Below are 56,457 nucleotides of genomic sequence, written 5' to 3' on the forward strand. Positions count from 1 at the left end.
AACTCGGCGACGGTGGTCAGGAACGGGCCGAGGAACACGGTGATGACGGTGGTCTGAAACGCGGAGTTGGCCCAGTCGTAGATGTACCAGCCCCTGCGTTCCCGGCGGGTGCTCGCCGGAGGCGGGGTGTCGTCCACCGTGGGGGTCACGGTCTCGGCCATCGGGGGTCCTTCGATGGTCAGGCGGCCCAGTGGCCGCGGCTGCGGTAGACGTCGCGCAGCACGCCGACGTGATCGGTCATGATGCCATCCACGCCACGATCCAGTAAGTCGTGCATCTGGGCTGGTTCGTCGATCGTCCAGACGTGCACCTGCAGGCCGATCCGGTGGCAGTAGTCGAGGAACCGGCGGTCCACCACCGGCACCCGCCCGTAGCTCGGCGGCACCTGCGCGGCGACCACCGACGGGGGCAGTCGCAGCGGGCGTCCGTGCAGGGAGGCGAGCCGCAGCCGGGCGACCCCGCGCATGCCGAGGCTGGTGGCGACGCGCCCTTCGGTGAGCGCGCGCAGCCGGGTCAGGCGGGCGTCGCTGAACGAGGCCAGCAGCACGCGGTCGGCGGCGCCGGCCCGGGTCACGGTGGCGACCGTCGGCGCGACGCCGCTGTCAGCCTTCACGTCGATGTTGAAGCGGACCTGCGGCCAGGCGCCGAGCACCTCGTCGAGCCGGGGTACGACGGCAGCGCCGCCGACGCGTACCGAGGCGAGGTCGGCCCAGCTCATCTCGGCGATGCGCCCCGCCTCACCGGTGACCCGTCGCAGCGTCGGGTCGTGGAAGATCACCGCGACGCCGTCCGTGGTGGCGTGCACGTCGGTCTCCACGTACCGGTAGCCGAGCCCGATGGCCCGGGCGAACGCCTCGGTGGTGTTCTCGTCGCCCTCGGCGGCGCCGCCACGGTGGGCGAACGCCAGCGGCGCGGGCGCGTCGAGGTAGCCGGGTCGGGTCAACACGCGACGCAGTATGCCCTCGGCGGGTGGCCGGTGGGTGGCCGGCCGCCGTCTGTCGCCCGCTCGCGCCGCCGCCCGGGCCCGCCGAGCTGACCAGCGCGAGGCGATGCGGTCGGCGCCCGGAGGGTCAGCCGGCGGGTCGGTGGATCAGCTGGAGGCTGCGCCGGATGCGGTCGCGGAACTCGCCCCTGGTGGCCGCGGTCGATTTCCAGGTCAGGGCGGCGGAGAAGAGCAGATCCATCACGTCGTGTCCGGTCAGGTCGGCGTGCAGCAGGCCGGGTGGGGCGAGCGCGGTGATGTGGGCGCTCAGCGTCGCCCGGGCCCGCTCCTGGTAGTCGTGGAACATCGAGCCCAACCGGGGTTCGCTGTTCTCCAGCAGTTCGTTGAGGTCGCGGGCCAGCGGGGTGTCGATGTAGGGGCCCATCAGCGCGTCGAGCGCGGCCACGATTCCCGCGTCGAAGCTCAGCGAGCGGTCGGCGAGGTGGACTTCCATGGCCCGCTGGGCGCGCTCCAGGACGCCCTGCATGGTGGCGCGGTACAACTCTTCCTTGTTGGGGAACATCAGGTAAAGGCCAGGTCGGGAAATGCCGGCAGCCCTGGCTACGGACTCCATGGACGTCTTCTGAAATCCGTAGCGGCCGAACACCCCGACCGCCGCCACAAGGACTGCGGCGCGCTTCGGGTCTTCGACGTCCATCTCAGCGTTGCTCACGGTAGACAGATTAGATGATCTTGCAAAAATTATCTAATCTGTCAGCCCGCGGGCGCGGCCAGCAACATCATCCCTGGTTGCGGCGGTGGGCGCGACTCGAGTCGCTGGGCCGACCGGGGTCGACGTGCCGGGGCAGGTCGGGTTCGTCGGGCCGCAGCGGGGCGAGGGTGTCGGTGAGCGCGTCGATGATCCGACCGGTGGCCCGCCGGGCGGCGCCAGGGCTCGCGGCGCTCGACTCGCCGAGGTCGACGGGCGCGCCGAAGTGCACCCGGATCACCGGGCGGCGCCACAGCGAGCGGGCGATGCCGCGCAGCATGCCCCGGGGCGCCCGGTAGGGCAGCACCTCGTGGGCGCCCCACTGGGCGACCGGTATGACCGGGGCGCCGCAGGCCAGCGCGAGTCGGGCCGTGCCGGTCTTGCCGCTTTCGGGCCACATGCCGGGGTCCAGGCCGATGCGCCCCTCGGGGTAGATGAGGATCACCGACCCGCGCGCGACGGCGGTGGCGGCATCGTCGAGGGCCCGGTGCACGGCGCTGGTGCCCCGGTCGACGCGGATGTGCCCGGCGTGGCGCATGGCGGCGCCGAGCACCGGGGCGCGGAACAGGCCGGCGGTCGCCATGATCCGGGGGGCGATGCCCCGGGTGTGGCAGGCGGCGGCCATCACGACCGGGTCGAACGGGCTGATGTGGTTGGCGGCCAGCACCAGCGGGCCACGACGCAGGTGCGCCGGGACGTCGCCGGTGACCTCGAGGCGGGCCAGCAGGCCGACCAGGGCCCGGGTCAGCAGGAGGGCGCCGCGCCAGATCAGCGGCGGTTGCCAGGGGGAGTGCGCGGTGTCCATCAGCGCGACATCGTCGCACGCGGCGGTGTGGTCGCGAGGGCGGGTCGGCGGGTTGCCCAGGTCCGTGGTCCGGGGTGATCAGGGTCATTGGTCCCGGGACGGTTCGGGCCGCCCGGCCCTGCCCAATCGTCTACGACGAGCAGTAGTATTTACTACGTCTCGTAGTACGAACAGCAGCTGGGGGTTTCAGGTGGACGCGTTGGACGTCGCCCGGTGGCAATTCGGTGTCACCACCGTCTACCACTTTCTCTTCGTGCCACTGACCATCGGTCTGTCGGTGCTGGTGGCCATCCTGCAGACGTTGTGGCACCGCACCGGCAACGAGCGGTACCTGAAACTCACCAAGTTCTACGGCAAGCTGTTCCTGATCAACTTCGCGATGGGCGTGGTCACCGGCATCGTGCAGGAGTTCCAGTTCGGCATGAACTGGAGCGACTACTCCCGCTTCGTCGGCGACATCTTCGGCGCACCCCTGGCCATCGAGGCGCTGGTCGCGTTCTTCCTCGAGTCCACCTTCATCGGCCTGTGGATCTTCGGCTGGGACCGGCTGCCCAAGCGGGCGCACCTGGCCAGCATCTGGGCCGCCGCGATCGGCACCAACCTGTCCGCGTACTTCATCCTCGCGGCGAACTCGTTCATGCAGAACCCGGTCGGCTACCGCATCAACCCCGACAGCGGGCGCGCCGAGCTGACCGACTTCCCGGCCGTGCTGACCAACAAGGTCGCCCTGATCACCTTCCCGCACACCCTGGCCGGCTCGTTCCTGGTCGCCGGGTCGCTGGTCGTCGCGGTCGGCCTCTGGCACGTGATCCGCAACCGCGACTCCGCCGACACCGGCGCCTACCGCTTCGCCACGAAGTTCGGCTCCTGGGTGGTCCTGGTCGCCTCCGCGGCCGTGCTGTTCACCGGCGACATCCAGGGCAAGATCATGACGGACGTGCAGCCGATGAAGATGGCCGCCGCCGAGGGCCTCTACACCACCGAGAGTCCCGCCTCGTTCTCCGTACTCACCATCGGCAGCCTCGACGGCAGCCGCGAGGTGTTCGCCCTCAAGATCCCGTACCTGCTGTCGTACCTGGGCACCGGCGACCCGAACGGCACCGTGCAGGGCATCAACGACCTGCAGGCCCAGTACGCCACCCAGTACGGCGCGGGCAGCTACACGCCGATCATCCCGGTCACCTACTGGAGCTTCCGCTTCATGATCGCCTTCGGGATGGCCGCCGGGGCCATCGCCCTGCTGGTGCTCTGGAGCCAGCGCAAGGGCCGCACCCCGAGCAGCAAGTGGCTGCTGCGCGCCGGGCTGGCCATGCCGGTGCTGCCGTTGCTGGCCAACTCCTTCGGCTGGATCTTCACCGAGATGGGCCGCCAGCCGTGGATCGTCTTCGGCGAGATGCTCACCCGCAACGGGGTGTCCCGCAGCGTCTCGCTGGCCGAGGTGCTCACCTCGTTCACCGCCTTCACGCTCATCTACGCCACCCTCGCCGTGATCGAGGTCAAGCTGCTGCTGCGCTACGCCAAGGCCGGCGTGCCCGACGTCAGCGAAGAGCACCCCATCGACGACACCCACGACGACGCCGAGCGCCCGCTCGCCTTCGCCTACTGATCCCGGAGCCCATCGTGGAACTGACCACCATCTGGTTTCTCCTCGTCGCCGTGCTGTTCACCGGGTACTTCATCCTGGAGGGCTTCGACTTCGGCGTCGGCATGCTGCTGCCCGTCCTGGGCCGCGACGACCGCGAGCGCCGCGTCCTGATCAACACCATCGGCCCGGTCTGGGACGGCAACGAGGTGTGGCTGATCACCGCCGGTGGTGCCATGTTCGCCGCGTTCCCCGAGTGGTACGCCACCCTGTTCTCCGGCTTCTACCTGCCGCTGCTGCTGATCCTGCTGGCCCTGATCGCCCGGGGGGTCGCCTTCGAATACCGGCACAAGCGGCCGGAAGCGTCCTGGAAGCGCCGCTGGGACACCGCGATCGTGGTCGGCTCGCTGCTGCCGGCGATCCTGTGGGGCGTCGCCTTCGCCAACATCCTGCGCGGGGTGCCGCTGGACGCCGACCACGAGTACGTCGGTGGCCTGGTGGACCTGCTCAACCCGTACGCCCTGCTCGGTGGCGCGACCACCCTGGCGTTGTTCCTCACCCACGGCGCGGTGTTCCTGGCCCTGAAGACCACCGGTGACATCCGCGAGCGCGCGGGCGCGCTCGCAGTGCGCCTGGGCGTCGGCGCCGCCGTGCTCGCCGTCGGGTTCCTGACCTGGACGCTGAGCATCCGCTCCAGCGCGGCGGCCGTCGTGCTCGCCGTCGGCGCGGCCCTCGCCCTGCTCGGTGGTCTGGCCGCCGCCCGGGTACGCCGGGAGGGCTGGGCGTTCGCCGGCACCGCCGTGGCGATCGGCCTGGCCGTGGCGACCCTGTTCGCGGCGTTGTTCCCGAACGTGCTGCCGTCCACGCTGGACGCGGCCGGCACGCTGACGGCCACCAACGCCGCCTCCACCCCGTACACCTTGAAGATTATGACCTGGGTGGCGGTGATCTTCACTCCGATCGTGCTGGCCTACCAGGGCTGGACGTACTGGGTGTTCCGCAAGCGCATCGGCGTGGCCAACATCCCGCAGCACTGACCGGCGGCCCGGGGAGCGCGCCGTCCGGCGGTAAATCGGCGGTCGTCGGGAGTCGCCCCCGCTAGGGTGTGCCGATGCCCGACCCCGTGCACGTTCGTGAACTCACCACCGACGACCTCGACGCCGCCTGGGAGCTGGGACGGGTCGCGTTCGGCGCCACCTCGGAACGAGCCGCCAGCACCACCGTCGCGGTGCCCGGCATGAGCCGCTACGGCGCCTTCGACGACAGCGGTCGGCTCGTCGGCAAGGCCGTCGACCTGCACCACGACCAGTGGTGGTCGGGCCGGACGGTGCCGGCAGCCAACGTCGCTGGTGTGGCGGTCGCCCCCGAGGCCCGGGGCCGGGGCGTGGGCCGTGCCATGCTCACCGGTCTGCTGCGCGGGGCCCACGAGCGGGGGGCGGCGGTCAGCGCGCTCTACCCGACCGTCGCCGCCCCGTACCGGGCCTGCGGGTGGGAGGCCGCCGGTGTGCTGCGTACCGTCGATCTGGCCACCGCCGCGCTGCCCCGGCACCGGCCCTCCCCGGACCTGACCGTGCGGGCCGGCGCGGTGGCCGACCTGCCCGCCGTCGCCGACCTGTACGAGCGGGTCGCCCGCCACCGCAACGGCATGCTGACGCGCCGGGGCGAGCTGTTCGACTTCTTCGCCGCCGACCGGGGCCTGCCCGGCGACGGCCTCACCCTCGTCGAGGACCACGGCGACCTGGTCGGCTACGCCACCTGGCAGCGGGGCCGGGGCTACGGCGCCGACTCGGTGCTCACCGTCGACGAGGCCCTGGCCGTCACCGCCGAGGCCGCGCGGGAGCTCGTCGGGGTGCTCGGCAGTTGGGCCAGCGTCGCGCCGACGCTGCGGCTGTGCCCGCTCGACGGCGACGCGGTCAGCACCGTCCTGCCGTTGGAGTCGGCCCGCGACCACGAGCGGGACCTGTGGATGCACCGACCGGTCGACGTCGCCCGCGCGGTGAGCGCGCGGGGGTGGCCCGCCCACACCCGGGGCGTCGTCGATTTCGGCCTCACCGACACCCTCGCCGAGTGGAACACCGGCACCTGGCGGCTGACCGTCGCCGACGGCGCCGCCGAGCTGACCCGGGTCGACGGCGAGGCCGACCTGCGGTTGGACGTACGCGGCTTCGCCCTGCTCTACGCCGGCGCCGCACGGGCCCGCTCGGTCGCGCAGGCCGGGCTGCTGCACCACAGCACGGGTGTCGACCCGGCCGCGCTCGACCTCCTCGGCGCTGGCGGGCCGGCGCAGTTGCTCGACTACTTCTGACCGGCGGCCACTGGTGCGGTGTCGGGGTTCTGACGATGAGCGTCTGGCGGGCGGCGAGTCACCAGCGTGCTCAGTCGCCGTCGATCTAGCCCGCGCCGTTGAGGTAGGTGAGCACGGCGAGGACACGGCGGTGGCCGCTGTCGGTGACGGCGAGCCCGAGCTTGTTGAAGATGTTGCCGATGTGCTTGTGCACGGCGTTGTCGGTGATGACAAGCCGGTCAGCGATGGTGTTGTTGTCGTGTCCCTGGGCCATCAGTGCGAGTACCTCACGTTCACGGGGAGTGAGGACGGCGATCGGGTCGCTGCGGTTGGCGAGGAGTTGGGCGATGACTTCAGTGTCCATGGCGGTGCCACCGGCGGCCACTCGGCGCAGCGCGTCGACGAACTCGTCCACCCGGCTGACGCGATCTTTGAGGAGGTAGCCGACGCCGCCGCCGGTGGTGGCGAGTAGTTCCGCGGCGTACTGCTGCTCGACGTACTGCGACAGCACCAGGACCGGTAGGCCAGGGCGCTCTCGGCGGGCCTGAAGGGCGGCTCGGATGCCCTCGTCGCGAAATGACGGCGGTAGCCGGACGTCGACGATGGTGACGTCGGGCTGGTGCTCCCGCACGGCGATGAGGAAGCCCGCCGCGTCGCCCGCGATGGCGGCGATGTCGAACCCCACGCTGTTGAGCAGCAGTTCCAGTCCGGTGGCCAGCAGCACATTGTCTTCAGCGATTACGACCCGCATGGCAGCTCCATGATGATCGTCGTAGGCCCGCCGGCCGGACTATCGACGTCGACGGTGCCGTCGAAGGCGAGCACACGGCGACGGATCCCGGCCAGGCCGGTGCCCAGCCGATCGTCGGCGCCGCCAGCGCCGTTGTCGGTGATCACCACCGATAGCCGGTCTGCCTTACGGCTCACCCGTACGCCGGCCGTAGTCGCTTGGCTGTGCTTGGCGACGTTGGTGAGTGCCTCGGCGACGGCGAAGTAGACGACGGCCTCCACGGCCGCCGGCACTGTGTCGAGGTTGTCGATGTCCAGCCGGGTTGGCACGCCACAGCGAGCCGTCACTGCGGTCAGTGCACCGGTGAGGCCGCGGTCGGCGAGGATCGGCGGATAGACGGTTCGGATCACGTCGCGGAGTTCGGTCATCGCCTCCTCGGTTCCTTCGTGTGCGTCCCGAAGAAGTTCTTCCAGGAACTGCTCGTTTCGTGGGTTGTCGGACAGTGCTCGCCGGGCCACGGCCAGCCGCATCGCGATGGCCACCAGCCGCGCCTGGGTGCCGTCGTGCAGGTCGCGCTCGATCCGGCGCAGCTCCGCGCCGTGTGCATCGAGCACGTCTGCCCGGGTGCGGGTCAACACGGCGACCCGGTCGGCGAGCTGTTCGGCCGTCGAGTGCGACAGCACTACCAGGCAGATCCGGGCATGTGCACGAGCGATCGGTGCGAAGACCAGGTATGACAGCGCGGTGAGCAGGAGGATCTGCAGTGCACCGAGGGTGAGGGCTGTCGCCCAGTTGGTCACCGGGACATCGATGAACAACCGTGGCCGATTCTCCGGCGCGAACACCCACCACAGTGGTGTGGCGAGTGCGGCGGTCAGGAGGTTACCCACGCACAGCAGCGCAAGCAGGCCGAGCGCCACTCCGGTGATGGCGTTCACCGGCAGCCAGAGCAGGTCGCGGGGCGTTGCCGGATCGGCCCATGCTCGGCGCCCCGTCAGGTGCAGAACAGGGCGCGGTGCCAACGGCGTCTCGAGCAGCCGGCCGGCGCGGTCACGGTGCCAATTCGCCCATCGCCGGGCGAGCCTCGGATGGCACAGCAGCGGCAGTGCGAGCAGCGTGGCGATCCCGGTGGCCAGTGATCCCAGGAGGTAGGTCCCGCCACGCCACACCTGCACCCACGGCCGACCCGACGTCACAGGATGCCCTTTCTGCGTACCCTCCTTGGGGCCGTGTTCACGACACCGCGTCAAGTTTGCCCGGTGCCCGCCGCCCGCGGCACTACAGCCACCTGTACCTCACATCCGGTGGTACGGGGTATCGGCATCCGACGGTCGCGGAATTTAGCGTCGGAGCATGAAGTTCTACAGCAGAAACCCATCGAGACGACGCGGGGCGCTGGTCGAGGCCACCGCGGCCCAGTCGCTACGGCCGGGTGCACTGCCGACATTCAGAACACCATCGTGCGCGGTGCAATTGGATTCGGTGTCAAAAGTATACGGGTCGGGGAGGAACGAGGTACGCGCTCTCGACGGGGTGACAGCCGGATTCCCGCGCGGTACGTTCACCGCCGTCATGGGTCCGTCCGGGTCCGGCAAGAGCACGTTTCTGAACTGCGCGGCCGGTCTGGACGGTCCGACATCGGGCCGGGTCGTGCTGGGTGACACGGATCTGTCCGGCCGGTCGGAGACCGAGTTGACCGAGCTGCGTCGCGACCGGATCGGGTTCGTCTTTCAGGCGTACAACCTGCTCGGTGCGCTGACCGTGGCGGACAATGTCACGTTGCCCCTCCGGTTGGCCGAGAAACCGGTCGATGCCGAGCAACTGGCGAGCGTCCTCGCTGCGGTCGGGCTCGCCGAGCATCACGACCGCCGCCCGAGTCAGCTCTCCGGCGGCCAGCAACAGCGGGTGGCGATCGCGAGAGCTCTCATCAACCGGCCCGACCTGGTGTGCGCCGACGAGCCGACGGGCGCGCTGGACAGCCGTAACGGCCGCCAAATCCTGGCACTGCTCAGGAAGATCGTCGACGACCTGGGGCAGACCGTGCTGATGGTGACGCACGATCCGGTCGCGGCCGCGCAGGCCGACACCGTGGTCTTTCTCGCCGACGGCCGGTTGGTCGGCGAGATGACCCGACCGTCCGTCGAGCAGATCGCCGAGCGGATGACTCACCTGGGGGAGCAGTGAGTCGCCACGTGATGTCGAAGCGCATGCTGGCGCTGGCCTGGAAGACAGTCAAGGGGCGGAAGGGCGGGTTCGTCGCGGCATTCGTCGCGGTGCTGTTCGGCTCGGCGGTGATCACGGCCTGCGGGATCCTGCTGGAGAGCAGCGAGCGCTCGGGCGTGCCGACCGAGCGCTACCAGGCTGCCGACCTGGTGGTGGGCGCCTCGCAGGCACTGCCGGTGGCCGACGACGTAGATCCCAGGTTCGGCGAGCGGGCCACCCTGCCGGCCGCCCGGGTCGGCGACATCGCGCGAGTGCCTGGCGTCCGATCGGCGATCGCCGACGTCAACGTCCCGGTCAGCCTCGTGACGGCGGACGCCGAGGTGCTCGCCGGGCCGGACGGCGCCCCCGCGCTCGGGCATGGTTGGCAGTCGGCCGCGCTCGGCCCGTTCACCACGAGCACCGGCCGGTCACCGGCCGGGCCGGACGATGTAGTGCTGGACTCCGCGCTGGCCGAGCGGGCCGGCGTTACCGTCGGCGCGTCGGTGCGACTCGCGGTCGGCTCGAACACGTCGATGTACCGGGTGACAGGCATCGCGGGTCTGCCTGGCGGCCGACTCGCCCGGCAGTCCGCGCTGTTCTTCACCGATGATCGGGCCCGAGAGCTGACCGGCCAACCGGACCGGGTGGACGCGATTGGCGTACTGGCCGCACCCGGAGTCAGTGCCGACGAATTGGCAAGCGCCATCAAGTCGGCAGTTCCCGATGCGGTCGTCTACACCGGCAGCGACCGAAGCGAGGCCGAGTTCCTCGACATCGGCACCACGCGTTCGTTCATCAGCGAGCTGTCCCTGGCGTTCGGCGGCAGCATGATTTTGGTGATCATGATCGTTGTGGCGAGCACACTCGCCCTGTCCGTTCGGCAACGGCTGCGGGAGCTGGCGCTGCTGAGGGCGATCGGCGCGACCCCGAAGCAGGTGCTCGGGATGATCGCCGCAGAGACCATGGTGGTGGGGACGCTCGGAGCAGTGCTGGGCGTGATTCCCGGTATCGGCCTCAGCTTCCTCCTCCGCGAAACCTTCATCCTGGTCGGCGCGGTACCAGACGACTTTGAACTGTCGATCAGCCCGCTGCCGGCACTCCCGGCGATGGTGCTGTGCCTGGTCGGCGCCCGTTTGGGCGGCTGGATAGCGGCGCGGCGCGCGGCCAGGCTCAGGCCGGTGGACGCGCTCGGCGAGGCCGCGGTGGAGCCGCCCAAACTCGGGTGGCTTCGGTTGACCGTCGGCTTGCTGCTGGTCCCCGCCGGTCTCGCCATGGCGGTCGTGCTGCCATGGGTGCTGCCCGGTGAAGGGGCCGCTGAAAGTGCGGCCTTCTCTGCGTTCCTGCTCCTCTTCGCCGTCGCGCTGCTGGGGCCGCGGTTGCTCGGCGGTGCCGTCACCGTGCTGGGCCCCTGGTTGAGCCGCGGGTCGGGCGTCAGCGGGTTCCTTGCGACAGCGAACGCGCACGCCAACTCGCGGCGGCTTGCCGCGGCGACCACTCCTTTGATCATGGGCATCATCCTGGCCGCCGGGCAGCTCTTCAGCGGGACGACCGCGAGCTCGGCCGCGCAGGATCAGGCCGCAGACGGACTGCGCGCGGACTACGTCGTCACATCCACGTCCGCCGGCGTGTCGCCCGAGGTCGCGGACATGCTCCGGGACGTGCCTGGCGTCTCGGCGGTGACCCCGGTCGTGCGTACACGGACGCTGGCGACCTTCGGCTCGAGCGACGGCCCCCAATTCAGGACCTACTCGTCGCAGGGGGTCACCAGTGATCAGCTCGCCGAGACCATGGATCTCGCCGTTCTCGAGGGCGATGTCGCGGATGTGCGGGGCAACACGGTGGCGTTGAGCCGGATCGCGGCGGGCACCCTCGGCGTCGCTCTCGGCGACAGCATCGACCTTCGCCTTGGTGACGGCACACCGATCAAACCCACGGTGGTGGCACTCTACGAGAGAGGACTCGGCCTCGGCGACGTCACGCTGCCGCACGACCTCCTCCTAGAGCACACCACCGACCGCCTGGACCTCGCGGTGCTGGTCACGGCGGCCACGGGAACCGACGCTGCGGCATTCGACGACGCATTGCGCTCCGCCGTCCAACACCTCCCCACCGTCCGGGTCAACAACCGCGAGTCGTTCATCGCCGCGCAGAGCGCCGCGGCCGCTGGTGAGTCGGCGGTCGGCCTCATCCTCAACGCGGTCCTGCTCGGCTACCTCGCGATCGCCGTGGTGAACACCCTGGTGATGGCTACCGCCTCGCGCTTCCGCGAATTCGCCCTACTCCAACTGGTCGGCGCCACCCGCCGCCAGGTGTTCGCGATGATGCGCAGCGAGACGCGGATCATCGTCGTCGCAGCCGTGCTCATCGGTACCCTGGGCGCGATCCCGTCTTTGATCGGCACAAGCATCGGACTGACCAGGACGCTGATTCCGTCTGTCCCACCGCTCGTCTACCTGGGAATCGTCGCGGTCACCGCGCTGCTCGGCTCGGCCGCCATCATGACCTCCACTCGAATCGCCATGCGGCCGCAGCCGGTCAACGCGATTGGCGTTCGCGAGTGACGCCGGCGGCACTACAGCCAGCCGTGAACGGGACACCGACCCGATCCGCGCCCTCGGGGTGACCGGCGCTCAAACAGGCTGATTCAAAACGGTCTGTGCGGCCGGGTGTAACCCAAGCGCCCAGCGTGTCGTGAACGAGGGCCCTGAACTGGCGATGGCCACGCCACTCAGGGACCGTTCGGAGGAGGAGGCCGACAGAACGCGAGTCGCGCAACTGCACCAGAAAACGAGTCCAGCTACGGTCGCTGGTGGCGGCGTCCGGTCAGGCCGGATCGCCGCCAGTTCGGCGTTCGTTCGGTCAGGCGGGGACCGCCGCCAGCTCGGCGTTGGCGCGTTCGGTGACGAGGGTGAGCACCCGCGCCGCCGTGCGGGCGTCGTCGGCGGGGATGTCCGCGTACAGCCGGGCACTGAGGTCGGCGACGGCGGCGACGACGCTGCGTTGGGTGGCGCGACCGGTGTCGGTGAGCGCCACCCCCGGCTCGTCGCCTCCACTCGCGGGGGACGGTCTGTCGACCTGTGCGAGGCCGGCGTCGACGAGTTGGGCGACCACCTGGTGCACGGCCGACTCGTCGATCTTGCGTGTGCTGGTGACCCGGCGCGTGAGGTGTGCGCGTTCGACGGGGCCCTGGGCGAGGGCGTGCAGCGCGACCACCTGGTCGAACGTGACGCCGAGGGGGCCGATGGCCCGTTCGAGCAGGGCGCGGGTGGCGTAGTGGGCCTGGCCGATGACCTGGCCGTTGAGGGTGGGGACGGTGGACATGGAACCTCCTTCGAAACGTTGGCCACGCCAACGTTGGAGCGGCCAACGTAACACCAGATCGTGGGTCGCGCCAACGATTACTGGTAGGCTGCACCCATGGATCCCGTGGCCCCGCAGTCACCCACCGGGCTCCGCAGCACCCCGACCTGGCTGCTCAACCAGACCGCCGGCCACGCCGCCCGCCTGCTCAGCGAGGGCTTCGCCGCCCACGACCTCCGCGGCTACCACTACCGGCTGCTCACCGCGCTCGCCGAGGACGGCCCGGCCAGTCAGGCCGACCTCGGCCGCCGCTGCGCCATCGACCGCAGCGACGTCGTCGCGGCCATCAACGACCTGGCCGGCCGAGGGCTCGTCGTGCGCGCCCCCGACCCGGCCGATCGCCGCCGCAACGTCATCAGCATCACCGACGTCGGCGCCGACGAGGCCCGCCGGCTGGGCGACACCCTCGACCGCGTCCAACGTGACCTGCTCGCCCCGTTGTCCGCCACCGAACGCGACCAGCTGACCCGCCTGCTCACCCGGCTGCTGGCGCACCACAGCCGACAGTGACCCGCCTCAGCGGGCCTCGCGCAACTCCGCCAACCGGGCCTCGATCTCGGCCAACTCGGCGCGCAGCTTGTCCGCCTGCTGCTCCGCCTCGGCCCGCTCGGTGCCGAGGATCTGCTCCACCGCCTCCTGCACACCCGGCACGTCGACCAGGCCCACCATCTTCAACGCCTCCGCCGGCTTCACCACGTACGGCTTCGCCAGGGCCTTGCTGCCCTGCTGCGCGGCGACGGTCCACTCACCGTCGGCGTACGCCAGCGTCACCGTGAGACCCGCGGGACCCTTCGGCTTGACGGCCTTGACCGCCCGCCGCGCCGGCGGCTTCTCCGTCTGCTCCACCTTCGGCTCCTCCTGTCGCTGCGCGGGCACCCGCGGCGTGTCCAACACGAACTCCGGCGCCGCCGCCACCGGCGACTCCTGCGGCTCCGGCTCCGGTTTCGGCTCCACCACCCGACGCGTCACACCCTTGGGCGCCACGGCCAGGTCCGCGGGGGAGAACGGCAACTCGTCGCGGCCGAAACGCACCACCACGAACTCGTCGGACACCTCAGGGTCGGTCAGCTCGATCACCTGACCGACCTGACCGGCGATCTGCCCCGCCGACGCGGTGAACACCACCCGCGGCTTACGCCCGGCAGCCAACGCCTCCCGGATGCTCTGCACCTCGCTAGTGGACAAACCCTGGCCGGCATCCATCACAACCCTCTTCCGTACACCTGTTTGATTGCTGTCTTGATACCAGCCGGCTGCGACACCCGCCGCACAGGGCTCGCGCCCATTCAGCCGCCCAACGCCCGCAGCGCCCGGTCCGCGTGGTCGTTCATGCTGACCTCGCTGTGGATCACCTCGATGACCCGACTGTCGGCGCCGATGACGAACGTCATCCGCTTCGTGCTCAACGGCCCCAACGGCAGCCGCCGCTTCACCCCGAGCTGCTGCGCCACAGTCCCGTCCTCATCCGAGAGCAGCGGATAGTCGAACCCGTTGAGCTTGGAGAACTCCGCCTGCTTCGCCACCGGGTCGCGGCTGATGCCCACCCGGGACGCGCCCAACGCCGTGAACTCCGCCGCGAGGTCCCGGAAGTGGCAGCTCTCCGCCGTGCACCCACGGGTCATCGCCCCCGGGTAGAAGAACAGCACCACCGGCCCCGCCGCCAGGAACTCCGACAGCCGCCGCGGCGTGCCCGTCTCATCTGGCAGCTCGAAATCCTCGACCACGTCGCCGACACCCACACTCGCCATCGCGCACCTCCATCGTCAGACCGGACAGGCGGTGAGCGTAAGCGATCAAGCCCAGAGCGCCGCCACCTCGTCCAGCACCGCGGCGGCCTGGGCCCGCCCGGCCCGCGCCGCGCCCGCCCGCCGGGCCGGGTCCAGCACGTTACGGCCGATCGCCGTGCGCGCCGCCGCGTCCGGCGTCAGCACCGACACCCGCGACCCGGCCGCCCGCAATCCGTCGACCTGCGCCGACAGTCGCGGCATCGGCCCGATCGCCGCCGACGTCGGCGCGAGCACCAGGACCCGCTCCGCGCCGGCCGCGAGGTCCGCGTTCACCGTCGAGCGCATCCCACCGTCGACGAACCGGCGCGCGCCGATCGTCACCGGCGGCCACACCCCGGGCACCGCGCAACTCGCACCCACCGCGTCCACCAGGGACACCTCGCTGTCCCGGTCGAACACCACGAACTCACCGGACGACGCGTCCACCGCCGTGACCAGCAGCCGCCGCCGCGGCCACTCCCGCTCCGGCAGGCGGGCCTCGATCACCGCGCGTCGCGACGCCTCCGACGGGGTACGCGCCGCCAACGCCATCGCCCCGATCCGGGCCCGGGAGCGCGCCGCGTCGCGGGTACGACCACCAGCCCACACCAGCCGCGCCAGCGTCGCGAAGCCCAACCGCGCCGCCACCTCACTCGACGGCGGCGCCAACTGCTCCTCGTAGAACCGCTGCACCGGAAGCTCGGAGCACACCAGCGCGCCGACCACCGAACCCGCCGACGTCCCCACCACCAGGTCCGCCTCCGTGACCGGCACACCCCGCTCGACCAGACCCGCCAGCAGCCCCAACTCCCAGGCCACCCCGGTCACCCCGCCACCACCGAGCACCAAAGCCCGCCGCATGTGACTCTCCTCTCGACGACCGACCCGCGCCGGTCACGGTAGCGTCGGCACGACACCTGCGCAGCCGTCAGCACCCTGGGGAGGCACCGTGGCACCCGTCACCGTCATCACCGGCGGAGGTCGCGGCATCGGCGCGGCCACCGCCCGCCGCCTCGCCAACGCCGGTCACCACGTCGCCCTGTGCTACCGCCGTGACGAAGCCGCCGCCACCGCCGTCCTGGCCGACCTGCGCGCCGCCGGCGCACAGGCCATCGCGGTACGCGCCGACACCACCGACCCCGATCAGGTCGCCGAACTGTTCGACGCAGCCGCCCACCTCGGCCCGCTCACCGGCCTGGTCAACAACGCCGGTGTCACCAGCCCGATCGGGCCCTTCACCGAGTTGCGCGTCGACGACCTGCGCCGCGTCGTCGACGTCAACCTCGTCGGCTACGTCCTCTGCGCCCAGCAGGCCGCCCGCCGCCTCACCGACGGCGGCGCGATCGTCAACGTCTCGTCGGCCGCCGCGACCCTCGGCAGCCCCGGCGAATACGTGCACTACGCCGCCGTGAAGGCCGCCACCGACACCCTCACCGTCGGGCTGGCCAAGGAACTCGCCCCGAAGGGCATCCGGGTCAACGCCGTCGCACCCGGCATCGTGCGCACCGACATCCACGCCGACTCCGGCGTACCCGACCGCGCCGACACCGCCGTCGGTCGCATCCCGCTGGGCCGCGCCGGCGAACCCGACGAGATCGCCGCCGCCATCGCCTGGCTGCTCAGCCCCGACGCCTCGTACGCCACCGGCACGGTCCTGCGGGTCTCCGGCGGTCTCTGACCTCGCTTTCGCCCAGTCAGAGACCGCCGGACCCGGGTCACTGGGTGAACAGCTTCGCCGCGGTGATGACCGTCTGCGTCACCCCGTAGCCCAACAGCGCCGCCACCACCAACCACGAAATCCACAACCGGGCCTGCTGCCCGGATCGGCTGTCGTCGCTCATCGCGTACCACTCCTCTGCGCCGTCTTGTCCTCGTCAACGTCCCGATCCGCCGACGGCTCGTGGTAGCGCTGCGGCACCGGTCGCACCAACAGGTTCGCCACGAAGCCCACAGCCAGCACCCCCACCATCGTGAACAGCGCCGGCCGGTACGCCGCCGCCGTCAACGAACCCGGCTCACCCTGCGCGTCGAGGAACCCGTTGACGATCAGCGGGCCCGCGATCCCCGCCGCCGACCAGGCGGTCAACAACCGGCCGTGGATCGCACCGACCTGGAACGTGCCGAACAGGTCCCGCAGGTACGCCGGCACTGTCGCGAACCCGCCGCCGTAGAACGACAGGATCACGCACGCCAACAACACGAACAGCGCCGTCGCGGTCTGCCCCACGAGAGCCAGCAGCGCGTACAGCACCATCCCGACACCCAGGTACACCATGTAGATCGGCTTGCGGCCGATGACGTCCGACGTCGACGACCACACGAACCGGCCCGCCATGTTGAACAGCGACAGCAGACCCACGAACCCGCCGGCCGCGGCGACGCTCACCGCCGAGGTGCCGTTGTCCCGGAAGAAGTCCTGGATCATCGGGCTGGCCTGCTCCAGGATGCCGATGCCCGCTGTGACGTTGCAGAACAACACCACCCACAGCAGCCAGAACGAGCGGGTCTTCACCGCGTTCGCCGCCGACACGTTCGCCGTGGTGACCAGCGGTTTCGCCGCGACGCTCGCCGGGTCGAAGCCGGCCGGGCGCCAGCCCTCCGCGGGCACCCGAACGTTCGCCACCCCGAACATCATGATCACGAAGTAACCCAGGCCGAGCGTCACGAACAACCACACCAGGGCGCTGCCCGACGCCGTCGACCCCGCGTTGGACGGGTCGTAACCGGCGTCGAAGAACGACAACAACTGCCGGGACAGGGGAGAGGCGACCATCGCCCCACCACCAAACCCCATGATCGCCAACCCGGTGGCCAGACCCGGCCGGTCCGGGAACCACTTGATCAACGTGGAGACGGGGGAGATGTAACCGATGCCCAGACCAATGCCGCCGAGCAACCCGTAGCCCAGATACAGCAACCACAGTTGCTTCGTGGCGATGCCCAGCGAGCCCACCAGGAAGCCCGCGGCCCAGAAACAGGCCGAGACGAACATCGCCTTACGCGGGCCGTTCGCCTCCACCCAGGTCCCGGCCACGGCCGCGGACAACCCGAGCATCACGATCGCGATACTGAAAATCACCCCGATCGCCGTCTGACTGGCGTCGAAGTGGGCGATCAGCGAGTTCTTGTAGACGCTGGTCGCGTAGACCTGACCGATGCAGAGGTGGATGGCCAACGCCGCCGGGGGAATGAGCCACCTGCTGTAACCGGGCGGCGCGACGGTGTGCCGACGATCGAGTGCGGAAAGCATGCGGTGCTTCCTCTCCGAGGAGGACGAAGGACGTCCCGCACAACGTGCCCACACCACACGCACACCGCAAACCTCACCGTCGCCGGACGGTCATCCCGGTGAGCTGAGCGGTCAGTCAGCGACCGCACGGACCTGACGATCAGCGCAGATCCGGGGTGTGCCAGCCGCCAGCCAACGCGTCGGCGTCCGCCGGACCCCAACTGCCCTTCTCGTACGACTGCACCGCCGCCGGCAGATCCAGGATCGGCTCGACGATGCGCCACTCCTGCTCGATCGTCTCCTCACGCGCGAAGCGCAGATGCTGCCCGTCCATCGCGTCGTCGAGCAACCGCTCGTACGCCTCCTGACGGCGACCCAGCGCCATGCCGAAGTCGACCGACAGGTCCACCGCACGGCTCGCCACCTCGGCGCCCGGACTCTTCGCCTGGATCGACATCGTGATGCCGTCACCACGCCCGAGGCGGAACCGCAGCAGGTTCGCGGCCGTCACCGTGCCCCGCTCGGCCGGGATGAGCGACCGCTGCGGCTGCTTGAACTCGACCACGACCTCCGTCGCCGTCCCCGCAAGGGACTTACCGGCACGCAGATAGAACGGCACACCCGCCCAGCGGGGGGAGTCGATCGTCAACCGGGTGGCCACGAACGTCTCCGTGTTCGAGTCCGCAGCGACACCCTGCTCGTCGCGGTACCCCGCGTACTGACCCCGCACCGTGGACTGCGGCGACAGCGCCTCGATCTGGCGCAGCACCGCGACCTCCGCCTCACGGAACGCGGCCGCGTCGTCAGCGGCGGGCGCCTCCATCGCCACCAGCGCGACAACCTGCAGAATGTGGTTCTGCAACACGTCCCGAGTGGCGCCGACGGTGTCGTAGAACCCGGCCCGACCCTGCGTGCCGAAACCCTCGGCGAGAGTGACCTGAATGTTGTCGATGTGCTCGTTGTTCCACAACGGCTCGAACAGCCGGTTGGCGAACCGGAAGGCGTAGAGGCCCTCGACGGCTTCCTTACCGAGGTAGTGATCGATGCGGAACACCCGCTCCGGGTCGAAGGTCGCCCGCAGCGTGCGGTCCAGCTCGCGGGAGGACTCCACGTCACGCCCGAACGGCTTCTCCACGATCACCCGGCCCCGGTCAGCCAGACCGACCGCCGCGAGACCGTCGACGACGGCACCGAACACCGCCGGAGGAATCGCCAGGTAGAAGACCGGTCGCTCGGCACCCCGCAGACGCTCCGCCAACCGCTGATAGGTGACCGGGTCCGCGTAGTTGCCAGAGATCATCGAAAGGTTGCCGGCCAGCCGGTCGAAAGTCTCGTCGTCGACCTCGTCGTTGGCCTCAGCGACCGACTTGCGGGCCATCGTGACGAGCTGTTGATCATCCCAGGGGGAGCGGGCCACCCCGATCACCGGGACGTCCAGACGGTCGCGCCGGGTCAACTCGTACAGCGCCGGGAACAGCTTCTTCGAGACGAGGTCTCCCGTGACGCCGAACAGCACGACCGCGTCTGAACGCATGCGCATGGCACTTCCATTCGATCATGTAATTCTGATCTTCCGAACGGACAACCGCGCGGCCCAGCGCGAGAATTCCCTGCGAGGGGCGCACGTGAGGTCGGCGACAGCGACGGCGCTTACCCTAAGAAGGTTCGCAGCTCAGGTGTGATGCGGGCAACGCCCCACCGTGATCGACGAAGTTCGATCATCATAATGCCTGCGAAGACCTGTCGGTAGGGCAGGAGAGACTGCCGACATGAGTCCACCCTTCGGGACCGTGGTCATCACGGGCGCCGCCGGCCGCATCGGCAGCGCACTCCGCCACGCCCTCCGCGACGAGACCCGCCACCTCGTCCTCATCGATCGCGACCCACTGACCGCGCAGTCGCCGGAGGAGCGGGTCATCCGCCTGGACCTCACCGACCTCGACGCCCTGATCTCGGCGTTCGAGGGCGCTGACGTGGTGATCCACCTCGCCGGGCTGCCGGACGAGGCCCCACTCGCCGACCTGCTGGACGCCAACGTGCTGGGCACGTTCCACGTCCTCGAGGCCGCCCGCCGGCAACAGGTCGACAGGGTCGTCCTCGCCAGCAGCAACCGGGTCACCGGCTTCCACCCCGTCGGAAAGACCGTCAACCCCGAAGATCCGGTCCGACCGGACGGCTTCTACGGGGTCAGCAAGGTGGCAATCGAGGCTCTCGCCCGCATGTACGCGGACAAGTTCGCCCTGTCCGTGGTGTGCCTGCGCATCGGCAGCTACGAGGACAGACCAGACGACGCCCGATATCTCGCCACCTGGCTCAGCCCACGCGACTGCCTCGGGTTTATCCGAGCGGCCATCACCGCACCCGAGATCTCCTTCGCCACCGCCTACGCCGTCTCCGCCAACACCCGCCGTTTCTGGGACCTCGACGCCGGCATCCAACTCGGCTACACGCCAGTCGACAACGCGGAAGACCACGCCCCCCACGTCGTCGGCGCCGACAACCCCATCGACTCCCGCGCGCCCCAGGGAGGCAGGTACGCCAGCGCCGAGACCACCCTCAGCCACATTCGAGGCGGGCAACCGAACCGCTGACGAGGAGTACAGAAGGGACCGCACCGGCCAGCAGGGGAGAGCCCGACAACGAACCTGGCAGTCGACCAGTCACCGGGCACAGCACCAGAGGTGGTGTGCCCGCCGATGTTCGGCATGACCCGCGCCGCCACGGCTGCCGCGTTCGGCCCAGCCCTCGCGGGCGCGGGCATGCGCGCGGGCGGGCGGTGGTGACGAGCTGCTGGTCATCCCAGGGGGAGCGCGCCACGCCGATCACGGGGACGTCGAGGCGGTCGCGTCTGGCCAGCTCGTACAGCCGCCGGAAAGAGCTTCTTCGAGACGAGGTCTCCCGTGACGCCGAACAGCACTATCGCGTCTGGGCGCACGCGCATGGTTCTTCCATCCGTTCCAGGGAAACCTGATCTTCCGAACGGAGAGCCTCGCAACCCCTCGTCGAATTCCCCGCGTGAGGACCGCGACAGGGCAGCGGCGACTCCCGACGCCCAGATTGTGGGCAGTTGCCCTGGTCAGGTGGGCGCGAGCCGCTGCCCGCGATGGGTTGACCGGCCCCACCGCAGCCCCTATCGTTCCAGTACGTAGAACGCCGTACGGCTCAGTCGAACGATTTGGCGGTAGTAGTGGTCGAGGCAGCTCTGGGCATCATTGTTCCACCGGCCAACCCGACGGTGGAGCCCGAACTCCGCCGCCTGCTGCCGGCGCGGGTCCGCTACCACGCCGCCCGCCTGCCGGTCGTGAACGGTTCACTCGCGCAGCGGTTGGACCGTTACGCCGACCTGTTGCCGGACACTGCGGCCACGCTGGACGGCCTGGGCCTGCGGGCCACCTACGTCGCCTGCACCGGCTGCTACTACCGGCCGGGGCGCGCCGACGCGCAGCGCATCGACGGTGCGGCCACCGAGCGGCTCGGCTCGCCGGTGTTCGGAGCGGCTACCGCCGTGCGGCAGGTGCTCGACCGCCTCGCGGTGCGGTCACTGACCCTGATCTCGCCGTACCCGGACTGGCTCACCGAACAGGCGGCGGCGTTCTGGCGGGCGACCGGCCGCCGGGTCGACACGCCCGTGCCGGTGCCCGGCACTGGCGCCATCTACGACCTCACCTCGACCACCGTGCGGGACACCGTGCGCCAGACCCTGGGGTCACTGGCCGACAGCTTCCCGCCCGGGCACGCGGTGCTGCTGACCGGGACGGGTGCGCCCAGCCTGGACGTCCTCGACGAGGTCCTGCCGCAGGCGCCCCTGCCGGTGCTGTCGTCGAACCTGGCCGGCGCCTGGCAACTGCTGGAGACCGCCGGCATCACCCACCTGGCGAGTGAGTCGCCCAGCCCGGCGCTGCGGCACCTGGCCGCCACCCTGGCCCAACCCCCCTTGACCGGAATCGTCGGCGGTATCGCCGGCGGGAAGGAGTGAACGTGGCACCACCCAGTCACGCCGTGCAAGCACCCGTCGTCGTCCTCGGCGGCGGCCCGGTGGGCATGGTGACGGCCCTCGCCCTGGCCCGCCGGGACATCCCGGTGATCGTGCTCGAACGCGGCCCCGACGAGGTGCAGTCGGAATGGCGCGGCTCGACCGTTCACCCGCCGACGACCGAACTGCTCGACGAGCTCGACCTGGCCGCCCCGCTGCTCAAGGACGCGGTCCGGGTGCACCGGCTGGACTACCGCGACCTGGAGCTGACCGAGTCCGCCTGCTTCTCCTACGAGGCGCTGGAGGGCGAGACCCGGTATCCGTTCCGGCTGCAGTACGAGCAGTACAAGCTGGTCCGGCTGCTGCGCCACGCGGTCGCGGAGGCGCCGAACGTGGAGATCCGGTTCGGGCACGAGGTGGTCGGCGTACGCCAGGACGACACGCACGTCGAGTTGGACGTCGCGGTGGGCGACACCCGGACGATGGTGGCCTCGCAGTGGGTGGTGGCGGCCGACGGCGCGCACAGCATCGCCCGCAAACTGCTCGACGTCCCGTTCCCCGGCTTCACGTACCCGTCGCTGAGCCTGGTGGTGGCCACGCCGTTCCGTTTCGAGGACGCGGTGCCCGATCTCGGCGCGGTCGGATACTGGTCCGGCCCGAAGGGCCGCTTCTCGCTGATCAGGACACCCGACATCTGGCGCGCGGCGCTGTCGACGGGGACCGGGGTCGACGAGGAGCCACCGACCGGCACCCACCCGGCGTTCCTGGCCGCCGTCGAGCTGCTGCTGGGCGGTCAGTCCGACGCCCGGGAGCTGCCGCTGAGCCAACACCAGCTGTATCGCAGCCACCAGCGACTCGCTGCCTCCTTCCGGATCGGCCGGGTGCTGCTGGCCGGCGACGCCGCCCACCTGAGCAGCACCACCGGGGGCATGGGTCTGAACTCGGGAATCCACGACGCGGTGGCGGTCGCCGCCGCGCTGGCCGAGTCCGACCAGGACGCGGCCACCAGCGAGTACGCGCAGCGTCGCCGGTCGATCGCCGAGCGCTTCGTTCAGCCGACCACGACGGAGAACCGCACCTCGGCGGACGGGGTCGAACTGGCCGGGCGTCGCGAGCGGCTGCTGCGCCTGCGGGCACTCGCCGAGAACCCCGAGGATGCCCAAAAGTACCTTCGGCGTGTCAGTATGCTCGGGATCCAGCACTAGGCGCCGGGCGCCCACCACAGCCAGATCGGTCGACCGCTGGCGTGCTCACACGCACCTTCGAGAGGTGATCTGAATGGGGATCAGCGTGCCGGTGACTGAGCCGGAGGACGGTCATCGCTACACGACGAGCGGTCTGGGTCGGGCGTTGGCCGTGATCGACCTGCTCGCCGAGCGCAGCCCGGAGATGATCGGGGTGTCCACTGTCGCGCGGGAGTTGAACCTGCCCAAGGCGGTGGCCCACCGGATCCTCAAGGAGTTGACGGCCAACCAGTTCGTCACCTTCGACGAGGGCACCCGGCGCTACCGGCTCGGGCCGGGCGCCCTCGCGGTCGGCCTGGCCGCCCTGCGCGCCATCGACGTGCAGGCGATCACCAATCGGCACATGCGGCGGTTGGTGGAGGCCACGGGGGAGACGGCGACGCTGTCGATGCGGCAGGGTTGGGTGCGGGTCTACACCGACCAGGTGTTGTCGCCGCACGAGATCCGGATGTCGGTCACGCTCGGCTCCCGACATTCGCTGGTCGCCGGGTCGTCGTCCAAGGCGATCCTGGCGGCGTTGCCGGATTCCGAGATCGCCGAATACCTCGCCAGCCACGAGCTGGTCTCGGTCACCGCGGCCACCATCACGTCGGTCGAGCAGCTCTGGGCCGACCTGCGGATGGTCCGTGAGCAGGGCTACGCGGTGAGCCGGGGTGAACGGCAGGCCGGCGCGGCGAGCGTGGCGGCAGCCATCCAGCTGGCCTCCGGCGAGGTCTACGGGTCGTTGTCGCTGTGCGGCCCACAGGACCGCTTCTCGTCGCAACTGCTGGCCGAGTACGGCGAACTGGTGGCCGACGCGGCCCGCCAGGTCAGCGCCGAGCTGGGCTACCAGCCGGCCCCGGCGGAGGCGGCCCCTGAGCCGGTGGAGCGCAAGCGCGCCACCCGGCGTCAGGCGACCCGCTCCGTCGCGGACCACGCCGCGACCAGTTCGGCCGAGGTCGTGGTCTCGCAGAAGTAGAAGCCCAGGTTGCGGATCGCCGCTTCGGCGAGGTCCGCGCGGGTCCAGCCGACCAGGTCGGTCGGCATCGTGGTGGTCAGGTCGGCCATGTACGCGTCGCGGATGGTGGAGTCCACACAGACGTTGGCGGCCGTCCCGACCACCACCACGTGGTCGCGTCCGTGCGCACGCAGCATGTTGTGCAGGGGCGTGCCGACGAACGCGCTGTAGCGCGTCTTCTCCAGGTGGCAGTCGCCCGCCTCGGGCCGCAGGCCGTCGGCCAGCTCGGCGCCCCAGGAGCCGGCGGCGCAGACGCTGAGCGGGCTGCGGCCCATCGCCTCGGCGCGTGCCCGCCGGGCCGGTGAAACGAGCTGCTCGTGGGCGGCCTGGCGCACCCAGATGACCAGGCAACCGGCGGTCCGAGCGTGGTCGAGGAAGCTCGGCAGCCGGCGGGCCAGGTCGGCGTTGACGCTGACATCTGCACCGAGGTTCGCCATAGCTCCGGTGGGGGCGCAGAAGTCGTTCTGCATGTCGATGACCAGCACCGCAGTGCGCTGCGCCAGGTGTTGCATGTCAGTTTCTCCGGAGTTGGGCGATTGGTAAGGAACTAGTGGTATGGAGTCGGGCCCTGAAGACCATTGACCTTGCCGCCGAACATAGCTTACGTTCCCTCCAACAGAACGGCGTACTGCACAAGCGAACAATCTCGCGTTAACTGCGGACCGGTCGGTGACAGGGGTAGCCATGAGTGCGATCAAAGTGGAGGGCGTCAGCAAGGTCTTCGCCGACGCCGGTGGGCAGTCGATGGTCGCGTTGAGCGATGTCTCGCTCGACATCGCCGACGGCGAGTTCGTCGTGCTGTTGGGCCCGTCCGGGTGTGGCAAGACGACGCTGCTGCGGATCATCGGCCAGTTGGAGAGCCCGACCGTGGGGCGGGTACGGCTCGACCACGGCGAGCAGCAGGAGAACGCCGACCGCCCATTGGGCTTCGTTTTCCAGGAGGCCACCCTGATGCCGTGGCGGTCGACGGGCGCCAACGTCGCCCTGCCGCTGGAGATGGCCGGCGTCGGCCGGCGGGAGCGCGCGGAGAAGGTCCGGGAGATGCTGTCCCTCGTCGGGCTTCCCGACGCGGAGAACAAGCTCCCGCACCAACTGTCGGGCGGCATGCGGCAGCGGGTCTCCATCGCCAGGGCGTTGGCACACGACCCGCAGGTGCTGCTCATGGACGAGCCGTTCGGCGCCCTGGACGCGCAGACCCGCGACATGATGAACGCGGAGTTGCAGCGCATCTGGCTGGAGAACCGCAAGACGGTCGTATTCGTGACGCACTCCGTCTCCGAGGCGGTGTTCCTGGCCGACCGCATCGTGATGCTGGGGACCAAGCCCGGGCACATCCACTCCATCACCGAGGTGACGCTGCCCCGGCCGCGCACCCTCGCGATGACCGAGTCCGCCGAGTTCCGCGCCCTCGCTACAGAGCTGCGTCGGCAGATCGGCGAGGTGCAGCAGGACAACGACAATCGACCCGCCGTCTCGGCCTGAGCAGCACTTGAGGTGTCGCACGTGACCACTACAGATCAGCGCCACCCGGCGCCGACGACGTCTTCCGGACAACAGCTCCGCCCCCCGCCGCCGACCCTGTCGCAGCGGCTGCGCAACAACCGCTGGTTGTCCTTCTACACCAGCCCCCTGCTTATCGCGTTGTTCCTGGTCGCCTGGAAGGTGTACGTCGAGGTCACGGACCTGTCCCGGTTCGTGCTGCCGGCACCGGAGGCGGTGTTCACGTCTTTCATCGAGCAGATAACCGACCCGTTCGTGTGGCAGACGCACATCTGGACGACCTTCTACGAGGTCATGATGGGCCTGGCGCTGGCCATCATTCTGGGTGTCGGGCTCGGCCTGATGATCGGCAAGTCGCCACTGTTCGACCGGATCGCCCGCCCGTTCATCGTCGCCACCCAGGTGGTGCCGAAGGTCGCGCTGGTGCCCCTGTTCATCCTCTGGCTGGGCTTCGGCCCGTCGTCGAAGGTGGTCATGGCGGCGCTGCTGGCCTTCTTCCCGCTGCTGATCAACACCTCGTTCGGCGTCCGCTCCGTGCCGGGCTCCATGCACGACCTGATGACAACCCTGAAGGCGTCGCGCTGGGAGCGGTTCTGGCGGGCCGACCTGCCGTACACGATGCCGTTCATCCTCGCCGGCATGGAGCTGGCTGTCGTCCAGGCGACCATCGGCGCGATCGTCGGTGAGTACCTCGGCGGTGACAAGGGCCTCGGCCGGTACGCCGTCAACCTGCAGAACGGTCTCCAGGTGGACAAACTGTTCGGCGCGATCCTGATCATGGCGTTGTTCGGCTTCACCCTCTACAGCGTCGTGACAGGTGCCCGCCGGCTGCTGATCCCCTGGCACGAGTCTGTGCAGCCCCGCCGCACCCCCTGACGGGCCGCGCTCCACACCCCCACCTCCGATCCATGGTCGGCGCCGCGACGCGGCGTGGGCAGGCCCCTCCTTGCCTCTATCCGTCGCACCTTCTTCCATTCCCCCCCTCGGCACCGGGAGATTCTCATGAAAAATGACCGTTCCATCAGCGCGCCGGTCTCGCGGCGCTCGTTCCTCCGGGCCAGCGCCACAGCAGGGCTCCTGCTGCCCAGTGCCGGCGGCATGACCCTGCTGCTCAGTGGCTGCGGCGGCGACGACAACAAGGTCAACGCCGACGGCAGCATCTCCGGCTCGTACATGACCGCCTCCGGCATGACGCTGAGCTTCGTGGAGACGATGGTCGCCAAGGAGCGCGGCTTCTTCTCCGAGTACGGCCTGAACCTGGACATCAAGGGTGGGCAGGGCACCGCCACGGCCATCCAGGCGGTGCTCGGCGGTTCGGCCGACCTGACCCGGGCCAACGGCATCAACGCGATCATCGCCGTGGCCAACGAGCAGGCGCCGTTCATCAGCATCGCCAGCGTGCGGCAGAAGTCGCAGTTCGAGGTGGTGTCCCTGCCGAACAAGCCGATCCGCAATCCGGCCGAGCTGGCCGGCCGTACCTGCGGCATCGTGTCCACCGGTGGCGCCACCGAGAACCTGCTCGACGTCATGCTGATCAATGCGGGGGTCAACCCCAAGTCGGTGAAGCGTCCGGTCACCGGTGTCGGCACCGCCGCGTACGAGCTGGCCCGCAAGGGCCAGGTGGACGCCTGGATCTGTGTCAACACCGACCGGGCCACCATCCAGAAGGATGTCGGCGAGGTCGTGTTCTTCAGCACCGACGACTTCGCGCCGATGCCATCGGACTCGTACAACACCAGTTCCAAGATGGTCGAGTCGGGCAGCGACATGCCGGTGAAGTTCCTCGCCGGTGTGCTCAAGGCCATCGACTACGCCAGCAAGGAAGAGAACTGGGACCAGGTCATCAACGACCTGCGCAAGTACAACCCGGAGGCCGACGCGGCCCAGGCCCGCGCCGAGTTGCCGCTGCTGGTGGAGAGCTGGCTGGCGGCCGGTCCCGACAAGGCCCTGGAGATGAACGACCAGACCTGGCTCACGGGTCAGGAGAGCCTGATCAAGGCCAAGCTGGTCAAGTCCGCTGCGCCGATCGACAAACTGGTCAACCGCACCTACCTCGAGCGCGCGAGGAACCTGTGACGGGCGGCCCGGCCGCCGCCAGCGCCGCCTCCGCGGTGCTGGCGGCGGCCGCGGCCAGCGGCGTGCGGCGGCTGTGGTTCAACAGCGGCTCCGAGCTGACCTCGTTCCAGGAGGCCAGCGCGCAGGCCCGGCATCGGGGCGAGCCGACCCCGGAGGTCATCACCTGCCCGCACGAGCACGTCGCGCTCACCGCGGCGATGGGCGAGACGATGGTCTCCGGCCAGCCCTCCATGACCGCGGCCCACGCCGACCTCGGCCTGCTGCACCACGGCGGTGCCATCCACAACGCCATGTGGGGCGACCACCCCATCATGATCATGTCGGGTTATCCGCCCACCCGGACGGAGTCGCGTAACTCGCCGGTGTTCTGGAAGCAGCAGCGCTGGGACCAGGGATCGATCGTGCGGCAGTACGTCAAGTGGGACTACAAGCTGTCCGCCCTCGACGACGCCGCCCTGGTCGTGGCGCGTGGCCTGCAGGTCGCGCTCGCACCCCGGCGTGGCCCCGTCTACCTGGCGATGCCCGAGGAGGTGGGCCGGTACCCGGTCGTGACCGGCGACCCGGTTCCCAGCGCCCAGCGGCTCGGCATTCCGACCCTCGGCGCGGGCGACCCCGGCGTGGTCAGCGAGGTGGCCCGCCGCCTCACGACCGCCCGGCGGCCGGTCATCGTCACCGACCGGGTCGGCGTCGACCCACGGGCCGTGGCGTTGCTGGCCGAACTGGCCGACACCCTCGGCGTGGAGGTGCGCGCCTCCCGCTACCGGGTGAACCTGCCCGACGACAACCCGTGGCACACGAGCGCGTCGCTGGACGAGTTCGACGTCGTCATCGTGCTGGACCACCCGGTGCCCTGGATGCCCGCGGTGGAACGACCACGCGACGACGCCTGGATCGGCTGGGCGGGACCCGACCCGATCGAGAGTCGCGTGCCGCTGTACGAACTGCGCGCCGACGCCCGTACCACCGCGGACCCGGCGGCGTTCCTCGCGGCGGTGCTGGCCGAGGTCGGCACGGCCGGCCCGGGCGACGCCGACGCCGTGCGCCGACGGCGGCAACGGCCCCCGTCCGCCGCGCCGGCGCGGGCCGGCGGCGGCGACGCAACGGTCTCCGGCGTACCCACGCCGGCGCTGATCGCCGCGGCGCTGGACCGGCACCTGCGCCCCGACGACCTGCTGACCTGGGAGGTGTTCGACACCGCGGCGGTCCGCCGGACGAAGCCGGGCACCCTCTTCGAGAAGGGTGGGTCCAGCCTCGGCTGGTCGGTGGCGGCGGCGACCGGCGCCAGCATGGCCGCCGGCGGCGCCCACGCGGTGGCGGTGACCGGGGACGGCTCGTACCTGTTCGGCTCGCCGGACTCCTGCCTGTGGTTGCAGCAGCAGCACGACGCCCCGGTGGTCACCGTGGTCGTCAACAACGGCGGGTACCGCACCGGCACGACCACGCTGGCCGCGCACTACCCGGATGGCCTGGCCGTCACCGAACCCACGGTGATCGGCGGGCACCTCACCCCGTCGCCGGACTTCGCCGCGCACGCACGCTCACAGGGCTGCTACGGCGAGCGGGTGGTCCGGGCAGCCGACCTGACCGCGGCCCTGGACCGGGCCCGCACGGCGGTGGCGCGGGACCGCGTCCCGGCCGTGCTGGACGTCTGGGTGCCCGAGCACCTCACCGGGTCGATGGACCCGGGACGCCGGGCGCGCTCGGCTCACGACGAAGGGAACACCGATGGCTGATGTCTTTTCGCCTATCGACGGCCAGGTCCTGACCCGCGTCGCGTCGGCCTCGCCGGCCGACGTGGACGCCGCCGTCCGGGCGGCACGCGCCGCCCAACCGGCGTGGGCCCGCCGTACCGGCAGCGACCGTGGCCGGATCCTGCACGCGGTCGCGGATCTCATCGAGGCCCGGCTCGACGAGCTGGCCGAGACCGAGACCCGCAACACCGGCAAGATCCTCAGCGACACCCGGCGGGAGGTCCTCCGGGCGGCCGGCAGCTTCCGCTACTACGCGGGCTGGGCCGAGCAGGTCCGTGGCGAGACCATCCCGGTCGGACCGGAGTACCACACCTACACGGTGCCCGAGCCGCACGGCGTCGTCGCCGGCGTCATCCCGTGGAACGTGCCGTTCTTCTTCGCGGCCAAGAAGATCGCCCCGGCGCTCGCCTTCGGCAACGCCTGCGTGCTCAAACCGGCCGAGGAGACGCCGTTGACCGCCCTGCGGTTGGGCGAGCTGCTGGCCGAGGCGGGTGTGCCGGAGGGTCTGGTGCGGGTGCTGCCCGGTGGTCGGGAGACCGGCGTGGCGCTGGTGTCGCACCCGGACGTCGACCTGATCGTGTTCACCGGCCACCACGACACCGGTAAGGCCATCGCGCGTTCGGCGGCGGCCAACCTCACCCCGGTGGCGTTGGAGCTGGGCGGCAAGTCGCCGCAGATCCTCTTCCCCGACGCCGACCTGGATCGGGCGGTCGACGCCGTGGTCCTGGGCGTCTTCGCCTCCTGCGGGCAGATGTGCATCGCCGGTTCGCGGCTGGTCCTGCACGAGTCCATCTACGACGAGGTCCTCGACCGGGTGGCCGAGCGGGTGCGGGCGCTGCGGGTGGGCGACCCGTTCGACACGCAGACGGACCTGGGTCCGCAGATCACCGCCGCGCAGCGGGACAAGACGGTGGCGTTCATCGCCGAGTCCACCGGCGCCGGACGGCTGGTGGCACAGGCCGCCCTGCCCGACGACGAGCGGCTGCGCGACGGTTTCTACGTACCCCCGACGGTGTTCGACCGGTTGGACGACGATGCCCGCCTGCTGCGTGAGGAGGTCTTCGGGCCGGTCCTGGCGGTGTCGTCGTTCCGCGACGACGCCGAGGCCCTGCGGCTGGCCAACGACACCGAGTTCGGCCTGGCGGCGGGCGTCTGGACCGCCGACATCGCCCGGGCGCACCGGTTCGCCGGGCAGGTACGGGCGGGCACAGTGTGGATCAACACCTACCGGGTGCTGTCCGACCTGGTGCCGTTCGGCGGTGTCGGCCTGTCCGGGTACGGCCGTGAGAACGGCACCGAGGCGGCCCGGCTCTACCTGCGCCCGAAGTCGGTGTGGACCTCGCTGACCAGCGGCACCCCCCAGGGGTACGGAATGGGAGGCGCGGGTGCGGCAGGCTGACCGCCCGGCCGACGCACCGGCCGACGCGCCAGCCGACGAGAGAGGCCGCGGCGGTCTCGCGTTGCTGCGGGACCGCCGCTTCGGCCCGTACTTCTTCGGGTCGCTGGCGTCGAACACCGGCACGTGGTTCCAGAACGTCGCGGCGATCCTGACCATCTACGCGCTGACCCGCTCGGCGTTCATGGTGGGTCTGGTGACAGCCCTGCAGTTCGCCATGCAGTTGGTCCTCGCCCCGGTGATCGGGGCGTTGGCCGACCGCGCCGACCGGCGGCTGCTGATCATCGTGGGGCAGACGCTGGGTGGGTCCGCCGCCGCGGTGCTCGCGCTGCTGGCGTTCCTGGACGCGTTGAACCCGTGGCTGCTGCTGACGTTCATCGGGCTGTCCGGGGTGGGTCAGGCGATCACCGGCCCGGCCGCGCAGGCGCTGGTGCCCAACATCGTCGGACGCGCCGACGTGCCCCAGGCGATCGCCCTGCACTCGCTGACGTTCAACCTGTCGCGGGCCATCGGTCCGGTGGCCGGCGCGGCCACGTACGCGGTGGCCGGCGCCGGTACGGCGTTCGCCGTCAACGCCGCCAGTTTCCTGGTGTTCGCGCTGGCGCTGACCGGTGTCCGGCTGCCCCGCTCCGACGGCGCCGGAGGGCGCGGCCGGTTGGGCGTGTTCGGCGGGGTCGCCTATGTGCGGCACCGACCCGAGTTGGTGCGGTGCCTGGTCGCCGTGGCCCTGATCGGGTTGGCGATGGAGCCGATCAACACGTTGTCCCCGCTGTTCGCGGAGAGCTTCGGCGGCGGCGACATGCTGGTGGGTGTCTTCATCACCTTCTTCGGTGTCGGCTCGGCGTTGATCGCCATCTGGGTCGGCCGGCTGCGGCGCACGGTGGGCAGCGGCCGGACGGGCGCGGTCGGCGTGGCCGCGCTGGGCGTCGGGATGGTGATGCTGGCGGTCAGCCCGGGACCGGTGCTGGCCACCGTGGGCATCGCCGTCGGCGGGGCCGGCTACCTGCTGGCCGTGAGCGACGTCAACGCCACCATGCAGGAGGGGCTGTCCGACGCGGTACGCGGCCGGGTGATGGCGCTGTGGTCGATGTGCTTCCTCGGTATCCGGCCGGGCGCGGCGATGCTGCACGGCTGGCTGGGGGACACGTTCTCGGCGCGTACCGGCGCGTTCGTCGCGGCGGCGTCCGCGGTGGCCGCCGCGGTGGTCCTGCGGGGTCGGCTGACCCGGCGGCGTCCGGCCACCGGGCCTGTCCAGCAGGGATGACAGTCGATGCCGTTGACCCCGAGCCTCATCACAATCTATTCTGCTGAGCGAAACGTCGTTCGCTTGAAGCGAACGAGCCGAGTTGGGGAGGCCCAGTGCACGACGGACCGCTGACCGGACTCCGTGTCATCGACGCCTCGACGATCCTGGCCGGCCCGCTGTGCTGCCAGATCCTCGGCGACTTCGGAGCCGACGTCATCAAGGTCGAACACCCCGTCGCCGGTGACAGCATGCGCGGACACGGCCACGCCAAGGACGGCGTACCGCTGTGGTGGAAGGAGATCTCCCGCAACAAGCGCACACTCGGCCTCAAGCTGTCCGCGCCCGAGGGCGCCGACCTGCTGCTTCGCCTGGCCGCCACCGCCGACGTGCTGGTGGAGAACTTCCGCCCCGGCACGCTGGAACGGTGGGGGATCGGCCCGGAGCAACTCCACGAGGTCAACCCCGGCCTGGTCATCGTGCGTATCTCCGGCTTCGGCCAGCAGGGCCCGTACGCCAAGCGGCCCGGCTTCGGCACCCTCGCCGAGGCGATGAGCGGCTTCGCCCACCTGACCGGCGACGAGAACGGGCCGCCGACGCTGCCGGCGTTCGGCCTGGCCGACAGCATCTGCGGCATCGCCGCGTCCTCGGCCACGATGGTGGCGCTGTTCGCCCGCGACCGCAACGGCGGCAAGGGCCAGGTCGTCGACATGAGCCTGCTGGAGCCGATCATGATGGCGGTCGGCCCCGGCCCCACCGTGTACGACCAGCTCGGCGTGGTCGAGCACCGGCACGGCAACCGGTCCACGAACAACTCTCCGCGCAACACCTACCGCACCAAAGACGGCGACTGGGTGGCCGTGTCCACCAGCGCCCAGTCCATTGCCGAGCGGGTGCTGCGCCTCGTCGGTCACCCCGAGGTCATCGACGAGCCGTGGTTCGCCTCCGGGCGGCAGCGGGCCGCGCACGCCGACCTGCTCGACGAGTACGTGGGCGGATGGATCGCCGAGCGCACCCGCGACGAGGTCATGCGCGCCTTCGAAGAGGCCGGCGCCGCCGTCGCGGCCGTCTACACCGCCCGCGACATCGTCGCCGACGAACACGTCCAGGCCGCCGAGATGGTCGTCAAGGTGCCCGACCCCGACCTCGGCGAGGTCCTCATGCACAACGTGCTGTGGCGTATGTCCGACACGCCGGGCCGCATCCGTTTCACCGGTCGGCCCCTCGGCGCCGACACCGACCAGCTCCTCGTCAACGAACTCGGCTGCACCCCCGACACCGTCGCGGAGCTGCGCTCGCGGGAGATCGTGGCCTGACGGCCGTCACCACCGAAGCTAAGGATTGCCGTGACCACAACGAACATCACCACCGACACCGGCACGGCCGCGCTCCTGGCCGCCGTCGACGCCGGAGTCCGGACGTACGACCTGGGTCGTCGCCTGAGCATCGGCATGCCGCAGTCGCCCAACCATCCGCCGTTCTGGCATGCCCTGCCCCGCCGGCACGGTGACTCGGTGCGCTCCGACGGCGGCTCCGCCGCCAACGACATCATCACCATGGGCACCCACGTCGGCACCCACATCGACGCCTTCTCCCACGTCTCGCAGGACGGGCGGCTGTTCGACGGCTCCGACGCCTCCGACGCCGGACGCGGCGGCCGGTACGCCGAACTGGGCGCGCACACCATCGCCCCGATGGTCCGCCGGGGCGTGCTGCTCGACGTCCCGGCCGCCCTGGGCCAGCCCGACGGCTGCGACCCCGGATACGAGATCACCCCGGCGGACCTGTCGGCCGCCGCCGACCGGCAGGGCACCCCGATCCGGCCGGGCGACGTGGTGCTGGTCCGCAGCGGCTGGGGCCGGCTGTTCGACCACGAGGACCGCACCCGCTACATCGGGCTCACCACCGGCGTACCCGGCGTCAGCGAGGCCGGCGCCACCTGGCTCGCCGACCAGGGCATCCACGCCGCCGGGGCGGACACCATCGCCTTCGAGTGCCTGCGACCGGGCGCCGGGCACAGCGTCCTGCCCGCGCACCGCGTGCTGCTGGTCGAACGCGGCGTCTACATCATCGAGACGATGGCGCTGGAGGAACTGGCCGCCGACGGCGTCCACGAGTTCCTGTTCGTCCTGTCGCCCCTGGCCATCTTCGGCGCCACCGGCTCGCCGGTCCGCCCCCTGGCGGTGATCGCCAATGGCTGAGCAGACCCTCGCCCGGCAACTGGCCGCCTTCGCCGCCCGCACCGGCGACGAACCCCTGCCCGAGCGGCTCGCCACCAGCGTGCGCCAACGGGTCCTCGACATCCTCGGGCTGTGCGTGGCCGCGCACCGGCTGCCCACCAGCCGCGCCGCCCTGGACTACGTCGCCGACCAGGGCGGTCGCGCCCAGGCCCACGTCGTCGGGCTGCCCGACGCGGTGCCCGCGGCGCAGGCCGCGTTCGGCAACGGCGTCCTGGCGCACTCACTGGACTACGACGACACCCACCTGCCCTCGGTGCTGCACCCCAGCGCCGCCGTGGTCCCGGCGGCCCTGGCCGCCGCCCAGGCCGCCGGCGCAGACGGCGTAGCGCTCACCAACGCGGTAGCGGTCGGCATCGAGACGACCGTACGGCTGGGCATGGCCGGCTTCGACCCGGTGCTGAACAACTCGGTGTTCTTCGAACACGGTCAGCACGCCACCTCCATCTGCGGCGCGATGGGCGGCGCCGTGGCCGCCGGCATGCTGCTGGGCCTCGACGAGGACGGGTTGCTGGACGTGCTCGGGGTGACCGCCTCCATGGCCTCCGGGGTCATCGAGGCCAACCGGACCGGCGGCACGGTCAAGCGGCTGCACTGCGGCTGGGCCGCGCACAGCGCCGTCACCGCCGCCGACCTGGTCCGGCGCGGCTTCACCGGGCCACCCACCGTGCTGGAGGGCCGGTTCGGCTTCTTCACCGCCTTCCTGCGCGGCGAGGCCGACCATGCCCAGGTAACCGACGGGCTCGGCGAGCGGTGGGCGGTGCCGGACATCTTCTTCAAGCCGTACCCCGCCAACCACTTCACCCACGCCGCCATCGACGCCGGCCTGGCGCTGCGCGCCCGGGGCGTGCCCGTGGACAGGATCACGCACATCGAACTGCGCGTACCCGCCGCGGTGATCCGCACCATCGGGGAGCCGATCGCCACCAAACGCGCCCCGGACACCGGCTACCAGGCGCAGTTCAGCGGACCGTACGCGGTCGTCGCCGGCCTGCTCGGCGGCGGCGGACTGGGCCTCGGGCTGGGCGACTTCACCGACGAGCTGGCCCGCGACCCGCAGCGCCGCGCCCTGATGGCACGCGTGGACGTGGTCCCCGACGACGAGTGCAACGCGATCTTCCCGCACCAGTTCCCGGCCGTCGTGGCGGTACGCACCGACGACGGCCAGACCTGGCGCGAGGAGGTGCTGACCAACCGCGGTGGGCCGCAGCGGCCACTGTCCGACGCGGAACTGGCGTTGAAGTTCCGGGACAACGTCGCCGGGCGCGTCGACCCGGACACCGCCGACCAGGTGGTCGCCGCGGTGCTCGGCCTCGCCGACGTCACCGACGTCAGCGACCTGCTGCGCCCCCTGACCCGACTACAGGCCGGCACCGGCGCCGACTGACGCCGTCACCGACTCGCTGTCCGCCAAACCCCAGGAGCACACCGTGGAACCTTTCGACCTCGTAGTGAAGAACGTCAGAGTGGTGCGGCACGACCAGGCCGAGCCGGCGGCGCTGGACATCGGCGTCCGCGACGGCCGCGTGGCCCACCTCGCGCCGTCGATCGACCCCACCGGCGCGAAGGCCGTCGTCGACGGTGGCGGCAAGCTCGCCTTCCCCGGCGTCGTCGACGCCCACCAGCACTGGGGCATCTACCACCCCCTTGCCGAGGACACCGCGACGGAGAGCCGCGCCTGCGCGCAGGGCGGCGTCACCTCCGCCATCAACTACATCCGCACCGGGCAGTACTACCTCAACCGCGGCGGACCGTACCGCGAGTTCTTCCCAGAGGTGCGCAGCGCCACCGACCAGAAGTCCTACGTCGACTTCGCGTTCCACGTCGCGCCGATGACCGCCGAGCACATCGACGAGATCCCCGAGCTGATCCGCGACCACGGCATCACCTCGTTCAAGGTCTTCATGTTCTACGGTGGCCACGGCCTGCACGGCCGCTCCACCGACCAGAGTTCCTTCCTCATGATCCCGCCGGACGCCCGCTACGACTACGCGCACTTCGAGTTCGTCATGCGCGGCGTGCAGGCCGCCCGCGAGCAGTTCCCCGACCTGGCCGACGAGATCTCGCTGTCGCTGCACTGCGAGACGGCCGAGATCATGCGGGCGTACACCCGCCTGGTCGAGGAGGACGGCAGCCTCACCGGGCTGGCCGCCTACAGCGCCTCCCGGCCGCCGCACTCCGAGGGCCTCGCGATCAGCATCGCCTCCTACCTCGCCCACGAGACCGGCCTGCCCACCATCAACCTGCTGCACCTGACGTCGGAGAAGGCCGTCGACGCGGCGCTGCGCATGGCCAAGGCGTTCCCGCACGTCGACTTCCGCCGCGAGGTGACCATCGGCCACCTGCTGGCCGACATTGACACCGCGTACGGCCTCGGCGGCAAGGTCAATCCGCCGCTGCGTCCCCGCGAGGACGTGGAGGCGCTCTGGGGCCACCTGCTCGACGGTCACCTCGACTGGGTCGTCAGCGACCACGCGTGTTGCCGCGCCGAGACCAAGTTCGGCGAGCCGGCCGACGACATCTTCGTCGCCAAGTCCGGCTTCGGCGGCGCCGAGTACCTGCTGCCCGGCCTGGTCAGCGAAGGCTCCAAGCGCGGCCTGTCGTACTCCCGGGTCGCCGAGCTGACCTCGTGGGCGCCGGCCCGCCGCTTCGGTCTGGCCACCAAGGGCGCCATCGCCGAGGGCCTGGACGCCGACTTCTGCCTGGTTGACGAGAAGCACACCTGGACGGTACGGGCCGACGAGTCGCTGTCGACGCAGGAGTACACGCCGTTCGAGGGCATGGAGTTGACCGCCCGCGTCACCGACACGTTCCTGCGCGGCGAGCAGATCCTGCGTGGCGGCGCCGTGGTCGGGCAGCCACGCGGCCGGTACCTGGCCCGTCCCACCCGCCCGTGACCGCCGTCGGACGACCTCGGCCGACCGCCCGCAGCTACCTGTACGTGCCGGGGGACCAGCCGGACAAGGTGGCGCGTGCGGCGGCCCGGGGCGCCGACGCCTGCATCCTCGACCTTGAGGACGCGGTGGCGCCGTCCAACAAGACCACCGCCCGCGGCACTGTCGGCGTGTCCCTCGCCGACGGTGCCGCGGGGGTGCCCGCCGCCCCGCAATGGTGGGTACGCATCAACGCGGACACGCCGGCCGCCGACATCGCCACGGTGGTCGGCCCGCACCTGACCGGCGTGGTCGTGCCGAAAGCCGACGTCGACCTGCTGGCCGAGGTGCACCGGCTGCTCGGCGACGCCGAACGCGACCGTGGCCTTCCGGTCGGGGAGATCGCGGTGTTCGCGCTGCTGGAGACGGCCAGCGGCGTGTTGCGCGCCGAGGCCGTGGCCGCCGCCCCCCGGGTCGAGCGCCTCGGCCTGGGCGAGGCGGACCTCGCGGCGGAACTGCGCCTGCAACCCGGCCCGGACCGGGAGGAGTTGTGGCCGTACCGCTCGCGCGTCGTCCTGGCCTGCGCGGCGGTCGGCCTCGCCGCGCCGGTCGGCCCGACCGAGACGGCCCTGCGCGACCCGGAACGGCTCGAGGCCACCAGCCGGCTGCTGCTGCGTCAGGGATTCCGTGGCCGCACGGCGATCCATCCCGCGCAGGTGCCCGTCGTCAACCGGGTGTTCTCGCCGACGGCGGCCGAGATCGACGCGGCCCGCGACGTCGTCGACCGGCTGGCCGACGCCGAACGCAACGGCTCCGGGGTGGCGGTCGCCGCCGACGGGCGGATGATCGACGCCGCGGTCGCCCGCAGCGCGCGGGAGGTGCTGGACCGCGACGCGGCAGGCCGATAGGCCGGCAGTCGTCGACCGCGTCTTCCCGGCCGGCCTCTGTGGTGGAGGGGCTGGCCGGGAACCACCCGGACTGACCCTTGCCCTCTAAACATCATCATGTTTAGCATGTTAAAACTGGTGGTGGAGGGAGAACCCGCATGACCGTCGCGCACCACCCGCTCTCCGTGCAGCGCTACACCTGCCCGGTGTTCACCTGCGAAGTGACCCTGGCCAGCCACGGACCACCCGCGACGCCCTTCACCGAGGTGCAGCGGCGGCTACAGGCACTGGACCGGCGCTACTCCCGCTTCCGCCCCGACAGCGAACTGTCCCAACTGAACGCCGCCGCCGGCCGATGGCACCCCATCTCCGCCGACCTGCACGCCATGCTCCGACACGCCCTGGCCGTCGCCGTCGCCAGCGCCAACCTCGTCAACGCGGCGATGCTGCCCCGGCTACTGGCCGCCGGCTACGTACGCTCCTGGGCCACCGGCACCCCACACACCGCACCACCCACGACACCCACGCCCGTGCCACCACTGGCAGAGCTGCTGGAACTACGCGCCCACACCGCCCGCCTGGCACCCGGATACGGCGTGGACGTCGGCGCACTGGCCAAGGGCAGATGGGCCGACGACGTCGTGACCTGGCTCGGCCCCAACGCGGCAGCCAGCATCGGGGGAGACGTCACCTGCCGCGGCCCCGGCCCCAACGGCGACGGCTGGCCCGTCAACCTGCCCAACGGCAACGTGCTGCTGGTCCGCGACGGCGGCGTCGCCACCAGCGGCACCGGCAAACGCCGCTGGGGCACCGACGGCCACCATCTCATCGACCCGCGCACCGGCCAACCCTGCGCCTCCGACATCACCCAGAGCACCGTCCTGGCCCGCACCGGCGCCTGCGCCGACTGGGTCGCCTCAGCGACGGTGATCGGCGGCAGCCCCGCAGCCGCGCACCTCAACGCCCGCGCCGACGTGCACCGCCTGTGGCTGATCCGAACGACCAACCCACCGACAGGGGAGCGGCGCCATGAACCCTGACCTCACCACCCGAGACCGCCTCGTCGAAACCCCCCGGTTCCGCGCCGCGTTCCGCCAGGTGCCCGCACCGGTGGCGATCCTGCTCGTGCCCGGTGGCGCCGCCGGCGTCACCGGTCTCACCTGTACCTCCGCCACCTCCCTGTCCGGCGAACCACCGATGGTGATGGTCGCCGTCGACACCAAGACCGGCCTCGCGCCGCTGGCCGAACAAGCCGGCCGATTCAGCGTCAACTACCTCGCCGCCGACCGCACCGCCTGGGCCCGAGCCTTCGCCACCCGCGGCCGGGACCTCGAGGACCTCGCCGCCGCCGTGGTCCCCGGCCGCACACCGGTACCCACCCTCGCCACCGGCACCACCGCCGTCCTCGAATGCCGCACCACCACCATCCACCAGGGCGGCGACCACTGGATCCTCTGCGGCGAGGTGCTGCACGCCCGATCCCAGACCGACGCCCAACCCCTGCTCTACCTCAACGGCCGCTACGGCACCTTCCACTCCGAGGCAGGACAATGACCCAACCACGGACCCACACCATCGACGCCGGCGGCTTCACCACCCGCTACTGGGAATGCGCACCACCCGGACAACCCGAGGGCACCGTCGTCCTCGTCCACGACGGCGCATTCGGCGGCGACGCCATTGGCAGCTGGGCCAGCGTCATGCCCCTCCTCGCCAAGCACTACCGGGTCCTCGCACCCGACATGCTCGGCTACGGCGACACCGACAAGGTCGTCTACCTGGACCGCTCGCCGTACTCCTTCCGCGCCGACCACCTCGCCGCGTTCTGCGCCGCCCTCGACGTCGACGCCGCCCACTTCGCCGGCCAGTCCTTCGGCGGATCCCTCCTGCTGCGCGCCCTCGCCACACCCGCACCCACCCTGCCAGCCCTCTCCGCCGTGAGCATCTGCGGCACCGGCGGCCCCTGGCGCTCCACCAAGGGCACCACCGAACTCGGACAGTTCGACGGCACCGAACAGGACGTACGCCGCCTCGTCTCCCTCATGACCGACGACTACGCCGGCTTCGACGACACCGTCGGCGTCCGCTACGCCAACACCCGCAAACCCGGCCACGTCCAGGCGTGCCTGGCCCCCCGCCTGCGCCACCCCACACTGCCCAAACCCAGCCCCGACGACTGGCCAACCCCCCTGCGCGACACTCCCGTGCCGATCCTGGTCGTCGAGGCCACCCGCGACGACCTCCTCGCACCCGACTGGGGCCGACACCTCGAAAACCTGTCCCCACAGGTACACGTGCACCGCATGGACGCCCGACACGCACCGAACCTCGACCAACCCGAAGCCCTCGCCACCCTCCTGCGAACCTTCTTCACCCGGGGGAGAAGCACCCCATGAGCACCCTGCTGTTCCTGCACGACGCGGACGTCCTCCCCGGACCGGTCGGCGCCCTCACCCTCCTCGCCGACGACCTCGACGTTGACGTACCCCGACACCCCGGCTTCGGCACACCAATGGACGACACCGCACAGGAGTGGGACAGCGTCGCCGACCTCGCCCAGCACTACCTGTCCGGCCCCGTCACCGACCTGACCAACAGCCCACTCCACCTCGCCGGCGCCGGCTTCGGCGGCTGGATCGCCCTGGAGATGGCGGTACGCGCACCCCACCTGTTCGCCTCACTCACCCTCGTCTCCCCGTACGGGGTGAAACTGTCCGGGCCGACCGAACCCGACTTCGCCGACATCCTCCTGCTCGACCCCACCGAGATCGTCGAACTCGGCTGGGCCGACCCCACCGCCTGCCACGACCTGCGCATGCCCGGCTTCCCGACCGGCCTCACCGACACCGAGTACGAACAGACCTTCGCCGACCGAGCCGCCCTGTCCCGGTACGCCTGGAAACCCTTCCTGCACGACCCCCGACTACACCGATGGCTGCACCTGGCCACCATGCCCACCCTCGTGATCGCCGGCACCCACGACCGGCTGGTACCCCCACGACACAGCGCCGCCCTGGCCGACCTCCTGCCCTCGGCGCGCTTCGTCGAACTGCCACACGCCGGGCACTACCCGTACCTGGAACGCCCCGACGAATTCCACCGGCTGCTCCGGTCCTTCCTGATCGGAGAGGCCTCGTGAAGCTCTACCACTTCACCGAAATGCCCTACCCGTTCGTCACACCCGAGGCCGAAGAGGCCAACCGCGGCCTCAAATACTTCATGCCCAACCGCTACTACGACCCCGTCCTCGGCCACGAGCTCTACCAGCGCTACCTCGACGAATACGAACTCGCCGACGAACTCGGCTTCGACCTGATGGTCAACGAGCACCACCAGTCCGCCTCCACCCTTCAGGTCTCGGCCACCCTCAGCGCCGCCTCCGTCCTGCACCGCACCCGACGCGGCCGGGTCCTGGTGCTCGGCACCCCACTGCCGCACCGCGAAAGCCCCATCCGCGTCGCCGAGGAGATCGCCTACCTGGACTCCGTCAGCGGCGGCCGCATCGACTGCGGCTTCGTCCGCGGCGTCCAGGGCGAAACATTCCCCTCCAACCAGAACCCCGTGCACAACCTCGACATGTTCATCGAAGCCCACGACCTGATCAAAAAGGCGTGGACCAGCGGCGACGTCTTCTCCTGGGAGGGCCGCCACTACCACTACCGGTACGTCAGCGTCTGGCCCCGCCCATACCAACAGCCACACCCACGGATCTGGATCAGCGGCACCTCGACCCGACTCGTCGAATGGACCGCCCAACACGGCTACACCCTGTGCAACCTGCTCGGCACCTACGACGACACCGCGACCTCGTTCCGGCTCTACCGCCGAACGGCCGTCGCCGCAGGCCTTCCCGAACCCGGCCCGGACCGGTTCGCCTACATGGCCCTGTGCCACGTCGCCCCGACCGAGGAGAAAGCCCGCGAGGTCGGCCGCAAACTCATGTACTACCTCAAGCCCGGAAACCTGCGCCTCGGCGCCGCCAGCCCACCCGGCTACTTCCCACCGGCAGCCGCCGTCGCCGCGCTCCAGGGCCGCCTCGGCGCCGTACGCCGAATGAGCTACGAGGACCTCATCGACGCCGGCATCCTGCTCATCGGCACCCCCGACCAGGTCACCGCGCAGATTCACCGCCTCTACGAGCAGACCGGCGCCGGACACCTCATCCTGATGAACCACGCCGGCGACATGACCAGCAATGAGGTACGCGACCACCTCACCCTGTTCGCCAGGGAAGTCATGCCCGCCGTCACCGCCCTCGGCACCGACTGGCGCGACCAGGACACCACCTGGCGCGTCGACCAGGACCGCACACCCGTACAGGCGGTGCTCTCCAGCGCACTGTCCTGACCGGACGTCACCACCAGCCGATCACCTCGTCGCGCAGACCGGCATAGTCGCGTTCGAGGTGATCGGCCAGGGCGACCATGTGCGCCCGCATCAACGTCTCCGCCGCAACCCCATCGCCGTCAGCGATCGCCGCCGCGACCGCCTGATGCTCACGCCGCACGTCCTCCCACCGCTCCGGACGACGCTCAGCCGCGACGACCCGCTCGGTGTAGATCTCCTTCAGCGCCCGGCCGAACAGATCCAGCACCCCATTGCCCGACAACCCCGCCACCACACCGTGGAAACGCTGCATCACCGCCAGGTAGCTGGCCTCGTCGCGCTCCTCCAACGTGGCGTGCTCACGCATCGACTCCGCCAACTCACGCAGGTGCGCGGCATCGCGCCGCTCGGCGGCCAACCGAGCCATCAACGGCTCCATGATCACGCGCGCCTCGACGAGCTCACCGAACCGGGTCCGGCCCATCTGCATGAACAGCGCCATCATCCGACCGAACGTGTGCGGATCGACGGACCCGACGATCGGCCCACCACCACGACCCGGCCGCACCCGCACCAGACCGTTGGTCTCCAGAATCCGCAACGCCTCCCGCAGGGTGCCGCGACTGACCCCGTACGCCTGCACCATCTGCGCCTCGGTGGGCAGCGCCGCCCCAGCGGACAGCCCCTGCTCGACGATGTCCTCCAGAATCTGCCGGGCCACCAGCTCACCCATCTTCGCCGCGTGCTGGCGGAACCGCGGGGTCGGCTGGGCCTCAGACATGCCCCGATCCTACGGGCCCGCGATCTTGCCGCCATCGACCACTTCGCCGCCGACCAGCGGGGGGAGGGCGGTGGCCGCGCCGCGCTCGGGGCACCCACGCTGTTGTCCCCGGTCGCTGGCACCATGATCACCAGCCGCAGGGGTTCGCCGGCACCGAAACCTTCAACGACATGATCACCGTCGTCCGGGTCGTCCACGGCGATCCCACGACCGGCCCGTGGGCGACCGTCGGCGCCGGCCCGCTGGGCCGACCTCCCGGTCGACGCCGGCCCGCTACGCTCGCAGTTCGAACACGGCATGCGACTCGCCGGGGACCAATTCTCCGGTTTTTGGTCTGGCGCGATGTCCCGACCTGCATCGTGCTGGGATTCGATAATGCACATTATGTAAAGCTGCGTTATCTGGCGGTCCCCTCGACCACCGGTGGGCACTCTCAGTCGCGCGTCAGTCCCGGCGGACACGCGTCCTCGTCGGGTCGCACGCGGCGGGCACTCACCAGCGGGTTGCGTTGCAGACCGGCGATGACAGCGGCGCTGCCGCCGACGTCGGTCCAGGTGTCGTCCCACAGGGCGGAGACGAGCCACGAGTGATCCGCCGGGAAGAACAGGTCGGGCAGCGGACCGTCACCGCGTATGTGACCGGTCCGCCAGGTGAGGGCCTGCTCGGGTCCCGCTTCGACCAGGACGTAGGGCCAACTCCAGTAGAGCGACACCCTCGGGGCACGCGGAAAGACGACGTCGTGCGCGCCGGTGTCGAGGTAGCCCAGCCACCAGGGCTGCTCCGCGGTACGGGCCGCCAGCTCGCGGACCACGGCCTGTTCGTGGGCGTCCATACCGACACCCTCGGGCGGGTGGAAGGTGGCGTACGCGTCGAACACCTCCGGGATCGCGGTGGTGATCGCAAGGCCCTGTGTGGTGTGGCCGGCGAGCCAGGCGACGTCGCTGGCCGTGCCGATCCGCCAGTTCCGTCCGTCCTTGTGGACGTCCAGGGGTTGTGTCGAGGCGCCGTCAGTGTCGGGGCGTCCAGCCACGATGGTGGGCGATGCTGAGGGAGCCCACCCGGGTTCGCCGTCCGGCCGCCACTGGTGCCCCTCGGGGCAGACCACGTCGATGGGGTGGGCCGGGTCCCGGTAGACGGTGGGCGTGCCGGGTCGACCACAGACGGGGCAGGTGGCGACGGGCGACGTCATGCCGCGCAGGATACGTGCTTCTACAGCGCCCCTGGCCTGCGACGTGGGGGCAAGCCGATGTGTCGCTCGGCGCCTGTCGAGCTGCCCCATCCGTGGGGCGCGCCGACCATCGGCCCAGGGACCGTCGGCCATCGGCCCTGGGGCGCGCCGACCATCGACCCTGGGGCGCGCCGACCATCGGCCCTGGGGCGCGCCGACCATCGGCCCTGGGGCGCGCCGACCATCGGCCATCGGCCATCGGCCCTGGGACCGTCGGCCCAGGGACCGGCGCGCCCTCACCGCTGGTCACCTACCCACAGGGTGATGGCGCTTGCCGGGACGTGATCGGCTTCGAAGAACCAACCACACCTGGTCCACGCGCCGGGGATCACCCGCCCCACACGTGGGGCAGCTCGACAGGCACCTGAGGAGACAGCGGCACCTCCCGTGCGGACTGGGTCCGCTCCCCCTCTCCCCACGCTTCCCCGGAACGCGAAAATGCTGCATAATATCCCTTATGCATGACAAACAGGACGAATCGCTCATGGTGCTGATCGAGGAGTTCCTGACCGCCCGAGCGACGCGCAAGCCCTCCCCCCACACTTTGGCCGCGTACCGTCGGGATCTGCACGCGGTGGCGGCGCTGGTCGCCGAGGACGCCACCACTCCCCTCCCCCTGGGCGCGCTGTCGATCACCGATCTCTCCCCCAGGGTGATGCGCGCGGCCTTCGCGCGGTTCGCCGCGCCTCGCGCGCCCGCGTCGGTGCACCGGGCCTGGTCCACCTGGAACAGTTTCTTCACGTTCCTGGTGGCCGACGGGATCGTGGCCGGCAACCCGATGCCGGCGGTCGGGCGACCTCGGGCGCTACTCCCCCAGCCGAAGCCGCTGCGGGGGGCGGACACTCCCGAGGTGCTGCTCGCGTCCGCCGCGCGCGACGAGGGTCGGCAGCGCGACCCGTGGCCGGAGCGGGACGTCGCGGTGTTGGCGGTGGCGCTCTGCGCGGGTCTGCGCCTGTCGGAGTTGCTGGCGCTACGGGTCGGCTCGCTGGGTGGTCGACCTGGTGAGCGGCGGATCGAGGTGCTCGGGAAGGGTGGGCGGCCCCGGGTGGTGCCGATCGAGGCGGATCTGGACCGGGTGCTGGTGGACTACCTGGACAGTCGGGCGCGGCGCTTCGGTTCGCGGTCGGTGCGCCCCGACTCGGCGTTGCTGGTGGATCGGCGTGGTGAGCCGTTGCGCCGGGGTGGGCTGCAGTACCTCGTCGAGTCGTGTTTTCGGCGGGCGGGCATCGGTGACCGGGTGCCGCGGGGTGCGCGGTTGCACGCGTTGCGGCACACGTTCGCGACCCGCTTGGCCGAGGACGGGGCGAGCGCTGCGGAAATCATGCGTTTGTTGGGGCACGCGTCGTTGGCGTCGTCGCAGACGTACATCGAGGTGACGGCTGGGCAGCAGCGCGACGCGGTGCGCGCGAACCGGACCAACCGGGCGCTGGCGGGTCTGGTGCCGGTGAACCAGGAGTGAGCGCGGTCAGTGTGCCCGGTCGCTGTCGTTGGCGGTGGTGGGCAGCGGGCCGAGGACCGCGTTGATGATGTGGATGCGGGTGTCGGTGGCCCGGTAGTCGGCGCAGACGGCGTCGGCGCGGTCGGCCAGACGGACGGTGGGGCCGTTGCGGGTGACGGTGACGGTGGTCCCGTCGAGGGTGGTGGCGGTGCCGGTGTCCGCCAGTTCGCCGATCGGGTGGGTTCCCTGGATCAGGTGTGCCTTCAGCAGGGTGCGCAGCTGGTCGGTGTGGCGGGTCATCAGGTCGTCCCAGTTGTCCTCGGAGAACTTGGCGGCGAAGGCGTCGTCGGAGGGGGCGAGGATGGTGACGCCGGTGCCGGTGGGCAGGTCGGTGAGGACTCCGCTGGTGCGCAGTGCCGCTTCGAAGGTGGTGAGGGTGGGGATCCACCGGAGCGCCTGGTCGACGGGCTGACTGGCGAGGAAGGTCGGGTTTCCGGGGTCGGTGCCGGTGGGCAGGGCGGCGCAGAGGGGTCCGGTGACCTGGGGCGCGTTGGCCGGTGGTGCGGAGTCGGTGCGGGGAGTCGCGGGGCTGCTGGTGCAGGCGGCGAGCAGCAGTGTCGGCGCGAGGAGCCCGAGGGTACGCAGGCGGGGGCGTCGCGGTGGGGTGGCGGGTTGCGACACGGCGGCCTCCACGGTTTCGGGTTGGTGGTGGGGATGTGCCGGCGGCGCGGGTTCGAGACCCGCGCCGCCGGCAGTTTCGGTTCGGTCAGGTGGCCGTCACAGTGCCGCGCACTGGGTGGTGCGTGGGCCGTGCACGGTGTTGGCGACGCCCAGGTTGGTCGGGGCGGGGCTGTTTGCCGTGCAGGTGAGCGGGCCGCGGATGGTGTTTCCGGCCAGCAGGGGTGCGTCGGTGCCGGTGGTGTTGCCGGTCAGGCTGACCGGGCCGGCGATGGTGACGTCGATGACGGAGACCGCGTTGGTGGTCTTCGTGATCTGGACCGGGCCGTTGATGGTGCTGTCGGCGAGGAGGATGCCGGCGGCGCCGGTGGCGGTGACCGGGCCGCTGATGGTCGTTCCGGTCGCGACGAGTGCCGCGCCGGCCCGGACGGTGACGGGGCCGTTGATGGTGGCGTCGTCGGCGCAGGTGAAGCCGGAGACGGTCAGTGGTCCGTTGCGTCGGCCGGTGAGGGTCGGGTAGACGCGTTCGCCGTCGGTCAGCTTCTCCACGCCCTTGGTGTCGAGCAGCAGCGGGATGAGGCCGCGTTCGGGTTGGTTGAGGGGGACGTAGTAGCCGTCCTCGGTCTTGATGACCTTCCAGCCGTGTGCGGCGATGCGTTGCGCGACGGTGGTGCCGACGCCGCCGGGTCCGTCGGTGCGGGCGCCGTTGTACTGCTCGTCGGTGAGTTTGTAGGCGCAGGGGGCGTTGTCGAGGATGAGGTCGGCGCGGGGTGCGTCCAGCGGCGGCGGGCTGTCGCCGGGGTGCGGGGCGGGGTAGGCCGGGATGGGGCGGGAGCCGCGGAAGACGAGGCGGCCGGTGTTGGCGGCCTGGATCTCGATGGACTGGGCGCGGGAGTTGAGGATGTCGGCACGGTCGGCGCGGTGGTAGTCGAGGAACTGCTGGAAGGTCCACAGCGCGGAGTAGGTCTTGCGGCGCCGGTTGTTGGCGGTGTTGCCCTCGTCGGGTCGGGTCTGACCGCCGGAGCTGCGCAGTTCGAGCAGGGAGTTGGCGACGTTCTTGAGGCCGAGGGTGTTGCGCAGGATGGTTTCCTCGCTGAGGCCGATGTTGCCGCCGCCTTCGCAGCCGTAGGGGCAGGCCCACCAGCCGGCTTCGGCGCCCTTGGCGTACATGTGACCTTCGATCATGTCCTGGGACTGGTCGAAGATGGGTTGGGCGACGTTGTGGTGCCGCGGGGGCAGCATGGGCAGGTCCCCGGCGCGGGAGTTGCCGAACTCGTGGCCGTCGTAGCCGGCGACGGGTCGGTAGTCGCGGACCATCTTGATGTACGCGGCGGTTTCCGGCTGGCGGATGAGCGAGTAGTCGCGGTTGAGGTCCTGGCCGGTGGAGTTGCCGCGGGTGTTGTTGGCCCGGCCGTCGCCGTTGATGGTGGGGACGATCAGGACGGTGGTTCGGCTGAGCAGGTCCGTGATGCGGGGGTCGGTGCTGAAGGCGAGTTGCCGGGCCATGATGAGGCAGGCCTCGCGGTCGCCCGGTTCGTTGCCGTGCACGTTGCAGTTGATGGCCACCGGTGCGGTGGCGGCGACTGCTTCCGGGGTGGTCGCCGGGGTGGGGTGGCCGATGACCATCATGTTGATGGGTCGGTTCTGCACGGTGCGGCCGAGTTCGACGACGCGGACGCGGTCGCTGAGGGCGTCGATGGTGGCGGTGTAGGCGTACTCGTCGGTGTCGCTGGTGTACTGCGCGGCGTTGGTGGTCTCCCAGCCGGTGCGCAGTTGCTCGCCGGGGGTCGTGGGGTTGCCCCAGGGTGCGGTGGTGGTGGCGACGACCGGGTCGGAGTAGGGCTGTTCGGTGGTGTCGGTGCGGGCGCGTACGCGCCACTGGAAGGTGTCGCCGGGGTTGAAGCCGGCGTCGGCGAAGGTGGGTGCCTGTTGGTTGATCTGGCGGTTGGGTCGCCAGATACCGACGATGGTCGGTGCGCCGGTGGGGGTGCCGTTGGCGTCGATGGCGGTGCGTTCGATCTGGTAGTCGGTGGCGCCGTCGACGGGTTGCCAGGCGAGGGTGGCGTACCCGTCGGCTTGGCGGACGGTGAGGGCGGTGACCTGGTGGGGTTCCGCGGCGCTCTGGGCGTTGGCGGGGGTGGGTGCGGTGGTGAGGGTGAGAGCGATGAGGGTGGATACGGCGATGAAGGTGGATCGCTGACGTCTCATGTGGCCTCCGACGAGTTGATCGTGGCGCGTGTCGACCAGAATGATCGTCGAAGTGGGTCGATGCAATGATCTTGAGGGAATCTTGCGTCTCGGGGCGGTGCTCCCCCGGGCGCGGCTGAGCCACGGTGCGGCCGGTCGGGCGATGACGCTCAGGCGAGGTCGACCAGCAGGGGGCGGTGGTCGGAGATGGTGGACGCCGGTGCGGTGACCGCCCGTACCGGTGGGAGCTGGTCGAGGGCGTGCCGGTCGGCGAGGATGTGGTCGAGTTGGACGCGGGGCTGCCCGGAGGGGTAGGTGGGGCGGCGGCCCAGCGGATGCCAGCCGGAGACGAGGCGGGCCGCGCCGGCGGGCAGGTTGAGGTCGCCGAGCAGGACGCGGGGGGCGGGCAGGGCGCGCAGGGCGCGGACGGTCTGTCGCAGTTGGCGGGCGTTCCAGCCGGGCACGAAGGACAGGTGTGTCGCGGCCACGGTGAGCGGGCCGTACGGGGTGTCGAGGATGGCGGCGAGCACGACGCGGGGTTCGTCGTGCAGCAGGATCAGGCCGCCGCGGGGGCCGGGCACGTAGACCGGTGAGCGGACGGGTGCCGGTTTGAGTCGGGTGATGTGCCAGCTGCGTACGGGGTGTCGGCTGATGAGGCCGATGCCGTAGCAGGGTTCGCCGTGCCCGTCGTCGTCGTGGCGCAGCGGGCGGAAGTGTTCGCCGGGGGTGCCGACGACGGCGGCGGCGAAGCGGTGGTGGGGTGCGTCGAGGGCGCGGGCGGCGATGGCGGTGAGGTCGAGTTTGCCGCTGCGGTGTTGGTCGCGGTCGACCTCCTGCAGGGCGAGCACGTCGGCGTCGAGGGCGCGTACGGCGTCGGCGAGGCGGTCGGAGTCGACGAGCCCGTCGGTGAGGGATCGTCCGTGCAGCAGGTTGAAGGTGGCCAGGCGCACTCCTGCACCTTACGTGCCCGTGGCATGGTTGCCGGGTGCTGAAGGTGCTGCTGTGTTCCGTGCTGGTGTTCGTGGCGGTCGGCGCGTTGGGGGTGTGGTTGCGGCGTACGAGGGGTCGGTGACCGGGTGAGGCTGGCCACTCGGGTGCTGGTCGGGCGCGTCGGGTAGGCAGAATTGCCGCCCGTGGACGCCGTGACGCTGAGTACCCTGCTGGCCGCCGCCGCGATGGCCGGGTGGGTGGATGCCGTGGTCGGTGGTGGTGGGTTGTTGCTGCTGCCGGCGTTGTTGGTGGCTGCCCCGGGGTTGCCGGTGGCCACCGCGTTGGGCACGAACAAGCTGGCCGCGATCTTCGGTACGGCCACCGCGGCGGCGACGTACGCCCGCCGGACGAAGGTCGACTGGCGGGTGGCGGCACCGGCGGCGGGGGTGGCGGTGCTCAGCGCGGGGGTGGGCGCGGCGCTGGCCGGGGCGGTGCCGGCATCGGCGTACCGGCCGGTCGTGCTGGTGGTGCTGGTGTCGGTGGCGGTGTTCGTGCTGCTGCGTCCCCGGATGGGGGTGGTGGCGGTGCCGGCGAGGCGGACTCCGGTGCGGGTGGCGGTGGTGATCGCGGTGGCCGGTGTGGGCATCGCCCTGTACGACGGTCTGATCGGTCCGGGGACCGGCACGTTCCTGGTGTTGGCGTTCACCGCTGTGATCGGCGCGGACTTCGTGCACGGCTCGGCGATGGCGAAGGTCGTCAACGCGGGCACGAACCTGGGCGCGTTGGTGGTGTTCGGGGTGACCGGGCACGTGTGGTGGCTGCTGGGCGCGGGGATGGCGGTGTGCAACATCGCCGGCGCGGTGCTGGGGGCGCGGATGGCGTTGCGCCGCGGGTCGGGGTTCGTGCGGGTGGTGCTGCTGGTCGTGGTGGTGGCGTTGGTCGCGAAGCTCGGGTACGACCAGTGGGTGGCCCGCTGATGGCGGTAGGCCCCGAGCATGACCGTGCGGTCCTGGCGCGGTTGCTGGGCCGTGATCCGGTGCTGCACGCCTACCAGTTGGGTGACCTGGACGACTTCTTCTGGCCGTACACCTCGTGGTTTCGCTCCGGTGAGCAGGTCGCGCTGCTCTATCGCGGGGTGGACCCGCCGACGCTGCTGGCGTTCGCGGCGCCGGCGGACACCGCGGCGCTGGCGGCGCTGCTGGCCGACCTTGCGCCGACGCTGCCCGCCCGGTTGTACGCGCACCTCTCCCCCGGGCTGTCCGACGTGCTGGCCGGGTCGTTCCGGTTGGATCCCGGTGGCGCGCACCACCGGATGGCGTTGACCGATCCGGTCCGGTTGTCGGCGGTGCGTCCGGAGGGCGTGGTGCTCGGGCCGGCGGACCTGCCGGGGCTGCGCCACCTGTACGAGCGGGCGTACCCGGGGAACTGGTTCGATCCTCGGATGCTGGACACCGGGCAGTACCTGGGCGTACGCGAGGGCGGTGAGCTGGTGGCGGTGGCCGGGGTGCATGTGTGGTCCCCGGCCTACCGGGTGGCGGCGTTGGGCAACGTCACGACCCATCCGCTGTGGCGTGGACGGGGGCTGGGCGCGGCGGTGGTGGCGGCGTTGTGTGTCCGGCTGCGCGAGACCGTGGAACACGTCACGCTGAACGTGAAGGCGGACAACACCGCGGCGGTAAGGCTCTACGAGCGGGTGGGGTTCACCCGGGTCGCCGACTACGAGGAGTGGACGCTGACGGCCCGGTGACGCCTCGCCGCTCGTCTCGGGTGGTGTCGCCCGCGGTCGGGTCAGCGGCGGCGGCTGGGTGAGTCGAAGCGGCCGGCGCGGATCTCGCGCAGGGCCCGGCGGCGGATGTCACCGCGCAGGGTGTCGACGTAGAGCGTGCCGCGCAGGTGGTCGGTCTCGTGTTGCAGGGCGCGGGCGAGGAACCCGCTGCCGGCGATGGTCAACGGTTCGCCGTGCTGGTCGACGCCGCGGGCGGTGGCGTGCAGGGCCCGGGCGGTCGGGAAGTACAGCCCGGGGATGGACAGGCAGCCCTCCTCGTCGTCCTGGAGCTCGTCGGACAGTTCGAGGGTGGGGTTGATCAGGTGGCCGCGGTGCCCGTCGGCGTCGTAGACGAACACCTGGGCGCTGACGCCGATCTGGGGTGCGGCGACGCCGGCGCGGCCGGGGGCGCCGAGCAGGGTGTCCATCAGGTCGGTGACCAGGGCCCGCAGCTCGGCGTCGAAGGTGGTGACCGGTTCACATTCGGTGCGCAGGACGGGGTCGCCGATGATCCGGATGGGCCGCATGGTCATGTCGGTCAGCGTATCGCCGGTGGCGGTGGGGTCACCGCCCGGCCAGGGTGGCGCGGATCGGAGTGGTCTTCGCGGCGGCTTCGGCGACCTCGGCGGACGCGTCGCTGTCCCAGGTGATGCCGCCGCCTGCCCAGGTGTGCAGGTGCTGGCCGTCGGCGGCGGCGGTGCGGATGGTCAGACCGAGGTCGACGCGGCCGGGGGCGACCCAGCCCAGCGCGCCCATGCTGGCGCCGCGACCGACGGGTTCGAGAGCGGCGATCTGGGTGAGGGCGGCGCGTTTGGGCGCGCCGGTGACGGACCCGCCTGGGCAGGTGGCGCGCAGCAGGTCGGCGAGGCCGAGGCCGTCGGCGGCCGCGGCGCGGACTGTCGACTCGGCCTGCCACAGGTCGCACCAGCGGCGGACGGTGAACAGGTCGTCGACGGTGACGGTGCCGGTGCGGGCGATGCGGGCGAGGTCGTTGCGTTCCAGGTCGACGATCATGACGTGTTCGGCGCGTTCCTTGGCACTGGCGAGGAGTTCGGCGCGGCCGGTGGCGGTGGCCGGGCGGGTGCCCTTGATGGGTCGGGTGATCAGGTGTCCGTCGGTGACCTCGATGAGGGTTTCCGGGGAGGCGCAGCCGATGGCCCAGCCGTCGCCGGTGAGGACGCCGCCGTAGCGGGCGCCGGGGAGCGCGCCGAGGCGGCTGAGGGCGGGCAGGGGGTCGCCGGCGTAGCGGGCGGCGGCGTGCCCGACGAGGTTGGTCTGGTAGACGTCGCCGCGGCCGATGGCGGCGCGGACCTGGTCGACGGCGTCGGCGTGTTGACGCGGCGTCCAGCTCTCGGCCCACTCGCCGAGCCACCACGGCGACGCCGGTGCGCCCGGTGGGGTGGCCCGGGCGGGGCGGTGGTCGTAGACGACGACGGCGAGGTCGGGCAGGGCCGGCGCGGGCTCGGGCGCCGCGCCGGGTGCGCCGGCCAGGTGGGCCCCGGCCGCGGCGGACAGGTAGAGCGCCGCACCGCAGACCCCGGTGTGGTGCTGGCGGGTGGCGGGTCGGGTGAGGTCGTGCAGTGGCAGGCCGTGCGCGGCGAGGAACTCCTCGGCGAGTGCGGCGGGGTCCCCGCCGTCACTGAGACGCCACTGCAGTCGGGCGCGTTCGGTCAGGGCGCCTCGGCACGCGGCCGGCGCCGCCGGCACATCGACCAACGCGGTCGGGCCGCTGCCCGCGGCCAACGTGGCTGAGCCGCTGCCCGCGGCCAACGCAGCTGAGCCGCTGCCCGCGGCACCAACCTGTGGGAGCGTTTCCACGCCGTACGGTCCGACCTTCCTCATCCGTTCAGTGGATTTCCGGTGCGCCAGGTGGGCACCTGCTCGATGCTGGACACTTTCGCTTGGTACTGTGCGTCACTGGTCATGTGAACCATGACACAGTGCCCCCACAGTCCGGAGAACCCGATGTGCCAGCACCAACCGACCTGCCCCTCTGCTGAAGCCACCGATCGGGAAGCCGCGCGAGTCCTCGCTTGCTTCCGTGAGCAGGGCTGGAGCCTGCTCTGCAATGGTGTCATCGTCTTCGAGGACACCGGCGAGCTGCTCCCCGACGGCAGCAGCATCGCACCGCACCGCGGCCCCGCCCGTCACGCCCTCGTCGCCTGATCGACCACTCAGAGTCACCGAATAGCCGCCGTCGACCCAGGCTGGTCCCCCGGTAAGGGACACCGAGCCCAGGTCGCAGCGGCTGCCGGGGCGGCCAACACCGCCCGCCCCGGCTCGCCGTCGTTCGTCCTCGAACGCCCCCGGCGTTGTCAGTCCTCGAACGCCTCCGGCGACGGGCACGAGCAGACCAGGTTCCGGTCGCCGTACGCGCCGTCGATACGCCGCACCGGCGGCCAGTACTTCCCGGCCCGGTCCACCCCGGCCGGGTACGCGCCCACCGACCGCGGGTACGGGTGCGGCCACTCGTCACCGCTGACCATCGCCGCGGTGTGCGGCGCGTTGGCCAGGGGGTTGTCCCCCGCCGGCCACGCCCCGAAATCCACCTGCTCGATCTCCGCCCGGATCGCGATCATCGCGTCGCAGAACCGGTCCAGCTCGGCCAGGTCCTCGCTCTCGGTCGGCTCCACCATCAGCGTCCCCGCCACCGGGAACGACATCGTCGGCGCGTGGAAGCCGTAGTCGATCAGCCGCTTCGCCACGTCGTCGACGCTCACCCCGGTCGCCTTCGTCAACGGCCGCAGGTCGAGGATGCACTCGTGCGCCACCAGGCCCTTGTTGCCGGCGTACAGCACCGGGAAGTGCCCCCGCAGGCGCGCCGCCACGTAGTTCGCCGCCAGGACCGCCACACCGGTCGCCCGGGTCAGTCCCTCGGCGCCCATCATCCGCAGGTACGCCCACGGGATCGGCAGGATCCCCGCCGACCCGTACTTCGCCGCCGAGATCGCCGGCGTGGAGTCCGCGTGCGCGCCCAGCGGGTCACCGGGCAGGAACGGCGCCAGGTGCGCGCGCACCGCGACCGGGCCCACGCCGGGGCCACCGCCGCCGTGCGGAATGCAGAACGTCTTGTGCAGGTTCAGGTGCGACACGTCCGCGCCGAACTTGCCCGGCTTCGCGAACCCGACCAGGGCGTTGAGGTTCGCCCCGTCGACGTACACCTGACCGCCGGCGTCGTGGACCTTCGCGCACAGCGACGCGATGCCCGTCTCGTACACGCCGTGCGTCGACGGGTACGTCACCATGATCCCGGCGAGCGCGTCCCGGTGCTTGTCGATCTTCGCGTCGAGGTCGACCAGGTCGACGTTGCCGTCGTCGTCGCAGGCCACCACGACGACCCGCATGCCGGCCATCACCGCCGACGCCGCGTTGGTGCCGTGCGCCGACGACGGGATCAGGCACACGTCGCGGTGCGACTCACCCCGCGAGGCGTGGTAGGAGCGGATCGCCAGCAACCCGGCCAGCTCACCCTGGGAGCCCGCGTTGGGCTGCACGCTGACCGCGTCGTAGCCGGTCACCTCGGCCAGCCACGACTCCAGCTGGCCGATCATCTCCCGGTACCCGGCGGTCTGCGCGTCCGGCGCGAACGGGTGGATGTGCGCGAACTCCGCCCAGCTGATCGGCTCCATCTCGGTGGTCGCGTTCAGCTTCATCGTGCACGACCCGAGCGGGATCATGCCCCGGTCCAGGGCGTAGTCGAAGTCCGACAGCCGGCGCAGGTAGCGCAGCATCGCCGTCTCGGAGTGGTGGCTGCGGAACACCGGGTGGGTGAGGAAGTCACTGGTGCGGGCCAGGTCGACAGGCAGGGCCGCGTCCACGGCCCCGTCGAACGCGGGCACCTCGAACGCCGCCCACACCTGCGCCAGGTGCGCGGCCGTGGTGGTCTCGTCGCAGGACACGCCCACCCGGTCGGCGTCGACCAGCCGCAGGTTCACGCCCCGCTCGGCGGCCGCCGCGACGACCTGCTCGGCCCGGCCCGGCACGCTGACGGTCACGGTGTCGAAGAACGCGACGTCCGCGACGTCCACGCCGCCGGCGCGCAGCCCGGCCGCGAGCCGCGCCGCCATCTGATGGGTACGCGCCGCGATGTCACGCAGCCCGTCCGGGCCGTGGTAGACGGCGTACATGCCGGCCATCACGGCGAGCAGCACCTGCGCGGTGCAGATGTTGCTGGTCGCCTTCTCCCGCCGGATGTGCTGCTCGCGGGTCTGCAACGCCAACCGGTAGGCCGGATTGCCGTCCGCGTCGCGCGACACCCCGACCAGGCGCCCGGGCAGCATCCGCTCCAGGCCCGCGCGCACCGCCAGGTAACCGGCGTGCGGCCCACCGAAGCCCATCGGTACGCCGAAGCGCTGGGTGGTGCCCGCGGCGATGTCCGCCCCGATCTCGCCCGGTGCCCGCAGAAGTGTCAACGCCAGCAGGTCCGCGGCGACCGTGACGAGAGCCCCGGCGGCGTGTGCGGCCTCGACGAGGGCGCTGTGGTCCCGGACCGCCCCGGACGCCCCCGGGTACTGCAGGTGCAGGCCGAAGAACTCCGCCGGCACCTCGTCGCGCTCGACGTCGACGACCCGCACCTCGATGCCCAGCGGCTCGGCCCGACTGGCGATGACCGCGATGGTCTGCGGCAACGCGTCGGCGTCGACGACGTACACCCGGCTCTTGCTCTTGGAGGCACGCCGCGCGAGGGTCATGGCCTCGGCCGCGGCGGTGCCCTCGTCGAGCATGGAGGCGTTCGCGGTGGCCAGGCCGGTCAGGTCGGTGACCATCGTCTGGAAGTTCAGCAGCGCCTCCAGGCGGCCCTGGCTGATCTCCGGCTGGTACGGCGTGTACGCCGTGTACCAGGCCGGGTCCTCCAGCACGTTACGGCGGATCACCGCCGGGGTGTGCGTGCCGTGGTAGCCCAGACCGATCATGGAGACGGCGACGGTGTTGCGGGCCGCCAGGGCGCGCAGCTCGGCGATCGTCTCGGCCTCGGTGGCCGGGTCCGGCAGGTCGAGGGTGCCGTGCCAGCGGATCACCTCGGGGATCGCGGCGTCCATCAGCTCGTCGATCGAGCCGTGCCCGACGACCTCCAACATCCGACGCTCGTCGTCGGGGCCGGGACCGATGTGACGGGTGGCGAACTGCTCTACGGTCATAGGAGGCACTCCCGGGGCGAGGTCGACGTGTCGGCCTCCCCCTCTGTCGCACCCCATGGGGCGCTCCACAGTGCCTGCCCACGAGGTCCTTTTGCCTGAGAGGTTCCGGGGAGGATTTGCCCCTTCGGCGCCGCCCTGCGTGCTGTCGGGCGGTCTCTCC

Annotated in this window: 53 protein-coding genes and 1 riboswitch (2 of these 54 running past the window's edge); of the genes, 31 read left to right on the forward strand and 22 right to left on the reverse strand. The window is 71.0% G+C overall.

Translation table 11 applies throughout. The annotated features are described in order from the left end of the window. The 4 genes from AC3CF1_RS03040 to AC3CF1_RS03055 all read right to left on the reverse strand — a co-directional run. Window positions 1–161, reverse strand: the 5' portion of a protein-coding gene (locus AC3CF1_RS03040) for an MFS transporter (RefSeq protein ID WP_088948214.1). 1,231 nt of this gene lie to the left of the window's left edge; only the first 161 of its 1,392 coding nucleotides appear in the window; its start codon is at window positions 159–161; its stop codon lies off the left edge, out of view. 17 nt (window positions 162–178) lie between these two features. Then, the gene (locus AC3CF1_RS03045; RefSeq protein WP_354981920.1) at window positions 179–946 is read right to left on the reverse strand and encodes a glycerophosphodiester phosphodiesterase family protein; all 768 of its coding nucleotides are present in this window, start codon (window positions 944–946) and stop codon (window positions 179–181) included. A 124-nt stretch (window positions 947–1,070) separates the two neighbouring features. Then, on the reverse strand, window positions 1,071–1,655 hold the full coding sequence (locus AC3CF1_RS03050; protein ID WP_488449475.1) for a TetR/AcrR family transcriptional regulator: 585 nt from the start codon (window positions 1,653–1,655) through the stop codon (window positions 1,071–1,073). 67 nt (window positions 1,656–1,722) lie between these two features. Further along, window positions 1,723–2,496 (reverse strand): lysophospholipid acyltransferase family protein, encoded by a 774-nt coding sequence (locus AC3CF1_RS03055; RefSeq protein WP_210794039.1) that lies wholly within the window; start codon window positions 2,494–2,496, stop codon window positions 1,723–1,725. 190 nt (window positions 2,497–2,686) lie between these two features. Here AC3CF1_RS03055 and AC3CF1_RS03060 point away from each other — a divergent pair, with 190 nt between their 5' ends. From AC3CF1_RS03060 to AC3CF1_RS03070, 3 genes are all read left to right on the forward strand, one after another. Further along, on the forward strand, window positions 2,687–4,102 hold the full coding sequence (locus tag AC3CF1_RS03060) for a cytochrome ubiquinol oxidase subunit I (RefSeq protein ID WP_088948218.1): 1,416 nt from the start codon (window positions 2,687–2,689) through the stop codon (window positions 4,100–4,102). A 14-nt stretch (window positions 4,103–4,116) separates the two neighbouring features. Continuing rightward, entirely contained in the window at window positions 4,117–5,115 is a 999-nt protein-coding gene (gene cydB / locus AC3CF1_RS03065; RefSeq protein WP_354981923.1) for a cytochrome d ubiquinol oxidase subunit II, read from the forward strand. A gap of 74 nt (window positions 5,116–5,189) precedes the next feature. Beyond that, window positions 5,190–6,383, forward strand: coding sequence for a GNAT family N-acetyltransferase (locus tag AC3CF1_RS03070; protein ID WP_488449476.1), 1,194 nt, complete (start codon window positions 5,190–5,192; stop codon window positions 6,381–6,383). Window positions 6,384–6,468: 85 nt separating this feature from the next. Here the strand turns inward: AC3CF1_RS03070 and AC3CF1_RS03075 are convergent, their stop codons facing one another. Together AC3CF1_RS03075 and AC3CF1_RS03080 are read right to left on the reverse strand one after the other, a co-directional pair. Beyond that, on the reverse strand, window positions 6,469–7,113 hold the full coding sequence (locus AC3CF1_RS03075) for a LuxR C-terminal-related transcriptional regulator (protein WP_354981925.1): 645 nt from the start codon (window positions 7,111–7,113) through the stop codon (window positions 6,469–6,471). Next, window positions 7,101–8,288, reverse strand: a complete 1,188-nt coding sequence (locus AC3CF1_RS03080; protein ID WP_488449477.1) for a sensor histidine kinase — start codon at window positions 8,286–8,288, stop codon at window positions 7,101–7,103. The genes AC3CF1_RS03075 and AC3CF1_RS03080 overlap by 13 nt, the downstream gene beginning before the upstream one ends. A gap of 157 nt (window positions 8,289–8,445) precedes the next feature. Between AC3CF1_RS03080 and AC3CF1_RS03085 the strand changes: the two genes are divergently transcribed. Together AC3CF1_RS03085 and AC3CF1_RS03090 are read left to right on the forward strand one after the other, a co-directional pair. Continuing rightward, a complete protein-coding gene (locus AC3CF1_RS03085) occupies window positions 8,446–9,276 on the forward strand; it encodes an ABC transporter ATP-binding protein (RefSeq protein WP_488449478.1) in 831 nt (276 codons plus the stop codon). An 11-nt stretch (window positions 9,277–9,287) separates the two neighbouring features. Next, complete coding sequence (locus tag AC3CF1_RS03090; protein ID WP_488452033.1) at window positions 9,288–11,855, forward strand: ABC transporter permease; 2,568 nt, start codon at window positions 9,288–9,290, stop codon at window positions 11,853–11,855. A gap of 298 nt (window positions 11,856–12,153) precedes the next feature. Here the strand turns inward: AC3CF1_RS03090 and AC3CF1_RS03095 are convergent, their stop codons facing one another. Further along, window positions 12,154–12,615, reverse strand: coding sequence for a MarR family winged helix-turn-helix transcriptional regulator (locus AC3CF1_RS03095; protein WP_488449479.1), 462 nt, complete (start codon window positions 12,613–12,615; stop codon window positions 12,154–12,156). Window positions 12,616–12,711: 96 nt separating this feature from the next. Here AC3CF1_RS03095 and AC3CF1_RS03100 point away from each other — a divergent pair, with 96 nt between their 5' ends. Beyond that, entirely contained in the window at window positions 12,712–13,164 is a 453-nt protein-coding gene (locus tag AC3CF1_RS03100; protein WP_354981930.1) for a MarR family winged helix-turn-helix transcriptional regulator, read from the forward strand. Between the two features lie 6 nt (window positions 13,165–13,170). On the opposite strand, the gene AC3CF1_RS03105 is transcribed toward AC3CF1_RS03100, so the two are convergent. The 3 genes from AC3CF1_RS03105 to AC3CF1_RS03115 form a co-directional block, all read right to left on the reverse strand. Beyond that, window positions 13,171–13,857: a hypothetical protein gene (locus tag AC3CF1_RS03105; RefSeq protein ID WP_210794046.1), complete on the reverse strand. Its 687-nt coding sequence runs from the start codon at window positions 13,855–13,857 to the stop codon at window positions 13,171–13,173. An 83-nt stretch (window positions 13,858–13,940) separates the two neighbouring features. After that, complete coding sequence (locus AC3CF1_RS03110) at window positions 13,941–14,402, reverse strand: peroxiredoxin (RefSeq protein ID WP_141909441.1); 462 nt, start codon at window positions 14,400–14,402, stop codon at window positions 13,941–13,943. A gap of 45 nt (window positions 14,403–14,447) precedes the next feature. Then, a complete protein-coding gene (locus AC3CF1_RS03115) occupies window positions 14,448–15,281 on the reverse strand; it encodes a patatin-like phospholipase family protein (RefSeq protein ID WP_099853597.1) in 834 nt (277 codons plus the stop codon). Between the two features lie 88 nt (window positions 15,282–15,369). On the opposite strand from AC3CF1_RS03115, the gene AC3CF1_RS03120 reads away from it, so the two are divergent. Next, window positions 15,370–16,098, forward strand: a complete 729-nt coding sequence (locus tag AC3CF1_RS03120) for an SDR family NAD(P)-dependent oxidoreductase (RefSeq protein WP_088948226.1) — start codon at window positions 15,370–15,372, stop codon at window positions 16,096–16,098. Window positions 16,099–16,135: 37 nt separating this feature from the next. Here AC3CF1_RS03120 and AC3CF1_RS03125 read toward each other — a convergent pair whose 3' ends face one another. The 3 genes from AC3CF1_RS03125 to zwf all read right to left on the reverse strand — a co-directional run bounded on the left by AC3CF1_RS03125 (window position 16,136) and on the right by zwf (window position 19,189). Continuing rightward, entirely contained in the window at window positions 16,136–16,261 is a 126-nt protein-coding gene (locus AC3CF1_RS03125; RefSeq protein ID WP_255508866.1) for an MFS transporter small subunit, read from the reverse strand. Then, window positions 16,258–17,670: an OFA family MFS transporter gene (locus tag AC3CF1_RS03130; protein WP_141909442.1), complete on the reverse strand. Its 1,413-nt coding sequence runs from the start codon at window positions 17,668–17,670 to the stop codon at window positions 16,258–16,260. The genes AC3CF1_RS03125 and AC3CF1_RS03130 overlap by 4 nt, the downstream gene beginning before the upstream one ends. A gap of 139 nt (window positions 17,671–17,809) precedes the next feature. Beyond that, window positions 17,810–19,189 (reverse strand): glucose-6-phosphate dehydrogenase, encoded by a 1,380-nt coding sequence (gene zwf / locus AC3CF1_RS03135; protein WP_327644185.1) that lies wholly within the window; start codon window positions 19,187–19,189, stop codon window positions 17,810–17,812. A gap of 229 nt (window positions 19,190–19,418) precedes the next feature. Here zwf and AC3CF1_RS03140 point away from each other — a divergent pair, with 229 nt between their 5' ends. The 4 genes from AC3CF1_RS03140 (at window position 19,419) to AC3CF1_RS03155 (ending at window position 23,824) form a co-directional block, all read left to right on the forward strand. After that, complete coding sequence (locus AC3CF1_RS03140) at window positions 19,419–20,240, forward strand: NAD-dependent epimerase/dehydratase family protein (protein WP_488449480.1); 822 nt, start codon at window positions 19,419–19,421, stop codon at window positions 20,238–20,240. A 596-nt stretch (window positions 20,241–20,836) separates the two neighbouring features. After that, complete coding sequence (locus AC3CF1_RS03145; protein WP_328374585.1) at window positions 20,837–21,625, forward strand: maleate cis-trans isomerase family protein; 789 nt, start codon at window positions 20,837–20,839, stop codon at window positions 21,623–21,625. A gap of 2 nt (window positions 21,626–21,627) precedes the next feature. Further along, window positions 21,628–22,827 (forward strand): FAD-dependent oxidoreductase, encoded by a 1,200-nt coding sequence (locus tag AC3CF1_RS03150; RefSeq protein ID WP_328374583.1) that lies wholly within the window; start codon window positions 21,628–21,630, stop codon window positions 22,825–22,827. 73 nt (window positions 22,828–22,900) lie between these two features. Then, on the forward strand, window positions 22,901–23,824 hold the full coding sequence (locus AC3CF1_RS03155; protein WP_328374581.1) for an IclR family transcriptional regulator: 924 nt from the start codon (window positions 22,901–22,903) through the stop codon (window positions 23,822–23,824). Here the strand turns inward: AC3CF1_RS03155 and AC3CF1_RS03160 are convergent. Further along, complete coding sequence (locus AC3CF1_RS03160; protein WP_354981934.1) at window positions 23,755–24,375, reverse strand: cysteine hydrolase family protein; 621 nt, start codon at window positions 24,373–24,375, stop codon at window positions 23,755–23,757. The two genes, AC3CF1_RS03155 and AC3CF1_RS03160, sit on opposite strands and share 70 nt — an antisense overlap. 172 nt (window positions 24,376–24,547) lie before the next feature. On the opposite strand from AC3CF1_RS03160, the gene AC3CF1_RS03165 reads away from it, so the two are divergent. The 16 genes from AC3CF1_RS03165 to AC3CF1_RS03240 all read left to right on the forward strand — a co-directional run bounded on the left by AC3CF1_RS03165 (window position 24,548) and on the right by AC3CF1_RS03240 (window position 42,173). Beyond that, on the forward strand, window positions 24,548–25,345 hold the full coding sequence (locus AC3CF1_RS03165; protein ID WP_328374577.1) for an ABC transporter ATP-binding protein: 798 nt from the start codon (window positions 24,548–24,550) through the stop codon (window positions 25,343–25,345). 21 nt (window positions 25,346–25,366) lie between these two features. Continuing rightward, on the forward strand, window positions 25,367–26,239 hold the full coding sequence (locus AC3CF1_RS03170; protein ID WP_328374575.1) for an ABC transporter permease: 873 nt from the start codon (window positions 25,367–25,369) through the stop codon (window positions 26,237–26,239). 126 nt (window positions 26,240–26,365) lie between these two features. Next, on the forward strand, window positions 26,366–27,439 hold the full coding sequence (locus AC3CF1_RS03175; RefSeq protein WP_355162731.1) for an ABC transporter substrate-binding protein: 1,074 nt from the start codon (window positions 26,366–26,368) through the stop codon (window positions 27,437–27,439). Next, the gene (locus AC3CF1_RS03180; RefSeq protein ID WP_488449481.1) at window positions 27,436–29,172 is read left to right on the forward strand and encodes a thiamine pyrophosphate-dependent enzyme; all 1,737 of its coding nucleotides are present in this window, start codon (window positions 27,436–27,438) and stop codon (window positions 29,170–29,172) included. Before AC3CF1_RS03175 ends, AC3CF1_RS03180 begins: the two co-directional genes overlap by 4 nt. Beyond that, window positions 29,165–30,589 carry an aldehyde dehydrogenase family protein gene (locus AC3CF1_RS03185; protein ID WP_488449482.1) on the forward strand — a complete coding sequence of 475 codons (1,425 nt, stop codon included), beginning with the start codon at window positions 29,165–29,167 and terminating at the stop codon, window positions 30,587–30,589. Before AC3CF1_RS03180 ends, AC3CF1_RS03185 begins: the two co-directional genes overlap by 8 nt. After that, on the forward strand, window positions 30,576–31,850 hold the full coding sequence (locus tag AC3CF1_RS03190) for an MFS transporter (protein WP_488449483.1): 1,275 nt from the start codon (window positions 30,576–30,578) through the stop codon (window positions 31,848–31,850). Before AC3CF1_RS03185 ends, AC3CF1_RS03190 begins: the two co-directional genes overlap by 14 nt. Window positions 31,851–31,945: 95 nt before the next feature. Further along, window positions 31,946–33,145, forward strand: coding sequence for a CaiB/BaiF CoA transferase family protein (locus AC3CF1_RS03195; RefSeq protein WP_328374566.1), 1,200 nt, complete (start codon window positions 31,946–31,948; stop codon window positions 33,143–33,145). 30 nt (window positions 33,146–33,175) lie between these two features. Next, window positions 33,176–34,030 (forward strand): cyclase family protein, encoded by an 855-nt coding sequence (locus tag AC3CF1_RS03200; protein ID WP_328374565.1) that lies wholly within the window; start codon window positions 33,176–33,178, stop codon window positions 34,028–34,030. Further along, a complete protein-coding gene (locus AC3CF1_RS03205; protein ID WP_488449484.1) occupies window positions 34,023–35,453 on the forward strand; it encodes an MmgE/PrpD family protein in 1,431 nt (476 codons plus the stop codon). The genes AC3CF1_RS03200 and AC3CF1_RS03205 overlap by 8 nt, the downstream gene beginning before the upstream one ends. A gap of 43 nt (window positions 35,454–35,496) precedes the next feature. After that, window positions 35,497–36,963, forward strand: a complete 1,467-nt coding sequence (locus tag AC3CF1_RS03210; protein ID WP_328374563.1) for a dihydroorotase — start codon at window positions 35,497–35,499, stop codon at window positions 36,961–36,963. Continuing rightward, window positions 36,960–37,847, forward strand: a complete 888-nt coding sequence (locus AC3CF1_RS03215; protein WP_488449485.1) for an HpcH/HpaI aldolase/citrate lyase family protein — start codon at window positions 36,960–36,962, stop codon at window positions 37,845–37,847. Before AC3CF1_RS03210 ends, AC3CF1_RS03215 begins: the two co-directional genes overlap by 4 nt. 137 nt (window positions 37,848–37,984) lie before the next feature. Then, entirely contained in the window at window positions 37,985–38,866 is an 882-nt protein-coding gene (locus tag AC3CF1_RS03220; protein ID WP_488449486.1) for an FAD:protein FMN transferase, read from the forward strand. After that, window positions 38,856–39,380, forward strand: a complete 525-nt coding sequence (locus AC3CF1_RS03225) for a flavin reductase family protein (RefSeq protein ID WP_488449487.1) — start codon at window positions 38,856–38,858, stop codon at window positions 39,378–39,380. Before AC3CF1_RS03220 ends, AC3CF1_RS03225 begins: the two co-directional genes overlap by 11 nt. Next, window positions 39,377–40,222: an alpha/beta fold hydrolase gene (locus AC3CF1_RS03230; RefSeq protein ID WP_488449488.1), complete on the forward strand. Its 846-nt coding sequence runs from the start codon at window positions 39,377–39,379 to the stop codon at window positions 40,220–40,222. The genes AC3CF1_RS03225 and AC3CF1_RS03230 overlap by 4 nt, the downstream gene beginning before the upstream one ends. Next, the gene (locus AC3CF1_RS03235) at window positions 40,219–40,965 is read left to right on the forward strand and encodes an alpha/beta fold hydrolase (protein ID WP_355161944.1); all 747 of its coding nucleotides are present in this window, start codon (window positions 40,219–40,221) and stop codon (window positions 40,963–40,965) included. The genes AC3CF1_RS03230 and AC3CF1_RS03235 overlap by 4 nt, the downstream gene beginning before the upstream one ends. Beyond that, window positions 40,962–42,173 carry an LLM class flavin-dependent oxidoreductase gene (locus AC3CF1_RS03240; protein WP_488449489.1) on the forward strand — a complete coding sequence of 404 codons (1,212 nt, stop codon included), beginning with the start codon at window positions 40,962–40,964 and terminating at the stop codon, window positions 42,171–42,173. The genes AC3CF1_RS03235 and AC3CF1_RS03240 overlap by 4 nt, the downstream gene beginning before the upstream one ends. 7 nt (window positions 42,174–42,180) lie before the next feature. On the opposite strand, the gene AC3CF1_RS03245 is transcribed toward AC3CF1_RS03240, so the two are convergent. Both AC3CF1_RS03245 and AC3CF1_RS03250 read right to left on the reverse strand, forming a co-directional pair. Continuing rightward, window positions 42,181–42,933, reverse strand: coding sequence for a FadR/GntR family transcriptional regulator (locus AC3CF1_RS03245; protein WP_488449490.1), 753 nt, complete (start codon window positions 42,931–42,933; stop codon window positions 42,181–42,183). A gap of 433 nt (window positions 42,934–43,366) precedes the next feature. Further along, complete coding sequence (locus tag AC3CF1_RS03250) at window positions 43,367–44,122, reverse strand: hypothetical protein (RefSeq protein ID WP_488449491.1); 756 nt, start codon at window positions 44,120–44,122, stop codon at window positions 43,367–43,369. 496 nt (window positions 44,123–44,618) lie between these two features. Here AC3CF1_RS03250 and AC3CF1_RS03255 point away from each other — a divergent pair, with 496 nt between their 5' ends. Then, window positions 44,619–45,620, forward strand: coding sequence for a tyrosine-type recombinase/integrase (locus AC3CF1_RS03255; protein WP_355161947.1), 1,002 nt, complete (start codon window positions 44,619–44,621; stop codon window positions 45,618–45,620). 6 nt (window positions 45,621–45,626) lie between these two features. Here the strand turns inward: AC3CF1_RS03255 and AC3CF1_RS03260 are convergent, their stop codons facing one another. From AC3CF1_RS03260 to AC3CF1_RS03270, 3 genes are all read right to left on the reverse strand, one after another. Beyond that, window positions 45,627–46,280: a fasciclin domain-containing protein gene (locus AC3CF1_RS03260; protein WP_488449492.1), complete on the reverse strand. Its 654-nt coding sequence runs from the start codon at window positions 46,278–46,280 to the stop codon at window positions 45,627–45,629. Window positions 46,281–46,376: 96 nt separating this feature from the next. After that, window positions 46,377–48,485: a M14 family zinc carboxypeptidase gene (locus tag AC3CF1_RS03265; protein WP_488449493.1), complete on the reverse strand. Its 2,109-nt coding sequence runs from the start codon at window positions 48,483–48,485 to the stop codon at window positions 46,377–46,379. 149 nt (window positions 48,486–48,634) lie between these two features. After that, window positions 48,635–49,414, reverse strand: a complete 780-nt coding sequence (locus tag AC3CF1_RS03270; protein ID WP_488449494.1) for an endonuclease/exonuclease/phosphatase family protein — start codon at window positions 49,412–49,414, stop codon at window positions 48,635–48,637. 183 nt (window positions 49,415–49,597) lie between these two features. On the opposite strand from AC3CF1_RS03270, the gene AC3CF1_RS03275 reads away from it, so the two are divergent. Both AC3CF1_RS03275 and AC3CF1_RS03280 read left to right on the forward strand, forming a co-directional pair. Next, the gene (locus AC3CF1_RS03275) at window positions 49,598–50,371 is read left to right on the forward strand and encodes a sulfite exporter TauE/SafE family protein (RefSeq protein WP_396689169.1); all 774 of its coding nucleotides are present in this window, start codon (window positions 49,598–49,600) and stop codon (window positions 50,369–50,371) included. Then, complete coding sequence (locus tag AC3CF1_RS03280) at window positions 50,371–51,141, forward strand: GNAT family N-acetyltransferase (protein ID WP_355162864.1); 771 nt, start codon at window positions 50,371–50,373, stop codon at window positions 51,139–51,141. The genes AC3CF1_RS03275 and AC3CF1_RS03280 overlap by 1 nt, the downstream gene beginning before the upstream one ends. Before the next feature lie 41 nt (window positions 51,142–51,182). On the opposite strand, the gene def is transcribed toward AC3CF1_RS03280, so the two are convergent. Together def and AC3CF1_RS03290 are read right to left on the reverse strand one after the other, a co-directional pair. After that, a complete protein-coding gene (gene def / locus AC3CF1_RS03285) occupies window positions 51,183–51,692 on the reverse strand; it encodes a peptide deformylase (RefSeq protein ID WP_088948232.1) in 510 nt (169 codons plus the stop codon). A gap of 31 nt (window positions 51,693–51,723) precedes the next feature. Beyond that, window positions 51,724–53,001: a chorismate-binding protein gene (locus AC3CF1_RS03290; RefSeq protein WP_488449495.1), complete on the reverse strand. Its 1,278-nt coding sequence runs from the start codon at window positions 52,999–53,001 to the stop codon at window positions 51,724–51,726. 123 nt (window positions 53,002–53,124) lie between these two features. Here AC3CF1_RS03290 and AC3CF1_RS03295 point away from each other — a divergent pair, with 123 nt between their 5' ends. Continuing rightward, window positions 53,125–53,325: a DUF5999 family protein gene (locus AC3CF1_RS03295; RefSeq protein WP_007460326.1), complete on the forward strand. Its 201-nt coding sequence runs from the start codon at window positions 53,125–53,127 to the stop codon at window positions 53,323–53,325. A 149-nt stretch (window positions 53,326–53,474) separates the two neighbouring features. Here AC3CF1_RS03295 and gcvP read toward each other — a convergent pair whose 3' ends face one another. Next, window positions 53,475–56,297, reverse strand: coding sequence for an aminomethyl-transferring glycine dehydrogenase (gene gcvP, locus AC3CF1_RS03300; protein WP_488449496.1), 2,823 nt, complete (start codon window positions 56,295–56,297; stop codon window positions 53,475–53,477). Between the two features lie 73 nt (window positions 56,298–56,370). After that, window positions 56,371–56,457: riboswitch (glycine riboswitch) on the reverse strand (it continues 12 nt past the right edge of the window).

This window comes from Micromonospora sp. MGP-C2 (assembly GCF_057766525.1).

Excerpts from the sequence above, each read along its gene's own strand:
- AC3CF1_RS03055 (WP_210794039.1), bottom strand. The coding sequence starts at position 2,496 with ATGGACACCGCGCACTCCCCCTGGCAACCGCCGCTGATCTGGCGCGGC.
- AC3CF1_RS03070 (WP_488449476.1), top strand. The coding sequence starts at position 5,190 with ATGCCCGACCCCGTGCACGTTCGTGAACTCACCACCGACGACCTCGAC.
- AC3CF1_RS03075 (WP_354981925.1), bottom strand. The coding sequence starts at position 7,113 with ATGCGGGTCGTAATCGCTGAAGACAATGTGCTGCTGGCCACCGGACTG.
- AC3CF1_RS03085 (WP_488449478.1), top strand. The coding sequence starts at position 8,446 with ATGAAGTTCTACAGCAGAAACCCATCGAGACGACGCGGGGCGCTGGTC.
- AC3CF1_RS03090 (WP_488452033.1), top strand. The coding sequence starts at position 9,288 with ATGTCGAAGCGCATGCTGGCGCTGGCCTGGAAGACAGTCAAGGGGCGG.
- AC3CF1_RS03095 (WP_488449479.1), bottom strand. The coding sequence starts at position 12,615 with ATGTCCACCGTCCCCACCCTCAACGGCCAGGTCATCGGCCAGGCCCAC.
- AC3CF1_RS03100 (WP_354981930.1), top strand. The coding sequence starts at position 12,712 with ATGGATCCCGTGGCCCCGCAGTCACCCACCGGGCTCCGCAGCACCCCG.
- AC3CF1_RS03105 (WP_210794046.1), bottom strand. The coding sequence starts at position 13,857 with ATGGATGCCGGCCAGGGTTTGTCCACTAGCGAGGTGCAGAGCATCCGG.
- AC3CF1_RS03110 (WP_141909441.1), bottom strand. The coding sequence starts at position 14,402 with ATGGCGAGTGTGGGTGTCGGCGACGTGGTCGAGGATTTCGAGCTGCCA.
- AC3CF1_RS03115 (WP_099853597.1), bottom strand. The coding sequence starts at position 15,281 with ATGCGGCGGGCTTTGGTGCTCGGTGGTGGCGGGGTGACCGGGGTGGCC.
- AC3CF1_RS03125 (WP_255508866.1), bottom strand. The coding sequence starts at position 16,261 with ATGAGCGACGACAGCCGATCCGGGCAGCAGGCCCGGTTGTGGATTTCG.
- AC3CF1_RS03130 (WP_141909442.1), bottom strand. The coding sequence starts at position 17,670 with ATGCTTTCCGCACTCGATCGTCGGCACACCGTCGCGCCGCCCGGTTAC.
- zwf (WP_327644185.1), bottom strand. The coding sequence starts at position 19,189 with ATGCGCATGCGTTCAGACGCGGTCGTGCTGTTCGGCGTCACGGGAGAC.
- AC3CF1_RS03140 (WP_488449480.1), top strand. The coding sequence starts at position 19,419 with ATGAGTCCACCCTTCGGGACCGTGGTCATCACGGGCGCCGCCGGCCGC.
- AC3CF1_RS03155 (WP_328374581.1), top strand. The coding sequence starts at position 22,901 with ATGGGGATCAGCGTGCCGGTGACTGAGCCGGAGGACGGTCATCGCTAC.
- AC3CF1_RS03160 (WP_354981934.1), bottom strand. The coding sequence starts at position 24,375 with ATGCAACACCTGGCGCAGCGCACTGCGGTGCTGGTCATCGACATGCAG.
- AC3CF1_RS03165 (WP_328374577.1), top strand. The coding sequence starts at position 24,548 with ATGAGTGCGATCAAAGTGGAGGGCGTCAGCAAGGTCTTCGCCGACGCC.
- AC3CF1_RS03175 (WP_355162731.1), top strand. The coding sequence starts at position 26,366 with ATGAAAAATGACCGTTCCATCAGCGCGCCGGTCTCGCGGCGCTCGTTC.
- AC3CF1_RS03185 (WP_488449482.1), top strand. The coding sequence starts at position 29,165 with ATGGCTGATGTCTTTTCGCCTATCGACGGCCAGGTCCTGACCCGCGTC.
- AC3CF1_RS03205 (WP_488449484.1), top strand. The coding sequence starts at position 34,023 with ATGGCTGAGCAGACCCTCGCCCGGCAACTGGCCGCCTTCGCCGCCCGC.
- AC3CF1_RS03220 (WP_488449486.1), top strand. The coding sequence starts at position 37,985 with ATGACCGTCGCGCACCACCCGCTCTCCGTGCAGCGCTACACCTGCCCG.
- AC3CF1_RS03225 (WP_488449487.1), top strand. The coding sequence starts at position 38,856 with ATGAACCCTGACCTCACCACCCGAGACCGCCTCGTCGAAACCCCCCGG.
- AC3CF1_RS03230 (WP_488449488.1), top strand. The coding sequence starts at position 39,377 with ATGACCCAACCACGGACCCACACCATCGACGCCGGCGGCTTCACCACC.
- AC3CF1_RS03235 (WP_355161944.1), top strand. The coding sequence starts at position 40,219 with ATGAGCACCCTGCTGTTCCTGCACGACGCGGACGTCCTCCCCGGACCG.
- AC3CF1_RS03245 (WP_488449490.1), bottom strand. The coding sequence starts at position 42,933 with ATGTCTGAGGCCCAGCCGACCCCGCGGTTCCGCCAGCACGCGGCGAAG.
- AC3CF1_RS03250 (WP_488449491.1), bottom strand. The coding sequence starts at position 44,122 with ATGACGTCGCCCGTCGCCACCTGCCCCGTCTGTGGTCGACCCGGCACG.
- AC3CF1_RS03255 (WP_355161947.1), top strand. The coding sequence starts at position 44,619 with ATGCATGACAAACAGGACGAATCGCTCATGGTGCTGATCGAGGAGTTC.
- AC3CF1_RS03265 (WP_488449493.1), bottom strand. The coding sequence starts at position 48,485 with ATGAGACGTCAGCGATCCACCTTCATCGCCGTATCCACCCTCATCGCT.
- AC3CF1_RS03280 (WP_355162864.1), top strand. The coding sequence starts at position 50,371 with ATGGCGGTAGGCCCCGAGCATGACCGTGCGGTCCTGGCGCGGTTGCTG.
- def (WP_088948232.1), bottom strand. The coding sequence starts at position 51,692 with ATGACCATGCGGCCCATCCGGATCATCGGCGACCCCGTCCTGCGCACC.
- AC3CF1_RS03290 (WP_488449495.1), bottom strand. The coding sequence starts at position 53,001 with ATGAGGAAGGTCGGACCGTACGGCGTGGAAACGCTCCCACAGGTTGGT.
- AC3CF1_RS03295 (WP_007460326.1), top strand. The coding sequence starts at position 53,125 with ATGTGCCAGCACCAACCGACCTGCCCCTCTGCTGAAGCCACCGATCGG.
- gcvP (WP_488449496.1), bottom strand. The coding sequence starts at position 56,297 with ATGACCGTAGAGCAGTTCGCCACCCGTCACATCGGTCCCGGCCCCGAC.